Annotated in this window: 48 protein-coding genes and 6 pseudogenes (1 of these 54 cut by a window edge); 27 read left to right on the top strand and 27 right to left on the bottom strand. The window is 68.6% G+C overall.

Going from position 1 to position 57,671, the window contains the following annotated elements:
- Positions 1-545: 545 nt before the first annotated feature.
- Entirely contained in the window at positions 546-743 is a 198-nt protein-coding gene (locus tag RFN52_RS39910; protein ID WP_184853750.1) for a hypothetical protein, read from the bottom strand.
- Positions 744-788: 45 nt separating this feature from the next.
- On the opposite strand from RFN52_RS39910, the gene fxsT reads away from it, so the two are divergent.
- The 3 genes from fxsT (at position 789) to RFN52_RS39895 (ending at position 5,471) form a co-directional block, all read left to right on the top strand.
- Entirely contained in the window at positions 789-3,932 is a 3,144-nt protein-coding gene (gene fxsT / locus RFN52_RS39905) for an FxSxx-COOH system tetratricopeptide repeat protein (RefSeq protein WP_184853749.1), read from the top strand.
- A 389-nt stretch (positions 3,933-4,321) separates the two neighbouring features.
- On the top strand, positions 4,322-4,633 hold the full coding sequence (locus RFN52_RS39900; protein ID WP_184853748.1) for a trypco2 family protein: 312 nt from the start codon (positions 4,322-4,324) through the stop codon (positions 4,631-4,633).
- 40 nt (positions 4,634-4,673) lie between these two features.
- A complete protein-coding gene (locus RFN52_RS39895) occupies positions 4,674-5,471 on the top strand; it encodes a trypsin-like serine protease (RefSeq protein ID WP_184853747.1) in 798 nt (265 codons plus the stop codon).
- Here RFN52_RS39895 and RFN52_RS39890 read toward each other — a convergent pair.
- The 7 genes and pseudogenes from RFN52_RS39890 to RFN52_RS39860 all read right to left on the bottom strand — a co-directional run bounded on the left by RFN52_RS39890 (position 5,460) and on the right by RFN52_RS39860 (position 13,517).
- Positions 5,460-6,551, bottom strand: a pseudogene (locus tag RFN52_RS39890) (IS630 family transposase). The gene RFN52_RS39895 and the pseudogene RFN52_RS39890 sit on opposite strands and share 12 nt — an antisense overlap.
- A gap of 48 nt (positions 6,552-6,599) precedes the next feature.
- Positions 6,600-7,316, bottom strand: a complete 717-nt coding sequence (locus RFN52_RS39885) for a hypothetical protein (protein WP_184853746.1) — start codon at positions 7,314-7,316, stop codon at positions 6,600-6,602.
- A gap of 50 nt (positions 7,317-7,366) precedes the next feature.
- On the bottom strand, positions 7,367-9,241 hold the full coding sequence (locus RFN52_RS39880; protein ID WP_184853745.1) for a serine/threonine-protein kinase: 1,875 nt from the start codon (positions 9,239-9,241) through the stop codon (positions 7,367-7,369).
- A gap of 479 nt (positions 9,242-9,720) precedes the next feature.
- Positions 9,721-10,189, bottom strand: a pseudogene (locus RFN52_RS39875) (IS5 family transposase); the annotation flags it as partial.
- A 1,239-nt stretch (positions 10,190-11,428) separates the two neighbouring features.
- The gene (locus RFN52_RS39870; protein WP_184853744.1) at positions 11,429-11,788 is read right to left on the bottom strand and encodes a hypothetical protein; all 360 of its coding nucleotides are present in this window, start codon (positions 11,786-11,788) and stop codon (positions 11,429-11,431) included.
- 36 nt (positions 11,789-11,824) lie between these two features.
- Positions 11,825-13,192 (bottom strand): caspase, EACC1-associated type, encoded by a 1,368-nt coding sequence (locus tag RFN52_RS39865; RefSeq protein ID WP_184853743.1) that lies wholly within the window; start codon positions 13,190-13,192, stop codon positions 11,825-11,827.
- Positions 13,185-13,517: an effector-associated constant component EACC1 gene (locus RFN52_RS39860; protein ID WP_184853742.1), complete on the bottom strand. Its 333-nt coding sequence runs from the start codon at positions 13,515-13,517 to the stop codon at positions 13,185-13,187. The genes RFN52_RS39865 and RFN52_RS39860 overlap by 8 nt, the downstream gene beginning before the upstream one ends.
- 552 nt (positions 13,518-14,069) lie before the next feature.
- Here RFN52_RS39860 and RFN52_RS39855 point away from each other — a divergent pair.
- Both RFN52_RS39855 and RFN52_RS39850 read left to right on the top strand, forming a co-directional pair.
- Complete coding sequence (locus tag RFN52_RS39855; RefSeq protein ID WP_184853741.1) at positions 14,070-14,939, top strand: SDR family NAD(P)-dependent oxidoreductase; 870 nt, start codon at positions 14,070-14,072, stop codon at positions 14,937-14,939.
- Entirely contained in the window at positions 14,929-15,531 is a 603-nt protein-coding gene (locus tag RFN52_RS39850; RefSeq protein ID WP_184853740.1) for a TetR/AcrR family transcriptional regulator, read from the top strand. The genes RFN52_RS39855 and RFN52_RS39850 overlap by 11 nt, the downstream gene beginning before the upstream one ends.
- A gap of 521 nt (positions 15,532-16,052) precedes the next feature.
- Here RFN52_RS39850 and RFN52_RS39845 read toward each other — a convergent pair.
- The 3 genes and pseudogenes from RFN52_RS39845 to RFN52_RS40285 form a co-directional block, all read right to left on the bottom strand.
- Positions 16,053-16,415, bottom strand: coding sequence for a DUF742 domain-containing protein (locus RFN52_RS39845; RefSeq protein ID WP_184853739.1), 363 nt, complete (start codon positions 16,413-16,415; stop codon positions 16,053-16,055).
- Positions 16,412-18,232: a sensor histidine kinase gene (locus RFN52_RS39840; protein WP_184853738.1), complete on the bottom strand. Its 1,821-nt coding sequence runs from the start codon at positions 18,230-18,232 to the stop codon at positions 16,412-16,414. Before RFN52_RS39840 ends, RFN52_RS39845 begins: the two co-directional genes overlap by 4 nt.
- A 647-nt stretch (positions 18,233-18,879) precedes the next feature.
- A pseudogene (locus RFN52_RS40285) lies at positions 18,880-19,145 on the bottom strand (helix-turn-helix domain-containing protein); the annotation flags it as partial.
- 427 nt (positions 19,146-19,572) lie between these two features.
- Here RFN52_RS40285 and RFN52_RS39830 point away from each other — a divergent pair.
- The 3 genes and pseudogenes from RFN52_RS39830 to RFN52_RS39825 all read left to right on the top strand — a co-directional run bounded on the left by RFN52_RS39830 (position 19,573) and on the right by RFN52_RS39825 (position 21,725).
- Complete coding sequence (locus RFN52_RS39830) at positions 19,573-20,772, top strand: S8 family peptidase (RefSeq protein ID WP_184853736.1); 1,200 nt, start codon at positions 19,573-19,575, stop codon at positions 20,770-20,772.
- Positions 20,773-20,908: 136 nt separating this feature from the next.
- Positions 20,909-21,007, top strand: a pseudogene (locus tag RFN52_RS40280) (helix-turn-helix domain-containing protein); the annotation flags it as partial.
- A gap of 190 nt (positions 21,008-21,197) precedes the next feature.
- Positions 21,198-21,725, top strand: a complete 528-nt coding sequence (locus RFN52_RS39825) for a hypothetical protein (RefSeq protein WP_311241197.1) — start codon at positions 21,198-21,200, stop codon at positions 21,723-21,725.
- Here the strand turns inward: RFN52_RS39825 and RFN52_RS39820 are convergent.
- On the bottom strand, positions 21,673-22,521 hold the full coding sequence (locus tag RFN52_RS39820) for an IS5 family transposase (protein ID WP_425579479.1): 849 nt from the start codon (positions 22,519-22,521) through the stop codon (positions 21,673-21,675). The genes RFN52_RS39825 and RFN52_RS39820 overlap by 53 nt on opposite strands.
- Positions 22,522-23,099: 578 nt before the next feature.
- A complete protein-coding gene (locus RFN52_RS39815; RefSeq protein WP_311241196.1) occupies positions 23,100-24,008 on the bottom strand; it encodes a LysR family transcriptional regulator in 909 nt (302 codons plus the stop codon).
- Between the two features lie 197 nt (positions 24,009-24,205).
- Here RFN52_RS39815 and RFN52_RS39810 point away from each other — a divergent pair, with 197 nt between their 5' ends.
- From RFN52_RS39810 to RFN52_RS39800, 3 genes are all read left to right on the top strand, one after another.
- Positions 24,206-24,901 carry a type 1 glutamine amidotransferase domain-containing protein gene (locus RFN52_RS39810; RefSeq protein WP_184853734.1) on the top strand — a complete coding sequence of 232 codons (696 nt, stop codon included), beginning with the start codon at positions 24,206-24,208 and terminating at the stop codon, positions 24,899-24,901.
- Between the two features lie 229 nt (positions 24,902-25,130).
- Positions 25,131-25,814, top strand: coding sequence for a type 1 glutamine amidotransferase domain-containing protein (locus RFN52_RS39805; protein WP_093868131.1), 684 nt, complete (start codon positions 25,131-25,133; stop codon positions 25,812-25,814).
- Positions 25,815-26,103: 289 nt separating this feature from the next.
- A complete protein-coding gene (locus tag RFN52_RS39800; protein ID WP_184854223.1) occupies positions 26,104-27,069 on the top strand; it encodes an NAD(P)H-quinone oxidoreductase in 966 nt (321 codons plus the stop codon).
- Positions 27,070-27,323: 254 nt separating this feature from the next.
- Here RFN52_RS39800 and RFN52_RS39795 read toward each other — a convergent pair whose 3' ends face one another.
- Positions 27,324-27,668 (bottom strand): ANTAR domain-containing protein, encoded by a 345-nt coding sequence (locus tag RFN52_RS39795; protein ID WP_184853733.1) that lies wholly within the window; start codon positions 27,666-27,668, stop codon positions 27,324-27,326.
- Between the two features lie 145 nt (positions 27,669-27,813).
- Positions 27,814-27,975 (bottom strand): annotated as a pseudogene (locus RFN52_RS39790) (ATP-binding protein); the annotation flags it as partial.
- 361 nt (positions 27,976-28,336) lie between these two features.
- Between RFN52_RS39790 and RFN52_RS39785 the strand changes: the two are divergent.
- Positions 28,337-29,029: a response regulator transcription factor gene (locus RFN52_RS39785; protein ID WP_055713893.1), complete on the top strand. Its 693-nt coding sequence runs from the start codon at positions 28,337-28,339 to the stop codon at positions 29,027-29,029.
- Positions 29,026-30,477, top strand: coding sequence for a HAMP domain-containing sensor histidine kinase (locus tag RFN52_RS39780; protein WP_184853732.1), 1,452 nt, complete (start codon positions 29,026-29,028; stop codon positions 30,475-30,477). The genes RFN52_RS39785 and RFN52_RS39780 overlap by 4 nt, the downstream gene beginning before the upstream one ends.
- Positions 30,478-30,682: 205 nt before the next feature.
- Here RFN52_RS39780 and RFN52_RS39775 read toward each other — a convergent pair whose 3' ends face one another.
- The 3 genes from RFN52_RS39775 to RFN52_RS39765 form a co-directional block, all read right to left on the bottom strand.
- Positions 30,683-32,833, bottom strand: coding sequence for an MMPL family transporter (locus RFN52_RS39775; protein ID WP_184853731.1), 2,151 nt, complete (start codon positions 32,831-32,833; stop codon positions 30,683-30,685).
- Between the two features lie 86 nt (positions 32,834-32,919).
- Positions 32,920-33,345: an aromatic-ring hydroxylase C-terminal domain-containing protein gene (locus RFN52_RS39770; protein ID WP_184853730.1), complete on the bottom strand. Its 426-nt coding sequence runs from the start codon at positions 33,343-33,345 to the stop codon at positions 32,920-32,922.
- Positions 33,346-33,800: 455 nt separating this feature from the next.
- A complete protein-coding gene (locus RFN52_RS39765; RefSeq protein ID WP_311241195.1) occupies positions 33,801-34,364 on the bottom strand; it encodes a hypothetical protein in 564 nt (187 codons plus the stop codon).
- 338 nt (positions 34,365-34,702) lie between these two features.
- Between RFN52_RS39765 and RFN52_RS39760 the strand changes: the two genes are divergently transcribed.
- The 9 genes and pseudogenes from RFN52_RS39760 (at position 34,703) to RFN52_RS39720 (ending at position 42,547) form a co-directional block, all read left to right on the top strand.
- On the top strand, positions 34,703-34,870 hold the full coding sequence (locus RFN52_RS39760) for a hypothetical protein (protein WP_184853728.1): 168 nt from the start codon (positions 34,703-34,705) through the stop codon (positions 34,868-34,870).
- Between the two features lie 106 nt (positions 34,871-34,976).
- A complete protein-coding gene (locus tag RFN52_RS39755) occupies positions 34,977-35,297 on the top strand; it encodes a hypothetical protein (RefSeq protein WP_184853727.1) in 321 nt (106 codons plus the stop codon).
- Between the two features lie 45 nt (positions 35,298-35,342).
- A pseudogene (locus tag RFN52_RS39750) lies at positions 35,343-36,409 on the top strand (IS5 family transposase).
- Entirely contained in the window at positions 36,388-36,561 is a 174-nt protein-coding gene (locus RFN52_RS39745) for an ATP-dependent DNA ligase (protein WP_311241194.1), read from the top strand. The pseudogene RFN52_RS39750 and the gene RFN52_RS39745 overlap by 22 nt, the downstream one beginning before the upstream one ends.
- Before the next feature lie 682 nt (positions 36,562-37,243).
- Positions 37,244-39,586: a collagenase gene (locus RFN52_RS39740; protein WP_184853726.1), complete on the top strand. Its 2,343-nt coding sequence runs from the start codon at positions 37,244-37,246 to the stop codon at positions 39,584-39,586.
- A gap of 24 nt (positions 39,587-39,610) precedes the next feature.
- Entirely contained in the window at positions 39,611-39,748 is a 138-nt protein-coding gene (locus RFN52_RS39735; protein WP_184853725.1) for a hypothetical protein, read from the top strand.
- A 111-nt stretch (positions 39,749-39,859) separates the two neighbouring features.
- A complete protein-coding gene (locus RFN52_RS39730) occupies positions 39,860-40,570 on the top strand; it encodes a GntR family transcriptional regulator (protein WP_184853724.1) in 711 nt (236 codons plus the stop codon).
- A gap of 1,021 nt (positions 40,571-41,591) precedes the next feature.
- Positions 41,592-41,813, top strand: coding sequence for a hypothetical protein (locus tag RFN52_RS39725; protein WP_184853723.1), 222 nt, complete (start codon positions 41,592-41,594; stop codon positions 41,811-41,813).
- A gap of 380 nt (positions 41,814-42,193) precedes the next feature.
- The gene (locus RFN52_RS39720; RefSeq protein WP_311241193.1) at positions 42,194-42,547 is read left to right on the top strand and encodes a zinc-binding dehydrogenase; all 354 of its coding nucleotides are present in this window, start codon (positions 42,194-42,196) and stop codon (positions 42,545-42,547) included.
- Here RFN52_RS39720 and RFN52_RS39715 read toward each other — a convergent pair.
- Positions 42,522-43,565, bottom strand: a complete 1,044-nt coding sequence (locus tag RFN52_RS39715) for a catalase family protein (RefSeq protein WP_229856925.1) — start codon at positions 43,563-43,565, stop codon at positions 42,522-42,524. The two genes, RFN52_RS39720 and RFN52_RS39715, sit on opposite strands and share 26 nt — an antisense overlap.
- A 547-nt stretch (positions 43,566-44,112) precedes the next feature.
- Here RFN52_RS39715 and RFN52_RS39710 point away from each other — a divergent pair.
- Both RFN52_RS39710 and RFN52_RS39705 read left to right on the top strand, forming a co-directional pair.
- Positions 44,113-44,502, top strand: a complete 390-nt coding sequence (locus RFN52_RS39710) for a DUF485 domain-containing protein (RefSeq protein ID WP_311241192.1) — start codon at positions 44,113-44,115, stop codon at positions 44,500-44,502.
- Complete coding sequence (locus RFN52_RS39705) at positions 44,499-46,115, top strand: sodium/solute symporter (protein WP_184853720.1); 1,617 nt, start codon at positions 44,499-44,501, stop codon at positions 46,113-46,115. The genes RFN52_RS39710 and RFN52_RS39705 overlap by 4 nt, the downstream gene beginning before the upstream one ends.
- 55 nt (positions 46,116-46,170) lie before the next feature.
- Here RFN52_RS39705 and RFN52_RS39700 read toward each other — a convergent pair whose 3' ends face one another.
- On the bottom strand, positions 46,171-48,591 hold the full coding sequence (locus RFN52_RS39700; protein ID WP_184853719.1) for a SpoIIE family protein phosphatase: 2,421 nt from the start codon (positions 48,589-48,591) through the stop codon (positions 46,171-46,173).
- Positions 48,592-48,605: 14 nt separating this feature from the next.
- Between RFN52_RS39700 and RFN52_RS39695 the strand changes: the two genes are divergently transcribed.
- On the top strand, positions 48,606-48,743 hold the full coding sequence (locus RFN52_RS39695; RefSeq protein WP_184853718.1) for a hypothetical protein: 138 nt from the start codon (positions 48,606-48,608) through the stop codon (positions 48,741-48,743).
- Between the two features lie 306 nt (positions 48,744-49,049).
- Here RFN52_RS39695 and RFN52_RS39690 read toward each other — a convergent pair whose 3' ends face one another.
- Genes RFN52_RS39690 through RFN52_RS39670 form a run of 5 tightly spaced genes read right to left on the bottom strand, consistent with a single transcriptional unit; the run spans position 49,050 to position 53,911 of the window.
- Positions 49,050-50,327, bottom strand: a complete 1,278-nt coding sequence (locus tag RFN52_RS39690; RefSeq protein ID WP_184853717.1) for an ABC transporter substrate-binding protein — start codon at positions 50,325-50,327, stop codon at positions 49,050-49,052.
- Between the two features lie 5 nt (positions 50,328-50,332).
- Positions 50,333-51,460, bottom strand: a complete 1,128-nt coding sequence (locus RFN52_RS39685) for a branched-chain amino acid ABC transporter permease (protein WP_184853716.1) — start codon at positions 51,458-51,460, stop codon at positions 50,333-50,335.
- A complete protein-coding gene (locus tag RFN52_RS39680; protein ID WP_229856927.1) occupies positions 51,457-52,347 on the bottom strand; it encodes a branched-chain amino acid ABC transporter permease in 891 nt (296 codons plus the stop codon). Before RFN52_RS39680 ends, RFN52_RS39685 begins: the two co-directional genes overlap by 4 nt.
- Positions 52,344-53,156, bottom strand: a complete 813-nt coding sequence (locus tag RFN52_RS39675) for an ABC transporter ATP-binding protein (protein ID WP_184853715.1) — start codon at positions 53,154-53,156, stop codon at positions 52,344-52,346. Before RFN52_RS39675 ends, RFN52_RS39680 begins: the two co-directional genes overlap by 4 nt.
- Complete coding sequence (locus RFN52_RS39670; RefSeq protein WP_184853714.1) at positions 53,153-53,911, bottom strand: ABC transporter ATP-binding protein; 759 nt, start codon at positions 53,909-53,911, stop codon at positions 53,153-53,155. Before RFN52_RS39670 ends, RFN52_RS39675 begins: the two co-directional genes overlap by 4 nt.
- Positions 53,912-54,099: 188 nt before the next feature.
- Between RFN52_RS39670 and RFN52_RS39665 the strand changes: the two genes are divergently transcribed.
- Complete coding sequence (locus RFN52_RS39665; protein WP_184853713.1) at positions 54,100-55,395, top strand: PucR family transcriptional regulator; 1,296 nt, start codon at positions 54,100-54,102, stop codon at positions 55,393-55,395.
- Positions 55,392-56,057: a TetR/AcrR family transcriptional regulator gene (locus RFN52_RS39660; protein WP_311241191.1), complete on the top strand. Its 666-nt coding sequence runs from the start codon at positions 55,392-55,394 to the stop codon at positions 56,055-56,057. The genes RFN52_RS39665 and RFN52_RS39660 overlap by 4 nt, the downstream gene beginning before the upstream one ends.
- A gap of 128 nt (positions 56,058-56,185) precedes the next feature.
- Here RFN52_RS39660 and RFN52_RS39655 read toward each other — a convergent pair whose 3' ends face one another.
- Positions 56,186-57,220, bottom strand: coding sequence for a phosphotransferase family protein (locus RFN52_RS39655; RefSeq protein ID WP_184853712.1), 1,035 nt, complete (start codon positions 57,218-57,220; stop codon positions 56,186-56,188).
- Positions 57,213-57,671: the 3' portion of an SDR family oxidoreductase gene (locus tag RFN52_RS39650; RefSeq protein ID WP_184853711.1), read on the bottom strand. Its footprint extends 324 nt past the window's final position; only the last 459 of its 783 coding nucleotides appear in the window; its start codon lies beyond the right edge, outside the window; it ends in the stop codon at positions 57,213-57,215. The genes RFN52_RS39655 and RFN52_RS39650 overlap by 8 nt, the downstream gene beginning before the upstream one ends.

Here is a 57,671-nt window from a genome sequence, read left to right as displayed (position 1 = left end):
CCTCTGATGTATCGGTCACCCCCCTGACACGTACGCTCCAAGCACTGGTGCCCAAGCAAGGAAACCGGCCAGCCCGTCGTCTCGAATTGCTCCAGCGCCTCCGCCGAGACCGGATCATGGGACTCTCCAAGCCTCTCCACTTCACTCTGCCCGATGACCAGTCGGACACGGTGAAAACGCTTCAAAGATCCTGAAATTACGCCAGTCGACGGCAAAGCACCTCAACGAGGAAGAACGCCCAGGCCAGCAGGCCAGCCGCTCAACAAGGCTCGGGAGAACTCACGGGATGTCGCACAACCCACGCAACGCTGGCCGAGCGCGGTTCCAAGGGGTTCGTGCCGTTCGCCGACCTCCCGCACAACACCGTCCCCGCCAGGGAGGGCATCTACGTCGTGCTCGCCCCGCCACCTCACCCCCGGTCTTCCTCGCACACAGCCCCGACGATTCTCTAGTGTTCCTGCGCCCCCAGCGCAGGTCAGCGTATGTCTGCGGCATTCAGGCACGTGTGGCAAGTAGTCGAGCGCGGTCGGGTGGGTGGCCAGTGGTTAGATCAGGAAGACGGCGATGACGCTGGCTACGGTGGCGGTGAGGGTGATGACTGCGGCGAAGGTGGTGGCGGCGAGGATGAGGGCTGCGGAGTAGGTGGCGCCGTCTATGCGGGCGAGTTTGCCCGCGCCGGCGGCGGCCAGTAGCGCGATGACGATCACGAGTGCGGTGGCGAGGAGGACGACGGCGACGGTCACGACAGACTCCCGTCTCACTAGGGGGTATTGACGTGGACGAATGTCGTGGAAGTGGAGTTCGCAGGGGTTCGCCTGGACGAAGATGAACACCGGCGAACACATCACGGCCCCGGAGGCGAGCAGGTGCGCGACGAGCAAAACGGCCACGATCCGGCACTCACCGAGCTGCGCAGAAAGCTGAGTGACGGGCTGGCCAAGCTCGGGCTGAACCAGACGCAACTGGCCCGCCGGGCGGAGCTGGGGCGCACGACCGTGTCGCAGGCCTTCCAGAACGGCGGGCCGATGCCGTCGGAACGAACAGTGGCGGCGCTGGCCCGAGCGCTGAAGCTGCCAGTCGAAGAGTTATTGGCGCTCCGGCGGGACGCGTCCGGGAAAGACGCCACGGCCGGCAGGCGCATGCCCCTGCCGTCCGTGGGGCGGATTCCTCGCAAGGTGGACGGTTTTCAGCAACGTGTGATCACCGAGGAGCTGACCGCGGCGATGGCCGCCGAGCGGCTCGTCGTGATCATCGGGCTGGGTGGGGTGGGCAAGACCCAGCTGGCGGCAGACTGGGCGCAGCGCCGGATCGACGCCAACGACATCGACTTGGTGGTGTGGGTTGACGCCTCCTCGCGAGACGCGATCGTCTCGCGGTACGCCGAAGCCGGTGCGAGGTTCGCCGAAGCCGACCCGTCCGATCCCGGACAGGCCGCAGAACGATTCCTCGCCTGGCTGGAGAGCACGCCGCAGCGGTGGCTGGTCGTCCTCGACAGCGTGAACCAGTCCAGCGACCTCAGCGAGCTGTGGCCGTCCACGCGGAACCCTGCTGGACGCACCATCATCACTGCGCGTCCACGCCATTCCGGGATCGTCGGGCGAGGCCACCGGGCGGTCGATGTGGACGTTTTCACCGAGGCCGAGGCGGTGGCTTATCTGCGCTACGGGCTCCCGGAGCGGTTGGCCGACGATGTCGCAGGGGTCGTCGCCGATCTGGGGCGGCTGCCGCTGGCCCTTGGGCAGGCCGCCGCGTACCTCCTCAATCAGGATGTAACGTGCAGCGAGTATCGGCGCCGCTTCGCCGACTACCTCGGGCAGCGCCTCGCCGACCTGGTGCCGGAGTGGGACGAGTTGCCCGACGGGTACCCCACTTCCGTTGCGGTCACCTGGCTGCTGTCGATCAAGGCCGCAGATGCCGGCCGCTCCGCCGGTCTGGTCCGGCCCGTCCTGGAGCTGGCGAGCGTGCTCGACCCCGGCGGGATCCCGACCTCGGTGTTGACTACCAGCCTCGCCCGTGCCTGGCTGAGCCGCGCCCGTAGCATCGACACCGGCGCCCCACCCCAAGAACTCGACGCAGGCGCCGTCTACGCCGCACTACGCCGCCTCCACCAGTACAGCCTGGCCAGCGTCGACCCCGACGAGGTACGAGTGCACACGCTCGTCCAGCGTGTGGTCAGCGATGGGTTACCGCCCGGGCGGCTGCGCTACCTGGCCTCGACCGCTGCGAACTCTCTCATCATGGTCTGGCCCGGGCACGGCCGCGACCCGGACTTCAACCAGCGGTTGCGGGCCAACACGGAGGCACTCGACCGATACGCCGGCCAGCATCTGTGGAGCGCTGACGCCTACCACCCCCTCCTGGCCAAGGCCGGCCGCAGCCTCGGCCAGGTCGGCCAGGCCGACGCCGCGGCCGCGTACTTCAACAAACTGCACGCCACCGCCGCGAAGCGGCTCGGGCCCGATCACCCAGCCACCCTGGCAGCCCGCCACCACCAGGTCATCTGGCAGGTCGAGGCGTACGACAGGTCGGGCCTCGACAATGCCAGGCAGTTGGTGAGCGATCGCAGTCGGGTGCTCGGACCGAGCCATCACGAAACCTACAGCGCCCGACACACGCTGGGCCTCGCACTGGGTCGTTTCGGCAATTGGGAAGCCGCCGTGGCTGAACTCGAATCGCTGCTCGCCGACTGGACGGCAATCCTGAAACCCCAGCATCCCGTCATACTCAAACTGCGCCACAATCTCGCCATGAGCCGGGGCGAGGCCGGTGACTCGGCGGGTGCGGTCGCCGAGTTCGAGGCGGTCCTCGCCGACACCGAACGTGAGCTCGGCCCCAATGATCCCGAGACCCTCTCCACCCGCCATGAGCTGGCCCGCTGGCAGAGCCTGGGCGGGGATCCGGCCCGCGCCGCTGCCGAGTTCGCGCAGCTCCTGGCAGCCCGTGAACGCGAGCTTGGCCCCAACCACCCTCACACCCTCCTCACCCGAAGCGAACTGCTCGTCACCACCAACCTCTCCGGCGGCGACCCGGCCGCGGCGGTAACCGAGTTCGAGTCACTGCTGGCCGACCGGGAACGCCAGCTCGGCTCCAACCACCCCGACACACTCGAAACCCGCCTCGTCCTCATCACCTGGCGTCTAGGCGCCGGACCGGCTCCCAAGCTAATCCCGGAGCTGCAAGCGTTGCTTGACGACATTCTGCGGGTCCTCGGCCCACGGCACCCCAACGCGCATACGGCCTGCGACCTGCTGGCCCACCTGCGCGGCAATCCGCCATGGACCAGCCCGGACGAGCTACTTGCCGCCTGTCTGCGCGTTTTTGGCCCGGACCATTCTGATATCTGGCAGGTCCGTGCGGAATGTGTCATAGCTCGCAAGGAGGCTGGCGATGCCGCCGGCCTCGTGACCGCGCTGGAGGGACTGGTCAACGACCTCACCCACATTCACGGTCCGGACCACCCCGACTGCCTCCCAATCCGAGCGAAGCTAGCCCGGTCACGTGCGGACGCCGGAGATCTTGTCGGTGCCCTCGCCGACTACGAGACACTGCTGACCGACTGCCTTCGCGTGCATGGCCGCGACCACGCAGAGGTCCTCGCCGCCCACACTGACATCGCCGCAATCCGTGGCGCGGCCGGTGACCATGCCGGTGCCGCTGCGGCGTACGAGGAGTTGCTCGCCGCCTGCCTAAGGATTCTCAGCCCCGACCATCCCCACACGCTGGCCACCCGCAACAACCTCGCCAGGATGCAGGGTGATGCTGGCGACGCCACAGGCGCCGCCGCCTCATTCGAGGAGCTGCTCGCCGACAGCCTGCGGGTTCTCGACCCCGACCATCCGCTCCTGACCGTAATTCGGCAAAATTTCGTGTGCTTCCGCAACCTGGCCGACGAACTCGGCAGGTTTACACCTAGCAGCGAAGTTCCCGACTGATAGACGGTGCGGCTGGCGCGGACTGAAGGACTGAACCGGCTGTGCGATTGCGGGGTCGAGGGGAAGAGTCAGCGACTGCTCCCGCACCCACGACCTGCACTCGCTCCGAACGTTGTCCAGGCTCACCCTTCAATCGAGACCATTCAATGGAAAGCCGCTCAACCTTCGAGGCGACTGTTCAATCTTCGCCGCGACGGAACATCTCCGCGGTGCCACCCTCATCGATCAACAGCGCAGCGAGGCCGCAGTTCAACACGCACAACTTGCCAGATCCACTGCCGAGGTCGTGCAGCAGATTGAGGTTGTGGGCGGCGAATTAGATATTCCGCCCCCGCAGCTGGGACGGTAGCGGAACACTGCCTGCCAAAGTGGAACAAAGGGGAGGCTTCGTGCCTGAGCAGCCATGGGCAGGCTTAGCCGAGTCAATCCGTGCCATCCGAGCAGAACTTCAGCAAGCCATGGAGGATGGGGCGGGTGAGGATATCCAGTTCATCGCCGAGCCGGTGGAGTTGGAGTTTTCGGTCGATGTTCGCAAGGATGCCGAGGCCCGCACTAAGGTGATGGTGCTGCCGTGGAACGCGGAGGCTAAGGCGAGCTATGCGACCGGGACGGTGAACCGGCTTAAGATCACCCTCCAGCCGGTGGATAAGCAGGGAAAAGACGCCCATATTGTGGCTCAGTCCTCCCAGCGCCCGCGGTAGCCCGCTAGCGATCTCGATTCTTGGTATGAGGCGGGGGACGATGGACCAGCAGCGGATCATGGAGATCTGGTGCTCGATGGCCGGGAGCGGCACCGGCTATCTCATTGGCGATCGGTTCGTTCTGACGGTATATCACGTCGTGCGACATGCGGTTCACGCCCACGGCGAGCGTTTGGAAGTGCGGCAGCTAGACCGGCATGGGCGTAGTGCATGGCTATCGGCCAAGCAGATCTGGCCTGAGCATGAACCCGATCTGGAGGCCGATCCAGGCGCGGATGCCGCCCTTTTGATGATTACTGATCCAGCATGGCAGCCCTTCACGGGGGAACCGGTACGGTGGGGACGCCTCAGTATCGACAACCGCCAGCGTGTGCCGTGTCTGGCTGTAGGTTTTCCCGAGTCCGAGCATCAAGCCGGGATCCGTGACACCAAGGAGATGCGCGGTCATATCGAGCCGCTCACCGCGGTCAAATCTGGCCTGATCACTGTGCATGTGGACCACAGCGCCGCTCCCAGTCAGCCAAGCGTGACTTCTCGGTGGGCTGGTGGCTCCGGTGCCGCGCTGTTCTGCGGTCCGCTGCTGGTTGGCGTGGTGACTATCGATCGCACCGAGAGCTACCAGGCTAATCAACTCACCGCCGTTGCGGTCGCCTCGCTCATGGAGCGTCCCGGTTTCCGCCGGATTCTTAACAGCCGTGCATCTCTGGCACTGGAAGAAATCGCAGAATCAGAGACGGGAGAGAGGAACCTCACTGCAGTTATCTCCTCTGCCTTCCGGTCGGCGTTCAGGCACGCTCAAGTGCGCATTGCTTTACTCTTGGCCCTGCTAGTTTTCTGAGTCATGAATTCTGTTCAGATAGCTGGCGAGGCGCTGGAGGATCTCTTCGGCGGTCTTGGTCCAGATGTAGGGCTTGGGTTCGGTGTTCCATGCGGCGATCCAGGCGCGGATGTCCTTCTCCAGAGCCTGGACGGTTTTGTGGACGCCTCGTCGTATCTGCTTGTTGGTCAGCTCGGCGAACCACCGTTCCACCAGGTTGAGCCAGGACGACCCGGTGGGTGTGAAGTGCAGGTGGAAGCGGGGGTGGCCCAGCAGCCAGGTCTTGATAGCCGGGGTTTTGTGGGTGGCGTAGTTGTCCAGCATCAGATGCACGTCCAGGCCCTGCGGAACCTCCTGGTCGAGCTTGATCAGGAACTTCTTGAACTCCTCGGCCCGGTGTCGGCGGTGGAGGGAACCGATCACCTTGCCGGTGGCCACCTCCAGTGCGGCGAACAGTGTTGTGGTGCCCGCGCGCACGTAGTCGTGGGTGACACGCTGCGGGACGCCCGGCATCATCGGCAGTACCGGCTGGGAGCGGTCCAGCGCCTGGATCTGTGACTTCTCGTCGACGCAGAACACCAAAGCGCGCTCGGGTGGGTCCAGATACAGGCCGACGACGTCGTGGACCCTGTCGACGAAGTGCGGGTCCGTCGACAGCTTGAAGGTTTCCGTGCGGTGCGGCTGCAGGCCGAATGCCCGCCAGATCCGCGACACGGTGGACTGCGACAGGCCCATCTCCTTGGCCATCGCCCGCGTCGACCAGTGCGTGGCGCTCTTCGGTGTGCTCTCCAGCGTCTTGGGCACCACGGCGGCGACCTGCTCGTCGGTGACCGTCCTGGGCCCGCCGGACCGCGGCATGTCACCCAGGCCGGCGGTCCGATGCTCGACAAACCGAGCCCGCCACCGGCCCACCGCATGCGGTGTCGAACCGAGCTGAGCGGCCACGTCCTTGTTCGACGCCCCGCTCGCGCAGGCCAGGATGATCCGGCACCGCAGAGCTCACGCCTGCGGGGTGGAGCGGCGCCGCACCCAGCCCTCCAGCGCAGCCCGTTCCTCATCCGACAGGATCAACTCGGCCTTCGGCCGCCCAGTACGCGCCACCCCGCAACCCTACACATCTGAACAGAATTCCTGACTCAGGAGACTAGTTCAGCGGCAGCTGTAGGAGAAGGACGCTGACGCCGTGTGCCGGCCGGGGGACTCGATGACCAGCCGCGCCGTCGCCTTGCTGGTGCCCTTGCCGTGGAAGGTCCACAGCAGGCGCAGGCGCGCCTCGGCCTGCCCTCTGTCCAGCCGCTCTTCGCGCGAGCCCGAGGACGTGCCATCGCTGCGCTTCCACTCGTAGGTGAACGCCCCGGCCGCCCCGTTGGTGTTCACCACCGCTACCACCTCGGCCGTCCCGTCGCATCCGAGGACGCTGCTCGTCCGCATCGTCACCTGGGTGATCCGCAGGTCCGTCGTCTGCCGTTGCCAGACCAACCAGGCCAGCACGATGGCCAGGACGGCCGCAGCCAGACGGTATCGGCGCAGCCAGTGCAGTCGGCCGCGGTGCTCCTTCCGGCCCTTGCGTGTCTCCGCGCCGCGCCAGACGTCGAGGGCGGTGTTCGTCAGCCCCAGGGGCGGGACGCCCGGGCCGAAGTGCAGGACCTCGGGCGCGGGCGCGGACTCGGGCTCGGGCTCGGGCTCGGGCTCGGGCTCGGGCTCGGGCTCGAAGCTGGTCCATTGGGAGTCGAGGACCGTCGGAACATAGGTGGCGTCGTCGACGTCCCTGATGGTCGGTTGCACATCCGGATCCTGCAGGGTCGCCTCCAGGCCCGGATCCGGTAACGCCCACGGCACCACCGGGCGCTCGCCGCGCTCCGTCATCCTCGCCCCTCCGTTCGACTCGCTCGTCACAGACCCCTGATGGACCTACGTCAGCCGGGCTCGCCCTCCACGGTCGCCGGCGGAACGCCCTGCCGCGGGGTCACAGCTGACGTCGAACCCTGGCTGGTGCCGGTGCCGGTGCCGCCAGCGGAGTTGCCGGTTGTGGTGCTGAAAGACTGCGAGCTGGTGATCGGGCCTGAGCTCCCCTGCGAACCGGCACCGGCACCGCCACCGGCGCTGGTGTCACCGCTCGGGCCCACGCCCTCGGCGGGCCCGGTGCGTCCCGCTGATCCGTGGCCGTGCCTCGGCCCCCCATCCGTATTCCCTTCGGTGCCCGTGCCGCCGTTCTCCCCGCCGCCGTTGCCGCCCGTCTGGCCGGTGTCGTCCCGGGGGCCGGTGTCCTCATTGCGAGGGGGCTCGGTGTCACGAGGGGGCTCGGTGTCACGAGGAGGCTCCGTGTCACGAGGAGGCTCTGTGTCACGAGGAGGCTCTGTGTCACGAGGAGGCTCTGTGTCACGAGGAGGCTCCGCGTCACGAGGAGGCTCCTCGTCGTCAGTGCCGGTGCCCCCGCCGGTGTTCGTGCCGCTGTCCCCAGCCCCACCGCCGGAGCCTGAGCCGGACCGGGTGCCACCATCGGCGGGCGCGCCACCGACGTGTCCGTCTCCGGCTCCGTTTTCATCTCCGCGACCACCGCCACCCTGGGCGCCACCTGTGCCGCCCTTGTCGGAGTCCGGGACCGACGCGCCCGTGTCGCCACGCTCGGCGCCCCGCGTCTCCTTCTCCGAACCGGTGCCCTTCAGCGCGTCGATCCTGGTGACGGCCTGGGTGTGAGCACCGGCGTGCGCTTCGGACCCGCCCGCCCAGCCGCCGGGCATCAGAGTGAGCAGCCCGGCCACCCCCACGGCGGCCGCGCCGGTGAGCACATCGCCCCGCCTGCGCAGCCGACTGCGGCGTCGTTCGGTCAGCACGGTGTGGGCCAGTTCGGCGGAGGAGCCCACGAGACGCGCGTCCAGGCGTGAGATCGCCGCCGGCATCAGGGCAGCTGCGACCGCGGCCAGCCGACTCTGACCGCGTTCCTCCCAGTCGGGTCCGTAAGCATTCTCGGCCACCCACTCGAGTTCCCGCAGGAAGTCGAGGGCGCTCGGGGGCCGGAGCGCCGGGTTCTTCGCCATGCCGTGCCGAACCAGCCCGCGTACCTCTTTCGGCACCCGGTCCACCGGTATGGGCTCGTTCACGTGCTGGTACTGGAAGTCGAACAACTCCGGCCCCTTGAACGGGCGCTCTCCGGTCAGGCACTCGTAGAGGGTGACGGTCGCCGCGTACACATCACCGGCGGGGGTGACGGCCTCCGTCATCCACTGCTCCGGGGGCATGTAGGCGCAGGTGCCGAGCCGGGTGTGACGGTCGCCGGTACGCGCGAAGATCCCGAAGTCCACCAGCTTGGTCCGGCCGTCCCAGTTGACGAGCACGTTGTCGGGCTTGTAATCGCGGTGCACCACACCGACGCCGTGCGCGGCGGCCAGCCCGAGCAGGGACCCCTTCAGCACGACGAGGGCGGCCTCGGTGTGCGTGGGCCCTTTCTTCTTCAGCAACGCACTGAGCGGGGCGCCGTAAACCAGTTCCATGACGATGGCCGCGCCCTGCTCCGCCTCGACGTACTCGTAGAGTCGCGTCACATGAGGCGACGTCAGACCACTGAGAAGCCGGGCCTCGGTTCGCAAGGCAGTGCGAAATTCCGTACTCGAACACAGTTCCTCATTGAGGTACTTGATCGCGACGTTCCGGCTGGTCGCCGCATGGCGAGCGATCACCACGCGCCCGCAACCACCTTTACCGAGTTTCTTCAAGTCAATATAGCCGGGGACCGTCCATGAATCGCAATCCCGTTCGACTTTCCATCCGCCGCGACCGGCCGTTCCTGCCACACTTTCCCCCTGGTGTTCAGCCGTACCGAGGCTCCCCGAATGAGGCACCCCACGGGAATTCTTGCAGCGGGAAAAGATCCAATACACCGAGAAATTTCACAGTTCTGCAACCATCACCACTGACGGTAATTCAATCAGCAGCGAAAAAAGTCATCTTGAGTTGCGCGTTCGCGCACAACGGGACTGTGTGGGCGATCGTTTCTTGATCCTTCGGGCGAGCCGCCAGAGCCTCAGAACGTCAAACGAGCGCTCCGCGCGGCGAGGGGCGGACGCCGGGCGGGTGGCCACGCACCGGGACGAGGGCAGAGGAGGAGGTGCTTGTCGCTGGTGTGCTCCATCGTCAGAACGCGTCCGTGGCTGTCGGCAAGCGGCCACAATGTGGTCGGCGGCATGGCCCACCGTGTCGCGTAGACCCGTTGCAACGCGGTCATCCGCTGCGTGGCCCCGACGATCTGCCCGTAGGCGGCGACATGTGAATCATCGTTGCGGTTGCCGCCGGTCAGGGTGGCGGCGAGCGGGATGCCGGTGGCGTCGGTGATCAGGTGGTGTTTGCTGCCCGTCCTGCCCCGGTCGACGGGGCTTCGTCCGGTCTTGGCTCCCCTTTTAACGCCCGGATGTGGGAACCGTCGACGGCCGCCCGGGAGAAGTCCAAGGCGTTCGCGCCGCGCAGCTTGGCGAGGAGGACCTCGTGCAGGCGGGGCCACACCCCGGCTTCGGTCCATCGGCCAGGCGGCGCCAGCAGGTCATGCCCGAGCCGAAGCCGAGTTCCTGCGGTAGGTGTTCCCAGGCGATCCCGGTGTGCAGCACGAAGAGGATGCCCTGGAACACCAGCCGGTCAGGATGCCGCTTGCGTCCCGGATGCCGGGTCCGACGCTCGACCTTGGGCAGCAGCGGCTCGATCACTGCCCACAGCTCGTCGTCGACTTCCCATGGCCTCGGCCGCGCCATCCCGCACCCCCGGATCATCAGTCCCGGAGTGATCCAATCACCTTGAAGATCATTTCGTTAGGAGTTCTTATACGAGTACGTCGCCAAGTTCTCCATGGCCTGACGCCCCCCTTCCCAGTCGCGTCCAGTGGATCACTGCCCGGGCTCACCTGCCGCGGGCAATGATCCACCAGACACTGGCCAGGGGGTCGGGGTGGTTGGGCCCCAAGACGCGTTTGTGTCCTCAACAAGGTCCGCGAATGCCGTTGCTGCGGCGGCCACTTCCCAAGCGTGGCCGTCGAGGGTCATGGCGTCGATCAGCGCCACGGCTTCGCGGATTTTGTCTTCGGAGCTGGACAGGGGGCCACGGCGGCGGGTCCCGGATTTCGTCGGGCCACAGAAGGCCGTGAAGAGCGATCATGTCTCCCCGGGCCGGCAGCAGACCGAGCCGTTCGCGGCCGTGCCACGCCTACCGTGCGACAGCGACCGGTGAAGCCCGCTCCAGTGCACGGCGAAGTACCAGGTACGGCTTCGCATAGATGTCTCCTGTGGCTGGAGGTAGTACCCGGCGCCGATGCACAGCGGGTCGACGGCGGAGGCGGGATGAACGCGATCAGTTCGATGGCGCGGGCTGTGGGCAGCGGCAGGGCCCACAGCTCTTCGTCCGTGACCGGGGGGTGAACCGGCAGTCCGGCAGTTGGTGGCCGCGCCCTATTTCTCCGAAGGTGACTTCACGTTCCTCCTGCTCGCACCACATGGGGCACACCTTCAGGGCCCCGAGCACTACAAGCCTAGGAGCCCCGTTACGGCCTGGCACGATCACGGCCAGGCGCTGGCGAGTTCGGCGTGCGGCTGGGTCTGGTGGTGCTCGCAGGCCTCCTGCCCCTATCCGTCACCTGCGGCCGCACCGCCCCATGCTCCTGTTGCGCTGGATGTTGCGCGAGCCTCCACAGCGCCCCGGAGTTCGCCCAGGTCACCTCGCACATACGGCGTGGTCGGGCCGCTGACATCCCCGTTGCGACCCGCTTCGCCCATGCCCTGCTGGAGTTGAGGGTGGGGGAGGGCGGGATGGGCGGCGCGGACGCTGCCGGGGATCGGGGCGGGCTCACCGGTGTTGCGCGTTGGCTCCGCCGCCGCGCTTGGCCGCTGACGATCTGATGCGCGGCGGCGCTCGACCGATCTACCCGCCAGGAAAGCCAAACGGCCGGGAAATTCTTGCGACCGCATTAATATCACTTCCCCTTCGACATATCGAAGAATTCACATGATTTTCTGGGCGTAATGTCGCAGTTTCATTCCGCTATTGCGGACCACGTCCCGGAGGCTGCGGGCATCGTCGTCGCGGCTAGACCGGGTAGGGAGGTAGGCAAGCATAAAGAATTGGAGGAGGGCGGTGCCTTCCTCTGTCGTCAGAGTTCCCCATTCACCGCGGCCGCCACCGAACGCCGTTGACAGCGCCTCGACGCTGAAGGCGGCTGCGCGGTCCTGGCTCCCTTCCCACTCCTGCCGCACCCACTGCTTCCAATTAGCCCCGACGCGCGCCGCCTCGTCCTGCGTCGCCTTACCGGCCATCAACTTGACGACGAGTTCGCCGTGCTCATGTGCTTGTTCGTTGGCCATGCCGACCTTTCTGTCGTTCGGTCTTGATCGAGCTGTCTAGCGGTCTCCGCCCTCGAATTCATGTGCGTGGGCCAGTGGACCGAGCCCGAGGGCCAGTCTTTGTTGCAGCCCGTTCAGCGCTGCCTGTGCACCCTGGTGGCCACCGCTGGCGGCGGTTTCGTACCACTTCAGCGCATCGAACCAGTTTCCCAGCCGGTCCTCGTAAAGCTGTCCAAGCCAAAACGCTCCGAAGATATTGCCGCGCCGTGCTGCCTCTTTGTACCAATACATCGCCGCATCAATATCTCCATCAAGAGCCTCGCCGGGGCAACTCTGTTCGAGCTTGGGGCGTATCCGGCCCTCCAGGAGAAGCCCTAAGCGGCTCATTGCGTCAGTGTGCCCTGACTCGGCGGCTGTGCGGTATAAAGATTCCATCTTGGCGACATTTTTCGGGTAGTTATTCCAGTCGGATTCCAGCCTGTAAGCGGCCGAGTACATTCCATCGGCGTCTACATCGGTGGACGACAGTTTTATCGCGTCGCCAGCCGTCGCCGGATTTACTTCGCATGACTTGCTATCAGGCAGCGTGTGTGCCTGCGGGTGCGGTGGCGTCGGGGCTGAGTTGAAAACGGCGTGAGCGAGATACGGCGGTGCTGCCTTGAGCGCTGCTGGATTTGCGCGGTTCCGGGCGAAAACGAAGTCAGCTGCATGATCGCTGACACGGCAACCGGGTGCTGGTTTACCGTCGCGCACCAATGCGTCGGCAACCTTGTCGAAGATCGGGCCGAGGCTGAGCCCGGCTGGTTGGTCTGGGATGCCGCTTTCGGTGAGGTCGATCAGATACTTCGTGAAGTAGGTCTGTGGTCGTGAGCTCTCCGCAGTGGTCTCGAACCAGGCGGCGTTGAACTCGCCGCTAGCCATCATCAGATAGAAGCCCGGTGAACGCGGCATGTCTGGTGCTCCGGCTAACTTGCTGTCCTGGCCGGCGGCCAGACCGGCGAAGCAGCAGTCCAGGATCGCGATCTTTGTAGCCGCCTTACTGGCCCGGAAAGCGAGACGAACTGCGTCAAAGGTGAGGCTGGTGGTGGTACGCAGGACTGGGTCGCTGCTGGAGTCGCCCAGCGCGAGACAGAGTCTGTCGTCATTGTCGTACTGGCCGTGACCAACGTAGTAGAACAGCGCGACATCCACTGCATCGCACAACCACAACACCAGCTCGTGCGGCAGCTCGCCGAGTCTGGCCCGATTGTCGACGACCGACACTCGGTCCTCGGGCCAGTTACCGCACAGCGGGCTGGTCAGTAAGGACCGCATCCGGTGAGAGCTGTGCTCGGCCGCCGGCACCGCACGCAGGTGGCGGTAGTCCCAGGTGCCAATCAGCACAGCCCGAGACCGCGAGAAGTCACCATCCAGGGCGTCAGGCATCCAAAGCCTTTTCCACGATGGGCATCGCGTCATCGACGTTGTCGACGGTGATGGTCACCGTCCTGTTCGTGGCTTTTACGGTGACCGATACGTTGGAACGGCGGGACCGGATGAATGCTGGAAGCGTTCGGGCTGCCACCGCGAGCGCCCCGCTGCCAGTGGCTACCACCTGGAGCACATCCCAGACCCCCAGTTCCCCGTCCGCGGGCGTACCCGGAATCTGAGTGATCTCCACCCCGGGGACGCGGCGCAGATGCTCGCGAAGCGACCGCAGCTCGCCCGGGTCCGACACCGAAACCTCAACAAGGTGGAACGCTGCCCCCACCAACCTTGCCCCTCTCGCTATGTCCGCAGTGCGACCGAGTGAGCTTCACACCATTGCAGGAAACAGTCCCCTCTGCGAAGGCAATCGGCCAGCCACAACCTCCTCTCGACGGAGTGAGCTCACACACGCCCGACTGACTGCCGGTCGTCGACATCCGCTGGTGCCCGGGGGCCCGGCAAGGCGGCCGCCGCGAGGTCTTGCGCCCGTCCATCGCGTAGACGACCTGGTTGGATCCCGTCGTTTTGGCGACGTGGCCCACCCTGGTGAAGCCGCTCTCGGGTCCGGGGCAGTGCACACGAAGACGAAGTGAGTAACCTGCATGTCGGGCTCCGGGTCAGGCGAGACGAGGAACAGACCCCTCCGGTCCGCCTCGCCCCGCACACGGCGATCAATCTTCGACACATCCACTGTCGCCATCGCAGGCACCGCCGTGCTCGCTGGGGCCACCCTGTTGGTGGCCGATCACAGTCGGCGCTGCAGGTGGGCGGGACGCAAGGCCTTTACCAGAACCTTTCTCTAGAAACTCTTTCTAGTCAGGTCTATGGTGGAGTCATGAGCTCGACACCGACAGCCGTTGTCACAGGCGGCAACCGCGGGATTGGGTACGCCGTCGCACAGGAACTGGTGCTCAAGGGTTACCAGGTCGTCCTCCTGGCGCGCGACCGGCAGCGGGGTGAGACGGCCCGCTCGGCTCTCGGGGCCCTGGGCGGTTCGGAGGTCGCCCTCGCCGTGGGCGATCTCTCCGAGCTCTCGGGTGTCCGCTCCGCAGCGCAAGCGCTGCTCGCCTCCTGCCCTCGCATCGATGTGCTCGTCCACAATGCCGGCATCTGGCCCAGCCGCTTGGTCCGCGGCGAGCATGGTCTCGAGCAGGCCTTCGTCACCAACCACCTTGCTCCATTCGCCCTCAACCACCTCCTGGAGCCTCGACTGGTGTCCTCCCGGGCACGTGTCGTGCAGGTCAGCGCCCGTCTCTACGTCAACGGACGCGTGGACTTGGAGCGCACACCAACGGGTGCCGATTTCCACCCGCTGCGCACCTACGCGGACACCAAGCTCTGCAACCTGCTCCTGGTTCCCCTGTTCGCGCAACGCTGGAGTGCGGCCGAGGTGCGGATCAACGCTGTGCATCCCCCCGTGGTGCGTACGGGGCTGGGCGACCGTGCCGGGGTGCCCGGGTACCTGCTCAAGGCGATGAAAATGCTGTGGAAGCCGCCGCGAGCCGGAGCGGCTCCCGTCGTCCGGCTGGCTCTGGGCGAAGCCGCCTCGGACGTCACCGGACGGTACTTCCACATCGACAAGGAGACATCCCTGGCGCCCGTGGCCCGGGACGTCGCGCTGGCGCAGCAGGTCTGGGCGCAGGCGCTGGAGCTGAGCAGCCTGCCACGGACCGCCTCGTCGTCCGGAGCGCCCAATGTCGCCTAAGCAGCAGCGCGGCGAGGAGACCGCCCGGCGCCTGCTGGCCGCCGCACTGGAAGTCCACGAACGCAAAGGACCCGAAAGCTTCACGGTGCAAGCCGTGACCGCCAGCAGCGGAATCAGCCTCGGCAGCCTCTACCACCACTTCGGCAGTTTCGACGGACTCGCCGCCGCGCTCTACGCCCGTTGCATGGCCGACTTGCTCGACACGTTGATCGCCTCGCTCGAGCGGACGAGGACCGCCCGCACCGGGGTGCGTGCGGTGGTCGCCGCCTATCTGCGGTTCGCCGAGGAAGAACCAGCCAAGGCGCGATTCATCCACGCCTCAGCTTACGCAGGTTTCCTGCCCGCCCACACGGCAGCCATCGCCGCGGCCAAGACGCCCCGTATAGAGCGCCTCCAGTCCTGGGCACGGCCGCATGCCGAAGCCGGACGCATCGTCGACCTTCCGGACCCGCTCATGGAGATGCTCCTCATCGGCCCCGTGGCAGAAACCGCCCGACGCTGGCTGGCAGGCGACCCCACCATCGACCTTAAGCAGGCTTCCCGCGCCCTGCCCGAACGTATCTGGCAGTCCCTCCGCGGTCCGCAAGAATGACCACCCAATCGAAGGTGGCTCCGCATGGACGACCCCGGGCGAGCCATCGCTACTCTCGTGCCGCTGCCCCCGGAACAGCAGCACGAGGAGATAATCCCCGCCACTGAGCTAATGACGTTGTCGGCTATTGAGTTGAGGCGTTATGACCTGAGAGTTCGGCTGCAGGTCATCGGGCTGACGGGCACGAGTTCGGTGCTCGGTTTGCGGCGGGTGGGCCGCTGGGCGGCTCGGTCGGTGACCAGGCCGGCGACGGCCCGGTGCGTGGCCGGGTAGTGCTCGCGGCGGCCGATCTAGGCGCGTGCAACTGAACTGGTCAACGCCGAGGCCCCTCAGAGACAACGAGCAGAACGGCGCCGTTCTGGAGTGGACGGGACGCAGGCCCAAACTCCACGGCGCCGGTAGACGCCTCCAGGCTCCGCCCCATGACGTGCTCCCCACCGGCCGGGTATCACGCCAACGTCTGCGACGGCACGAGGGGCCCACAGTTCTGGATTCGCACCACCCCGAGAACCCACCTGATGTCACAACCGCAGCAGGCCTTCCCTGATCCGTTCCAGCAGGGCGACGGAGGGCCTGTCGTCGTGCCCGTACAGGTGACTGTGCACGCAGACGTGGGAATCCATCGACAGATCGGCGACGAGTACCCGGGCCACCCCGAGCGGCACCGCAAGCATGGCGGCGATCTCGGCTACTGAACGCGGGTACTGGCACAGCTCCACGATCGCTCGCCGCTCGAAGTCCAGCGGCGCGGTCAACGCCGCAGGCAACGCCGACACGAGTGTTTCCAGCCGCAGTTCATTGCTCACCGGTCTAGTCCGGCCGCGCGTCACGATGAACGGCCGGACCACTTGCCCGGTTTCGAATGCATCTTCGGCCGGGTTCATCGCACCGCGGCCAGATCGGCCTGCCCGGACAACAGCCGTCCGGGCAGGAGGACGGAGGCGGTCACCCCGGCCATCGGCGAGGGCGCCAGCCACACTCGGGCGCCGAGCCCGACGGCCAGCCGGCCGGCAACATAGTGGCCGAGCAGTTGGGTTCGCCCCACCAGGAAGCTCTCCTGTCCGGACAAGCGCCGGTTCGCCGTGGCGAGCTCCGCTTCGGAAAGTCCGCCGCCATGGTCCACGACGGCGATCATGTAGTCCGCCCCGTGCTCTTGGGCGTAGATCTCCACATCGGTCTCGGGGGACGAGGCGGCGAGGGCGTTCTCTATCAACTCTGCGAGGAGGTGCGCCACTTCGGATACGGCTCCGCCGTCGAGCAGCGCAGGGGTGGTGTGGCGCAACAGCACCCGCCGGTAGTCGTCCACCTCGCCGAGGGCGGACCGCAGTACATCGCCCATCGGCACCGGATCCGCCCAGCGGCGCGGGCTGCGCTCCCCGGCCAGAACCAGCAGGCTCTCGGCGTTGCGCCGCATTCGGGTGGCAAGGTGGTCCAGTTCGAAGAGGTTGGCCAGGGTCCCCGGGTCGTCCTCAGTGCGTTCCAGTGCACTGAGGAAGCCGAGTTGACGGCTCACTAGCTCCTGATTACGGCGTCCGAGGTTGGCGAGGGACTCGGTACTGGTGCGCTGCAGCACAGCCTGATCGACGGCGAGTCGCAGCGCGGTGTCCGCGACCCGATCCAGCGCGCCTGCCACGTTGGCGATCTCGTCGCCGCGCGCGGCCAGGGCGGAGCCAGTGAAGCCTTCGGCCAGCTCGGCCGGGTCGGCTTGGCGCTGTGCCTCCCGCACCCGCGCCACGGCCTGGGGCAGGGCCAGGTCGGCGATCCGGTGCGCCTCCTCGGTGAGGGCGTGCAGTGGCCGCAGGATGGAACGGGTCGCCGCCAAGGCCAGAACCGCTGCCCCGGCGATCGCCAGGAGGGCCAGTATCGCCTCCATCAGGAGCTGCCGCAGTGCGTCCGAGCGCAGCTGGTCGGCGCGAGCGCTGGTGTCGTCGGCGACACGGATCTGCACCTGGTGCAGTCCGTCCACCAACGCGGTGGCGGGCTGCCACCAGTCGGCCGGAGCGACCGGCAGCTTTTTGGCATCGTGCGCGGTCAGCACCTGCTGTTCCATGCGAGCGACCGCGACTGCGGACTGGTTGCGCAGCACAGCGTCCAGCGCGTGACTCTGGGCCGCTGTCGCGGTACGTGGCACCTCGGCAAGGGCATCGCCCTTGGTCCCCAACAGCGTGATGAAGGTCCGGTAGTCGCGGTCGCTGAAGGATCCGGTGGCGAGGATCCCGTTGAGCGTACCGCGTTCCAACGCGGCCGCTTCAGCCCCGTCGCCAAGCTTGCGCAAGGTGGCCAGGCCGTCCGTGAGTTGACGGTCCTCGAGCTCCGTACCGCCGTGAAAGGCCGCGTCGGTGAGCGCGGTGATGGCGCGGGTGTAGAAGGCGAGTGCCTCGGCACGACCGACGCTCCCGCTGTCGGCCTCGCCACGTACGGTGGCCAGGCTGCCCAGCTGGGCCAGAGCCTCGCGCACAGCGCCGACGCCGGGCGAGTTCCCGGCGAGCTGCCGGTCGAGCGCGGCACGCGCTTGGTCGGAGGCCTTGCGCTGGGAATCCACCCGGCTGCGGAAGCTTTGGTCACCGCCGAGCAGCCCTGCGGTGAGCCCGCGCTCCCGCTGCAACTGGTGGACCAACTCTTGGGCCTCGAGGACGAGGACGACCTCGTCGCGGGTGCGGCCCGCTGCCCCGTAGTGGGAGGACTGCGTGATGGCTCCCACGGTGGCGACCACCACAAGGGCGCACGTAGGCAGCGCCAACAGCAATGGCAGCCGACCACGGATGGTGCTTGGTAACGCCCGAGCCATGAGGGCGGACAGGCGTGTTGGCTTACTGGGCACGGTTTCGGATGTCCCCCTTGGCACATGGCCGGACACGGGTGGCCGCGGGGAATCGACGCGCTACGCGGCCTCGTCAAGCCTAGAGAGCCCGGATTGCCCCGGAGTTCCGGCCTGCTCATTCGGTCCGCAACTCCACGGGGAAATATGGGAAACTGGCCAGTCAACGTCTGGTAGCGCACCCGTAACCATCGGTGGGCGGGCCAGTTCTCCCGGCCCGCCCCCACACCACTGGGTTGCGAGGCGGTTGCTGCACCGCCGACCGTGCGGACGGCGAGCTCGTCGTCGATGCAGCCCCACCTGATCATCGCGGCGACGAGCTCCAGGCGCGCGGCTCGCACGATCCCCAGCTCGCCCTGCACGGATCGTGTCGCTCTACGTATTGGTTGTCCCATCAACCAGGGAGGGACAGGCCAGTGCACACCCGCTGACGACTGAACACCTGGTCAGCTACAAGGTAGGCCGGAGCGATCACGAACTGGCCGGGCAGCTCGCTGTCGCATGACGGCCAGGGCAGCCGTGCGCGGCCGGCCTTTCGCCAGCTCCGCCTCCAACTGGGCGAACTGCTTCTCGCTCAGCCTCGGCAGTGACGCCGGCCCCTGTGACCGCAGAGCCTGCGGACCGCCCTCGTCCCACATCTGCCGCCACCGCTGCACCGAGCGGACGCTGACCCGCAAGTCCCTGGCGATCACCGAGCTCGCCTCACCCTCAGCGAACCTCTCAGCCGCCTTGAGCCGTACTCTTCGCGGAACTGCTGCCGTTCGGCGGTCAACCCGCCACCTTGTGGATACCGCATGCCCCTGGTGATACCGCACAGGCGACGAGCCGTCAGCCCCTACGACTCCACGAGTTCAACCTCAGTAATCGGTCTGGTTCATGCCGCGAGGCACTGTCCGCAGCAATTTTCGGATTCTACGAGATGCCCGTCCGAAACCGCTTGCTGCGGAACTGGCGCTGTCTACCCAGATTGTTCGAAGTCACCGCCCCTGCGGGCGCATGGTCACACATTCTCGACACAACGTCCGTAAGAGCGTCAGGCGTGTGATGACTGAACGCGCCGCGGAAGGTGGCCGATTCGTGCGCTGCTGACCTGCTGAGACGGCGCGGGTTGGCGTGAAGCTCTTGATCTGCGCACATCAATGAGTCAGGTTCTAGGCGGGCCGAACGCAGTTCCGGTCCGAACCCCCCACACCCCCCACGAAAGTGACGAGGAGAACCCTCAGATGTCAGCTCGCGCATTCACACGCAGAATGCAGGTCCTCACCGCCACGGCTGTCGTCGCGACCCTGACGACCTTCGGGACGGCGCACGCACAGATCGCTCCCGAACCCGCCCCCGCGGAAGGCACCGTGTACGGTCTCGGCGCCAAGGGCGCCGTACCGGGCACCTTCATCGTCACGCTGGACGACAAGGTGAACAAGAGCGCGCTCGCCAAGGAGTACGGCGGCAAGCTCCAGCGCACGTACAGCGCCACCCTCGACGGCTTCTCCGCCGGCGGCCTCTCGTCCGCCGAGGCCAAGCGCCTCGCCGCCGACCCGTCGGTCGCCAAGGTGGTGCAGGTCAAGAAGTTCAGCATCAACGCCACGCAGGACAATCCGCCCTCCTGGGGCCTCGACCGCCTGGACCAGGCCGACACCGCCGGTGACAGCAAGTACACCTACCCGGACGGCGCGGGCGAGGGCGTGACCGCGTACGTCATCGACACCGGCGTACGGACTACGCACAAGGACTTCGGTGGACGGGCCGCCTCCGGCTTCGACGCCGTCGACAACGACAACGACGCCACGGACGGCAACGGCCACGGCACCCACGTCGCCGGCACCATCGCGGGCACGTCCCACGGTGTCGCCAAGAAGGCGAAGATCGTCGCCGTCCGCGTGCTCGACGACAACGGCTCCGGAACCACCGAGCAGGTCGTCGCCGGCATCGACTGGGTCACCAAGAACCATAAGGGCCCGTCCGTCGCGAACATGAGCCTGGGAGGCGGCGCCGACGAGGCCCTCGACGAAGCCGTGCGCAAGGCCGTCGCGTCCGGCGTCACCTTCGCCGTGGCCGCCGGCAACGAATCGGCGGACGCCGGCCAGGGCTCCCCGGCCCGCGTGAAGGAAGCGATCACCGTCGCCTCCTCGACCAAGGACGACAAGCAGTCGGACTTCTCCAACTTCGGCGCGGTCGTGGACGTGTACGCCCCCGGCTCGGACATCAACTCGGCGTGGAACGACAGCGACGAGGGCACCAAGACCATCTCGGGCACGTCCATGGCCACGCCGCACGTCGTCGGCGCCGCGGCCGTCTACCTGGCGGGCCACAAGGACGCCACGCCGGACCAGGTCGCCAAGGCTCTCACCGACGGCGCCACAGCCGACAAGATCTCCAACCCCTCGCAGGGCACAGCGAACAAGCTGCTGAAGATCGTCGAGTAGGGGTCCTCGACCGGCGCTCGCTGTGCTGTCCTACGAGGCACGGCGAGCGCCGACGCCGTTACTGACTTCGGCTCGTCAGGGTGAATCTTGACGAAGTCCTTGAAGGGCATGGAGCGTTGGCTGTATCCCGTGGTGTGTGAGGTATGCGGATGGGGGCGGGCTGACTGCTGCGGGGCGTCGGCGCCGGGAATCGGTGCGGATGGACGCGGCCGAGCTGTTCGAGCAGAAGGTCAAGCGCCGGGTCCTCCTATGTGGGGAAAGGATCCCTCTCACCTCACAAATACGACAGACGCATCTTTGTAGTTTTAAGAAGCCGTATCTCAACCGAACGTGATCGCTTGATTTCTGCTGGTCAGGCATGGTGCAGCTCCGAATGAGGGAGGGATCCGGCGTCTTGTTTCCCCTCTATGCTCAAGGGGTGCGCGATGGCGTCGGTGCTGGGAATGCTGGAGGAGCGGGAGACAGCGGCCCGTGTGCGGGTGGAAGGGCTTCGGGAGGAAGTCGCGCGGCTGTCCGGGGTACTGGAGGCTGCGGAGATCGAGCTGGACCGGCGGGTGATCGCGCGGGAGGAACTGGTCGAGGCCCTGGCGGCCACGGCTGCCGAGACCACCGCTGTGACCAAGGCGGAGACGGAAGCCGTGTCCTCACCTGCGCCGGTGCCGGGCTCGATCGTGCCGCCTTGGCGCGAAGGACTGCCGGTGACGGTGCTGGCGCCGGACTATCAGCGGATCCTGGGTGTGCTCGAGGAGCGGCAGTCGGCGGGCCAAGGACCGGTGAAGGCCAAGGAGATCGCGGTGGTGCTGGGCCTTCAGCCGACGTCGGCGAAGGTCGAGGGGGTGCGCTCGAAGGCCAGGCGCCTGGCGGAGCGCGGGTGGCTCGTGCTGGAGACGTCGGGGATGTTCAGCGCGGGCCGGCGGCCCGCGGCCGTGCCAGGCGCCGTCCCATCCGCGTGACCATCGACCATCGGATCATCGCCTCGCTGCTGGCCGGCAACGTCTCGTAGTCGCGGGCCAGCCGGCGTGAATGCATCAGCCATGCGAACGTGCGCTCTACTGCCCAGCGCCTCGGCAGCACCACGAACCCCTCCATGTCGTCGGTTCGCTTGACGACCTGAAGGGTCAGCGCGAGTTTCTCCCGTGCCCAGTCGACGATGCCGCCGGTGTAACCGCCGTCGGCCCAGACCAGGCAGATGTCACGGTGCAGGCGCCGCAGCCGCATCAGCAGGCCCATCGCGGCATCCCGGTCCCCGACGTTCGCGGCGGTCACCGCGACGACCAACAGCAGACCGAGACAGTCCGTCACGATGTGCCGCTTGCGGCCACCCACCTTCTTCCCGCCGTCCCAGCCGCGCGAGACGGACGGCACAGAGGCCGCGGCCTTCACCGACTGCGCATCGATGATCCCCGCCGTCGGCTCCACCTCACGGCCCTCCCGCTCACGCACCCGTCCGCGCAGCCGGTCGTGGAACTCCGTGAGCAGCCCGTGCTCGCGCCAGCGGCGGAAGAAGGCGTAGACCCGGCCCCAGTGGGGGAAGTCCGCGGGCATCGCCCGCCAGGAGATCCCGCCCGCGACCAGGTAGCGGATCGCGTCCAGCAGCTGGCGGTGGCAGTAGCCCTCGGGCTGCCCGCCCCGGCCCTTCAGCCAGGCCGGCACCGGCAGCAAAGGCCGGACGGCCGCCCATTCCGCGTCCGTCATGTCGGAGGGATACCGGCGTTCCCGGTCCGGATGGTCGGCCGCGTTGCCGTACACGTGCGCGAGGCAATCACACGATGGAGCAGCCGAGTTGAACTGAACGGGTTCGGACGCGTACAACAACGACACCAGGGCCTCCCGGCGCTGCTCGGTCAGATTCGCATCCCCGAGCTACCGAGAGGCCCTGTCTTCATGCGCGCACAACGGGAAGATCACCCCGGCGGGAAACCTGTTCGACCCGCACGTTCCATGATCGGTTGAGATGCGGCATCTAGCGGCAGCGCAAGCCGTTGACCTGCGGCAATGTTGTCGCTGACGGGCTTTGGAAGGCCGCAAAGTCACCGGGAACGCCATGCGGGAGTTGGACGAGACGGGGACCGTGACGCGAGACTGGAACAACAGGACCTCCTGGCACTCGAGTGGTCGCAAACCCGAGTTAGGGGCCCCGTACTCACCACCCGGCCGAGATCGCCCGGCCAAGGACCGTGTTCGATCAGAACCAGCTCACGATCGGCAGAGGGTTATTACTCTGCGTTACGAATGGCGCTGTGTTGGCTCGTCCCCCCAGCTGATCGGGAGTGCCGGCGACGCAACCCGATGCCAGCCCGACATGACCTCGGGATACCGGCTTGGACTCACCAGGTCTTCGCAGCGGCGAGCAGATGCTCACGGACGAGCGTGACGTGAGGATTGATGGAACTGCCTGGGCGTTGGACGAGGTAGGCAGTGTTGATCGGGGGGTCCTCCGGCTGGTGCAGTAGCCGGAGGGCGCCGGAGGCGAGTTCGGTCCGGCAGAGGTAGCTGGGCACGACGCTCCAGCCGGCGCCTGCCGTGAGGGCGGTGAGGACGCTGCGCAGGTCGGGGATGGTGATCGCGGCCTGGACGTGCAGGCGGCGGTCGAAGGCGTGGCGCCAGTAGCGGCGGGCGATGGGCAGGTCCTCGGCGTAGGCGATCATGGGCAGGCTTTCCAGGGCAGTAGGCAGTTCCTGTCCCATGAGCTGTTCGGCCCAGACGGGGGCAGCAACCAGGACGAACTCCTCGTCGGCGAGGAGTTCGGCCTGCAGCGTCCGGCCCCGGGGCCGGCGGGTGGCGACGACGAGGTCGTGGCGTCCGGCCCGCATTTCCTCGAGCAGCGGTTCGGTCAGTCCGATGGCCACCCGCAGCCGGACGCCCTGCGCGACCAGCGGAGCCAGCGTCTGAAGGCCGAGGGTACTCATGAACTCTGCGGGCCCGGCCAGGTGCACCGGTCCCGCGGTGCTGCTCGGCTCCTCGCCGGTGATGTCGGCCAACTGATCCAGGGGGCCTGACAGTCGCGTGGCAAGTTCGTCCGCGTGGGGCAGCGAGGTGACACCGTGCGCCCGGCGTTCGAACAGTTCACGGCCCAGACGGTTCTCCAGCGCCCGGATCTGCGTGGTCACGGTGGACTGCGACAGCCCCAGCCGACGTGCAGCGGCGGTGAAGGACCCCAGGCGGTGCACGGCAAGGAAGGTGCGCAACAGGTTCAGGTCCAGCGGACCGAACCCATGAGTGTCCTGATCGCTCACGGCGTCGAGCCTACGAGGTACGCACGGCAGCCACCTGCCATTCGTCCCCGTGCAGGGCATCGGTTCGTCGATACCTGGTATCGATGCCTTCATTGGCGCGATTTCTTCGGCGGCTTTAGTTTCGAAGGTAGGAGCGCTGACGTTCTGAAGTCGAAACGTCAAAGCGTGAACCCCCAGCTCTCGGAGACCACCACACCATGTCGAAGATCCTTTTTGTGATGACCGGCGCCGACCACTGGACGCTGGCGGACGGCACCAAGCGCCCGACCGGCTTCTGGGCCGAGGAGGTCGTGGCCCCGTACCAGGCGTTCACGGCCGCCGGCCACGAGATCGTCGTCGCCACACCCGGCGGCGTCGTACCGCCTCTGGACCAGGGCAGCCTGGCGCCGCAGTTCAACGGCGGAGAGGTGGGGGCGAAGAAGGTGGCGGACGCCCTCGCCGCGATCGACGAGATTCAGCACCCCATCAGGCTGGAGGACGTCGACCTCGCCGACTACGCCGTCGTCTTCTACCCCGGTGGCCACGGCCCGATGGAGGACCTGGCCGTCGACGCCACCTCCGGCAGGCTCCTCATCCATGCCCTCGCCTCGGGCAAGCCGCTCGGCGTGGTCTGCCACGCACCGGCCGCCCTGCTCGCCGCCACCACGGCCGACGGCGGCAACGCCTTCGCCGGCTATCGGCTCACCGGTTTCAGCAACGCCGAGGAGACCCAGACGGGCCTTGCGGCCAATGCCAAGTGGCTGCTCCAGGACCGTCTGGTCGAGATCGGCGCGGACTACCAGGAGGGCGAGCCATGGGCCCCGAACGTGGTCGTCGACCGCAACCTGATCACCGGCCAGAACCCCGCCTCCGCCGGACCCGCCGCAGCCGAAATCCTCAAGAAGCTGGCCTGAACCTCGCATATCCGCTTGCGCCTGGGAGGGGCACCAGACGCTGCTTTCGCCAGCCGGCCCGTACGGGCGCAGTGAGGCACGGGGACGACATCGGCACCTATGACAACGGCGACTGAGGCGGCCGACTCCTCACAAGCCGTCTCACTCTTCTTTCGCAGGTCGTGGCCATGAAAAAAGCTCGTGATCCGGGCAGCCGCCACAGCCCTGCCTCACCGCCGGAGGCACACAGATGAGCAAGATCCTCGCCGTGGTCACCAACCAGTCGACCTACGGAACGAACCCCCACCGGACCGGGCTGTGGATCGCAGAGCTGGTTCACTTCTACGACCGAGTCCGCCAGGCTGGATTCGAGGTCGACATCGTCAGTCCGGAAGGGGGGCAGGTACCGCTGGATCCGCGAAGCGTCAGATTGGCCGACAAAGAGGTTCGCAAGTACATGAACGATCGCGCGTTCATGTCGAGCCTGGACCACACCAGGAAGGCGGCCGACGTCGACCCGGCCGAGTATGCAGCGATCTTCTACACGGGCGGGCATGGCGTCATGTGGGACTTCCCCGGCAGTGCCGCGCTTCAGCAGGTCGCGCGGGATATCTATGAGAACGGCGGCGTGGTCTCCTCGGTCTGCCATGGTGCCTGCGGACTGCTGAACATCACGCTCTCCGACGGCTCCCTGCTCGTCGAGGGCCGCACGGTCACCGGGTTCTCCACCGCGGAGGAGCGAGTCGCCATGGTGAAGAGCCGGGTGCCGTTCCTGGTGGAGGACGAATTCCGCAAGCGGGGCGCGAACTATGTCAAGGCCACCATCCCGATGACCCCCTTCGCCACCGCTGACGGCAGGCTCGTGACGGGACAGAACCCCGTTTCCACCAAGGTCGTCACGGCAAAGATCATCGAGACGCTGCGCCAACTTTGACCTTGATCCGCATCGGCCGGACCGGTCCTGCTCGGGAAGTGTCTCTGGGCGTTTGACGGTTCTGCTCGCGTCTTGTCGGTGACAGGTGGCTTGTTCTTCGAGCTCAGGGCTGTCCGGGTCCTGGGCTCGTCAGTTTCCAGTGCGCGGGCTGGACAGGCAGGCTCGGGCGGAGTTTCTGCGGCGGCCCCGGACCAGCGTGAGCCTGCCGGGCGTGCCCTCTCACTCGCATTTTCACAACGTCGGACCGGCGTATGTGCCGTTCGTCAGGCGGCGCGCTCGGAGGAATGTCTTGAAAGCAGTTTCGATCAAGGAACCTGGTGGGCCGGAAGTCCTGCAGTGGATCGATGTGGAGGACCCCGTCCCCGCGAGGGGTGAAGTGGTCATCGACGTCGTTGCCAGCGCCGTCAATCGGGCCGATGTGGCACAGCGGCTGGGGCTGTACCCGGTTCCGGAGGGAGCGTCACCTTACCCGGGCCTGGGGGTCTCCGGACGGATCAGCGCTCTCGGCGAGGGTGTGACGCGTTGGCAGCCCGACGACGAGGTGTGCGCACTGCTGACCGGAGGCGGATACGCGCAGAAGGTCGCTGTCCCTGAAGGGCAGCTGCTCACGGTGCCCAAGGGCGTCAGCCTGGTCCAGGCGGCAGCGTTGCCGGAAGCCACCGCAACGGTGTGGTCCAACGTCTTCATGACCGGTGGGCTGAAGCCAGGCGAGACCTTCCTCATGCACGGCGGAGCCGGCGGCATCGGCACGACAGCCATTCAGATCGCCAAGGCCCACGGTGCCCGCGTCGTCACCACCGTCGGCGGCCCCGAGCAGGCTGCCAGGGTCCGAGAACTCGGCGCCGACCTCGCGATCAACTACCGCACCGAGGACTTCGCCGAGCACGGCCCCTACGACGTGATCCTCGACGTCATCGGCGGCGACTACCTTCCGCGCAACATCCACTCCCTGGCCCTCGACGGGCGCTTGGTCGTCATCGGGCTGCAGAACGGCCTGACGGCCGAACTCAACCTCGTCGAACTCCTCGCCAGGCGTGCATCCGTGCACGGCACCACCCTGCGCTCCCGCCAAGCTGGACAGAAGGCAGCCATCGTGGCCGAAGTCCAGGAACATGTATGGCCATTGATCGAGAACGGAACGGTGCAGGTCGTCATCGACCGGACCCTGCCCATGGACCAAACCGCAGAAGCCCATCGCATCCTGGACGCCCACCACATCGGCAAAATCGTCCTACTCAACCCCGACGCGGCATGACTCCAAGAGTCGGCCGACCGACCCCGAACCGGTGCGCGAGGCGATCGCACCGCGCCAAGCGGGAGCTTTGGACGGAGCGGGGACCGGCACACGGGACTGGAACAACAGGGACTCCTGACACTCGAGTGGCGGCGCGACCCCGAGCTTCCCAGGGGCTCTGTTCTCGTGCCAGCCACCCGGCCGAGATCACCCGACCTGGGCCGTTGTTCGATCCCAATTGTCCTGATGACCGATAGAGATACGGCTTCTGAGCGCTATCCGGCCTGGCCTGAGTCGTGGCCTCGGCGCGAGCGCCGCTGCACGGCCGCATCCAGCTCCTTGCCCACAAGGCGCGGCAGTGGGTCCCCCAACGCCCAGCCGATCACCGACTGTGCGACGGAATGCAGCTTATGGTTGGTCTGCTGGGAAACCTCGCGCAGCACCTCGAACCCGGCCGCCGGCGCAATCCGGTGGACCGCGATGAGGACGCCGATGGCCTGGTCGACCGTCGCATGAGAGGCGACCGCGCGGCGTAGCTGGTCGTTCTCCTGCTCCAGCTGAGTGGGCGAGGCCTCGCCCCTTCCCTCGGGCAGGGGCTGCTGCGTGCGGGAGGTCGTCATCACCAACTCCGTCGGGGACAGGATCTCCCTAAACGCCTGCCCGCGACCGCGGGGTCAAGACGTGTGATCTTCACCAGCCGACAACATCAGCACGGGCACACCGTCAGCCCGGCCTCACGCCGGCCGGCCTGGCGTGGCTGCCTTCTCACAGCAGGCGGCCTGCCGGATCGCCGCCGGGATCATCAGCCAGCACGATCGCAGCCCTGATCCGCTTGCCGACCGGCTCGCGGCGGATCTCGATGCTGCGGCACACCGCCATTACGATCTCCAGCCCGTGCTGGCCCACCCGGCCCGCGTCCGCGGCCTGGGGATAGCACCGCGCCCGCCGTCCCGGAGCGATCGAACCGAACCGGTGCACGTAGCAGTCACACCCAGGAGTGACCGCAGTGGACGCGGGCACGGCAGAGATGGTCAACTCGTCAGACAACGGGTCTCCTTGCTCGTGACTGGCCTCAACAACCACGTCATTACCAAGGGGCCCGTTTCTTCATGCCTACGAGCACACCGGCATCTCTGTCCGAATGATCACCCGCACCGCAGGCTTCGAACGAGATCCGCTTTGCCACTACGCACTGAGAGCGCGGTCCCCAGCGACGCTCTAATCCTGGCCTCAGGTTGATCGGGGACAATGAGCGGCAAAAACATCGACTGGAAGGGGGCGAGCCGGCGTGCGGATCATGATCGCGGATGATGAAGCGGCCATCCGTGAGTCGCTGGAGCGGGTGCTCCAGGTCGAGGGTTACGACACCAGCACCGTCGCCAACGGTTTCGCCGTGCTCGACGGGGTCGTTGGGGCCGACGGCGACACGCTGGATCTGCTGATCCTCGACGTGATGATGCCTCGCCTCGGCGGGTTGGAGACCTGCCGGCGGTTGCGGGCCGCGGGTCGGGATCTGCCGGTGCTGATGCTGACCGCCCGTGACCAGGTCTCCGACCGGGTCACGGGGCTGGACGCGGGCGCCGACGACTACCTGCCCAAGCCGTTCGCCACCGAGGAGTTGCTGGCCCGGGTGCGGGCCCTGCTGCGCCGGCGCACGCCGACCGACGGGGAGTCGCAGATCCTGTCGTTCGCCGACGTCCGGCTCGATCCCGACAGGTTCGAGGCGTGGCGGGGCGGGCGGCCGCTGCGCCTGACCCGGACCGAGTTCTCCCTCCTAAAGGTCCTCATGAGCAACGCGACCCGGGTCTTGACCCGCGACGCGCTGTTCGAGGCGATCTGGGGCTTCGACATGAGCGCCACCGCCAACAACCTCCAGGTATACGTGAGCTACCTGCGCCGCAAGATGGAGGCCGAGGGCGAGCCGCGATTGATCTACACGCTGCGCGGCCTGGGATACACGTTGCGGGAGACTCCTCCGTGAGCAGGCCCGCCAGCCGGGAACCGCGCCGGCTGACCCGATGGTGGCGCCGGCGGTCCCTGCGGAGCAGGCTGACGGTGATCGCGGCGACGGCCATCGCGGTCAGCGTGTTTGTGGCCTTCCAGGTGGCCAGCCAACTACTGGGCTGGGAGCTGCAAGACAGCGCCAAGAATCAGCTGCGCGCCGACTCCCGCGTCCTGGCGACGAACGCGCAGCGCGCCGGTCTGGCGCAGGTCCAGCTACCGCCGTATCCCGGATCCGGTCGGCTGGTGCGGGTCATCCTGCCCGACGGCTCGACCCGGACGCCGGCCGGCCAACCCGCGCTGCCCCCCGTCAGCGAGCACGCCGGGCGCGTGGCGCAGGGCGCGTCGGCCAACCTGATGGAGTCGGACGACAGCGACGAGGACGGCTACCTCATCTACACGCTGCGGGCGGGCGACGGCGCGGTCCAGGTGGCCCAGGTCGCCGACGACAGCCCGATCAACCAGTTCGGGTTCGGCATGCTGCTGATCGGGCTGTTCTGCGTGGTGGGCGGCGTCCTTGTCGGGCGGACCGTGGCGCGGACCGGGCTGGCACCGATCGACCGGCTGACCGCCGCCGCGGTACATGTCGCGCACACCCGGGATCTCGACGCCGGCATCCCGGATGAGGGCGGTGGGGAGATCCGGCGGCTGATCCAGTCGATCAACGACATGCTCGCCGCGCTCCGGGACTCCCGGCGGGCCCAGCGGCTGCTCGCCGAGGACGCCGCCCACGAGCTCAAGACCCCGCTCACCAGCCTGCGCCTCAACGTCGAGCTGCTGATCCGGCTCGATCGGCGCGGCACCCTGGACAGCGCACTGCCGGCGGAGAGCCGGACCCGGCTGCTGACCGATCTCGGCGCCCAGGTGGCCGAGTTGAGCACCCTTGTCGCCGAGCTGACCGACCTGGCGCGCGGTGACGTCAGCGACGAGAACACCGAGCTGCTCGACCTCGCCGACGTGGCGGCGGCCGCCGCGACCCGGGCACGTTCCCGCACGCCCGACGTCGAGGTCGCGCTCGACGTGACCTCCGTGTGGGTGAGCGGGCGTCCCGCTGCGCTCGAGCGGGCGGTGCTCAACCTCATCGACAACGCCGGCAAGTGGTCCCCCGCGGACCAGCCGGTCCAGGTCCGGCTCCGTGCCGAGGACGCGTGGGTGGTGCTCGAGGTCGACGACGCCGGGCCGGGCATCGACGCCGCCGACGTACCGCGGGTGTTCGACCGGTTCTACCGTGCCGACAGCGCCCGGGCGTTGCCGGGATCCGGTCTGGGGCTGTCGATCGTGCAGCGGGTCGTCGACGCCCACGGCGGCCGGGCCAGCGTCGCCCGCTCCGCACGCGGTGGTGCGCTGCTTCGCATCGACCTTCCGGCCGCGGCCCCGCCCGCCCCGCCCGCGCGGCTCACCACCGGGGAGGACATCGCGGCGTGTTGACCCGCCCCGGCAGCGCGGCGCGGGACAAGGGACGGCGGCCCTCGGGCATGGCCCCGCGCGGCTCACCGTCAAGGCAGGACACCGCGGTGCGCGACCCCAGCCCCGGCCGCACGGCGTAGGACCAAAGGGCGGCGGCCGTCGAGCCCCATCAAAGATCCGGGACGGGCCTGGGTCCCCGTCCCGGATCTCGTCCGTGCCGCCGCGCTCACCGCTGCAGCGCGGGCTCCTCCTCGTCGGCGAGCGGCTGTTGACCGTCCGGCAGCTTTGCCCCTGGACGGGACAGCCGGCTCGGCCACCACATCCGGCGGCCGATCAGCAAGGTGAGGGCGGGCACCAGGACCGACCGCACCAGCAGGGCGTCGAGCAGCACGCCGAAGGCCACCAGGAACCCGACCTCGACCAGCATCACCAGCGGAAGTGTGACGAGGACCCCGAACGTGGCCGCCAGGACCAGGCCTGCCGAGGTGATGACGCCACCGGTGGCCGAGAGGGCTTTGAGCATGCCCTCTCTGGTGCCGAAACGCACGGTCTCCTCCCGGGCCCGGCTGGTCAGGAAGATGTTGTAGTCGACGCCGAGCGCCACCAGGAACAGGAATGCCAGCAGCGGCACCGAATAGTCGATGCCCTTGAACCCGAGGATCGTGTCGAAGACGAACACGCTGCCGCCGAAGGCTGCGGCGAATGAGACGATGACGGTGGACATCAGGACCAGCGGGGCCAGGATCGCGCGCAGCAGCAGTCCGAGGACGATCAGGACGACGGCGAGCACCAGCGGGATCACCAGCTTCTCGTCGCGCTTGGTGGTCACCTCGGTGTCGAGGTTCTCCGCACTCGGCCCGCCGACGATCGCCTCCGCCCCGCTCACCGCGTGCACGGCGGTGCGCACCCGCTTGATCGTGTCGTACTCCGCGGCGGTGTCCGGCGCGTCCTTCGGGAACACGGAGATGTTGGCCCAGCCACCGCTGGTCTGCTCCGGGATGGCCAGGGCCACACCGCGAGTGTCCTTGACGACGTCGAGCACCCGCTCCTGGTGCGCCGGCCGCGTGAATATCTCCATCGGCTGGCCGCCGAGCTCCGGGAAGTGCTGGCGGAGAACGGTGAAGCCGGTGACCGACTCCGGCGCGGACAGGAACTGGTCCTGCTCCCGCAGGGCGCCGGTGTTGCCCGCCAGCCCGAGGGCGAGCACGCCGAGGACTCCGAGCGAGCCGAGCGTCGCCAACCACCGGCGGCGGCTGATTGCGGTGCCGAGCCGTCCCCACAGCCCCGGCTTCTCCACCCCGGCCGTGCTGAACCGCGGGATGGCCGGCCAGAAGATCCGCCTGCCGAGCACCACGAGCACCGCCGGGAACAGCGTCAGCATGGCCACCAGCGCGCACAGGATGCCGGCCGCACCGATCGGACCCAACCCGCTGGTGCTGTTCAGGTCCGCGACGAGCAGGCAGAGCAGGCCGGCGACCACGGTGGCCGCGGACGCGACGATGGCCGGCGCCGCGCCGCGTAGCGCTTGAACCATCGCGACCCGGACGTTCTCATGGTGGTGCAGTGCCTCCCGGTATCGAGCGATGAGCAACAGCGCGTAGTCCGTGCCGACGCCGAACACCAGGATCGTCAGCAGCGCCGAGTTCTGGTCGTTGACCACGATGCCGAAGCCCTTGACGAGCAGGTAGACGGTCCCCATCGAGGTCAGTGCGGCCGCGCCGACGGCCACCAGCGGGATGATCCACAACACCGGGCTGCGGTAGGTGAGGATCAGCAGGAGCGTAACGACGACGATGGTGGTGAGGAGGACCTGCACGTCGATGCCGTCGAAGACGGCATCCATGTCGCCGTCGATCGCGCCCGGGCCGGTCACGTCCAGTTCCAGACCGGAGGGGCGGTCCTTCGCGGCGTCACGCAACGGGCCGACGATCTCCTCCGGTGGGCCGTAGGCCGTGCTCACCTCGAGGGTGAACGTCATTGCTTTGCGGTCGGTGGAGAGGCTCGTCGGTGAGCCCTCGTCGTCCTCGTCGGCCGCAGCCGTCGCCTTCGGCGGGTACCGCTTGGCAAGGGTGTCGTAGTGGCGCTCGACCGTCGCGCGGTCGGCGTCGGTCATGCCGCCGGCCCGGTGGTACACGAAGACGAACGTGCTGTCCTCACCGCCGGGGAGACGGTCGTCCAGCGCTGCCACCTTGGTGGACTCGGCACCGGCCGGCAGGGTGTCCACGGCGCTGTCGGTGGTGACCGAACTCAACTTTCCGCTCAGCGGCACCATGAACGCCGCCAGCACCAACCACAAACCAATCACCAACCACGGCACCCACCGGCCCGCCAACCGGCCCCCCGGCGCTCCCCCGGACGGCGCTGCGTCGACTGCCATCACTAGCCTCCTACATACGGGTTGCATCGCTTATCTGGATGCCGACTTCCTACGGAGCGAACCTGAGACGACTGTTAATGCGGTGCTCAGACCGGTCGGCCGAACCATGTGCCCAGCGCACGCACCAGCGTGGTGGCGTCGAGGTCCTGCCCGGTGGGCAAGGCCCGGGCGACGAGGCCGTCGGGCCGGATGAGCAACGCATCGACGTCCACCCGGCCCGTGCGGGCGGTGCCGGTGTTGACCCGTCCGCTCCACGCGGCCGCGGCGTCGCGGGCCTCCACGCGGTCGACGAGGTCGAGCAGGGGCCCACACCCCTCACGCAGCAGGTCCGCCGACCGGTTCACCGTGGTGACGACGTCCGGGTCGGGCCGCTCTAGCGTCAACTTCATGTCCGGGCACAGGGTGGCGACGAACCGGTGGTCGTCGCCCAGGTCGTACCAGGCGTCCATGCCGGCGAGCGGGTCGGCGACGTACCGGTGGGCGTCGTCGAGGTCCATCAGGTCGGAGAACATCTCCCACAGCGCCCTCCTGCGGGCCGGGTCGCATCAGGGCTCCTGTCGGGCTGGTGGGGCGGATCCGCAGCGACCGGGTGATGCGGCTGCCGAAGCCCTCGATCAAGGAGTACGCCCTGGCCTGTCCCCAGGGCGGGCGACCGCCGAAGCACGGCAAGGAGTTCCGCTTCGCCAACCCCGCACCGTGGGCTCATGAGGGTCTGGAGGCCGCTGTGGCCGGGTGCGGCGGGTCGGCGGGTGATCATCTGGCGCTGGAGGAACGGCGAGTGGAACCTGCTCGCTCCGCTGTCGCGGGTCTGGGCCGACGGCGGCTACACCGGCCGCCTCACTGGCTGGACCACCCAGCACCTCGGAGTCGTCCTCGACATCGTCCGCCGCAGCGATGATACGACCTGTCTCGGCGCGTCGGCCCCGCCCGGCGCTTGCCGACGGAAGGACCTGCTCGGAGGCGTCCCTCAGGGGAGCAGGCCCGTGTGTGCGAGGGCGGCCGCGCTGAGGATGGCGATGACCTCCTGGTCACCCCGGCGCCAGGCGTCGGCGAAACCGCCGGGCGGGGTCGGCAACTTGACGAGATCGGCCGGCGGACCGGCGAGAGTACGCAGGGCGAGCAGGTCGGCCCCGCCCGGCGCGTCGGCGAGGCGACGGACGATCAAGCTGCGACGAATCCAGAGCAGACGCGGGGGCAGCCACAGCACCAGGATCAGGAGCACCAAGACGACAATAAGAGCCGTGGTGGTCACATTGGCGACTTGAGTGACGGTCTCCTGAAACGATGCGCCGGCATCCGCGAAACCGGCGCTGGCGTCGGCCGCGGATTGGAGCGGCTTCTTCAGGACATCGCCGACGAACGGTACGTTCGACGCCGCGTCCCCAGCGTTACCGAGGTCCTCGGCGAGGCCGTGTCCGGAGCTCTCAACCTTTTGCCCCGGCTCGGCCAACAGCATGATCGTGTCCCGGACGAAGAAGGCCACCCACACCGTGGTAGCGATCAGGGCCACGGCGGTCAGGTCCACGAGCATCTGGCGGTTCCGGCGTGCGGGAGTCTGGGCGTAGAGGCGCAACGGCGAGGTCCTGTCCGGTTCAAAGAGTCGAGGAGAATCGGCCGCCCCGCCGGCTACTCGGCTGGCCGGTCGTCGGAACCCAGTCTTCCATCGCGCTCACCGGGCAGAGGTGCAAGACGCGCGCCACGGGCGGTCCGGCGCCGCGTTACCGAGACTGAACTCGCGGTGTCGTCTCGTTACTCAGGTGGGTCTGATGGCCAGGCCGGTCTCGGCGAAAAGCTGTCCACGAGGGTGCTGGCGTTCCGTGCCCGGCCGGTACCACGTCGCGGCCAAGACTGGCCGATAGCCTGACCGCCATGAGTGACGGCATTGCGTGGATAGGCGCACACCACCACACCCCTTCATCGGTCCTGCCCGGCATGCTTGGCGGTATCTCGCTGACCTTGGCCCGAGGCGTGGAGACGGACGAGTTCCTCATCAATCTGGGCGCCGACCTCGATGAGTTAGCCGCGCACTCCGGGTAGGGAGCTGCGTACGCCGGCCGGGCAGCCGGGCCAGCCCTCCCCTCATCTCAACCGCGCCATGTACGGCACGTGCGGTGAGTGGACGTACGTGCTGAAGGACTGGGGCATGTCGACCTGGGCGACTGGCTACCAGGGCAAGGTCGAGCCGATGCTGCCCTGCGAGGGCCAGGAGGTCCTCTGTCTGACGGCCAACCGTTTCAGTCCTCCGGCCGTGATCATCCATGCACCCGATGCCTGGGCCTACCGGGCTGACTTCGGCTCCGGCACCGGGCAGAACTCGGCCCTCGATGCGGCCCTTACCGCCGCGGGCGCAGTGTTCCCGTCGATGCCTGAGTCCAGTGAGGCCGAAGTTGTCGCATACTTCCAGGAGTACGGCGAGCGCCTGCCCGAGCTGGTGTTCGCCGCCGTGGGCGCTTACTGGCTCTAACAAAAGCTGTTGATCATGTGACTGCCGGCCCGCTGGATCGTTGATGTGGACGTGGGGAAGAGACAGTCGCGACCGTGGATCGTCTCGGATGAACTGTGGTCGCTGATCGAGCCGTTGCTGCCCGAGTCAGGGCCGAAGAAGGCCGAAGGCCGGCCGAGGGTGCCGGACCGGCAGGCGTTGTGCGGCATCCTGTTCGTGCTGCATACCGGCATCCAATGGGAGTACCTGCCCCAAGAGCTGGGCTTCGGCTCCGGCATGACCTGCTGGCGGCGTCTGGCGGCCTGGAACGAGGCCGGCGTCTGGGACCAGCTGCACGCGCTCCTGCTGAAGAAACTGCGCTCGAAGAACCAGCTGGACTGGTCGAGGGCGGTGATCGACTCGCCCCACGTCCGGGCCGCACGCCGGGGCCCAAAAGCGGGCCCAGCCCAGTCGACCGCGCACGGCCGGGCAGTAAGCACCACGTCATCACCGACGGCCAGGGCATCCCGCTCGCGGTCTCGCTGACTGGCGGAAACCGCAACGACGCCACTCAACTTCTGCCCTTGGTCGACAAGATCCCAGCCGTGGCCGGCACCGTCGGACGACCCCGTCGACGGCCCGACACGCTCTTCGCGGATCGCGGCTACGACCACGACAACTACCGCCGTCTCCTGCGCGAACGAGGCATCCGCCCGGCGATCGCCGAACGCGGCCAGCCACACGGCACCGGCCTGGGCACCTTCCGCTGGGTCGTCGAACGCACCATCTCCTGGCTCCACGGCTTCCGCCGCCTGCGCATCCGCCGGGAACGACGCGACGACATCCACGAAGCCTTCCTCGGCCTCGCCGTCTGCCTGATCACCCAACGCCACGTTCAACGCCTTTGTCAGGACCTCCAAGTGCGAGAGACCACCGAGGCGATCGTCGGCGCGGTCACCGGCCCTCTGTCCGCTCCCAGCGGTCTGCTGCTCGGCAGATACGACGACCACGGCCGCCTGCAGTACACCGGCCGCACCACGACCCTCGCCCGGGCGGCGAGCGCCACGGTCGCCGGGCTACTCGCCCCGGCCCGGCGCGGTCATCCGTGGACGAACTGGTCGTTCTCCGCCGGGTGGGGCAGCCGGACACGCTGAACGTCACGCTGGTGGAACCCGAGCTGGTCGTGGAAGTCGGCGTCGACGTCGCCCGAGATGCCTCCGTCCGGTGGCGCCCCCCACGCCTGCACCGTGCCCGCCCCGACCGCTCCCCCGCCGACGCCCCCCGCTGGACGGTGCCGCCGCGCTGACGCCCGGTCTCGGCCAGCTGGGTGCGTCAGCGATCGACGCGGCAGTCGTAGACCGCGAGCGTCAGCGCCTTGACCGCTGCCCGGGCACGTTCGGCGTCCTGACCCTCATCGATGGCCTCCAGCGCCGCGGCAGCCGACACCCGAACCGTACGGGGCAGGCCGTCGTAGGCGACGAGGCGTCAAGGCCTGTTGTTCTTCTTCCTTCACTCCGTCAGGGATGAGCGGGAAGACTGCGGCCTCGTACAGCGCGATGCCGTGCCCTCCGGGGCCTGGCCGGCACCGGCGGGCGCGAGGAGCCGCTCGCCGGGGAAGAGAGCGGAGAGCCGGGCCCGGCGGCCGGGCGTGACGGCGTGGGCGGCGATCGGGACATCGTCGGGCGTCGGCGCCCAACCTGCCCGCATCGATGCCGTCAACTCGACGGGACCGGCACGGTCGTGACTTCCGGTGGTGAGGGGTGCGCGAGAGGAGGGCATCGCTGCTCCTGGAATCGGGGGGGCAGCCGCGGGACGGTGACGCGCACTCACATGTGCACGGGGCTTGTCAGTGCAATATCACATTACTATGGTACCGGCACATCGCGGGCCGCACGCACAGCTCAACAGGCCCGCTGCGCACCGCCGTTCGCCGTGCATCGGCCACCGCCGAGCCAGCCCTCCATTCACCCCCACCTCGGGAGTCCCTGGTGTTCCAGCACAGATCTGTGCGTGCTTCTCTCCTCGCCACCGCAGTGTCGGCGGCCGTTCTCGCCACGGCGGCGCCGGCCGCCCCGGCCGCGCACGACGGGCCTGCCATCCCGCCCACCTTCCGTGCCGCGCCGTCGGCCGCGGCCCCCGCGAATCCCCACGACGAGGTCGAGCGGCTGGCCCGCGCGCCCCGCCGGGCCGTACAGCCCGCCCCCGCCCCCGGCGAGCGGGCCGCGGGCCGGATACCTGGCCGGCAGCAGGCCGCCGCCGGGACGGCGGCCGCGCAAACGACCACGCCCTACACCTCCGCGGGCGTGCCGTGTACGCTCGACGGCATCAGCGGCCTCGGGCCGGAGCGGTTCGCCGACTTCCTCGCCGACCCGGCCGTCACTGCCGACGGCTGTCTGTCCGGCCTGATCTGGACATGGGACGCCCGCCTCGCTCGGGTCATGACGGACGCACACGTCCAGGCGGTCAGTCACCGCGCCGTCAGGCTGGCGGCCACCCACGACGGGCGCAACGGCACGCACCTGCTGGAGATGTTCACCTATCTCCACGCCGTGGCTTACCACGACTTCAGCCGCGACGAGATCGACATCACCGACCCCCCCACCACCGAGGCCGTCCGCCGGGCCATCTACTACTTCGGCACCGCCGCCCGCACCTTCGACGCCACGCGCACCAACGCGGAGACACTGCGTGAGGCGCTGTACGCCGGCAGCGCCCCCGGACTGCGGCACAGCCAGCTCGGCCTCATCAAGAAGGTACTGGCCACCATGGACCGGTACCACACCACGACCTACGCGGACCCGGCCTGGGGCGGTGCAACCCTCGCCGCGCTGTCCGTCAACTACCTCGGCATCTACCCGGGCAACCGCGACACCGCCTTCCACACCCTGGCGACCCGGGACAATGCGTACCGCGCCGCCTTCAAGGCCTTCGCCGGCCACACCCACCTCAAGGGCACGCCCAACGAGTGGGTCGTCCGCGACGCCCTCGGCGAGTACGGACGCTTCGGCCAGATCGCCCCCCTGCGCGCTGCGCTCGTGCGCGACCTCGGGAGCAGCGTGCTCCCCGCCACGCAGACCAACTGGAGCCGGGGCAGCGCACCGTGGGCGAAGGTCGTCTCCTGGTTGAACTTCTACGAGGCGTGCAAGCAGTACGCCGTGTGCAAGGAGGACATCGAGCGGATCATCTTCCCCCACACGTACACCTACGACAAGGGAGCGATCCGCGTCCGCACCGGACTGGACCGCGCCACCGTCGACCAGCTCTATTACGCGAGCAAGCAGGTCAAGGCGCAGTTCCACCGGGTGCTCGGCTCCGAACAGCCGCTCACCGGCGACACCAATGGCGTCCTCAGCGTCGTGCTGTACGCCTCACGCGCCGACTACGAGAACTACCACCCCGTCCTCACCGGCATGGGCACCGACAACGGCGGCATCTACATCGAGCGCGGCGCCACCTTCTACACCTACCAGCGCCGTGTGCCGCAGGACTCCTCGCTCACGCTGGAGGAGCTGTTCCGCCACGAGTACGTGCACTACCTCAACGGCCGCTTCGCCGTGCCCGGCTACTTCGGTGAGGGCCCGTGGTACCAGGGCGACCGCACCACCGCGATGGACGAGGGGAGCGCCGAGTTCTTCGACGGGGCGACGCGCGACGACGGTGTCGCCGTGCGCAAGTCCCTGGTCCGGTCGGTCATCAACGACACGGCCGACAGCAGCCCCCGCATGACCGTGGACCAGCTGCTGCACGCCACGTACGACGGCGACGGCTTCCGCTTCTACAGCTACGCGGGCACCTTCTTCGAGTACCTGTGGACCGAGCGGCCCGCGCTGCTCCGGGAGATGTACCGGCACCTGCGGGCCAATGACCCGGCCGCGTTCGACGCCTGGCGCACCCGGCTGGGCGGGGACGCGGCGCTCCAGCGGGGGTACGACGCCTTCCTGGACGCGCAGATCGCCAAGGTGGACGACCTCTTCGTGCCGAACACCACCTACACGCCCAACGACCAGCTGCGGGACGCGTCCCTGGACGCCGTGCGGGCCTCGTTCGCCTCGGCGACGTACCTGGACCCGTCGTGCGCCGAGAACGGCGACCCCGGCAAGCGGCGCTTCGTGTGCGCCGGTCGCATCACGGCGCGACTCACCGACGCGGCCAGCCCCGACCTGGTCTTCAAGGACATGTCCGAGACGGTGGACGGCTTCATCCTCGACCGTGCCGGCGCGGCCTCCACCAACCTCGCCGACATGAACTGCTCCTTCGGCGAGGTGGCGATCTGGAGCGACGGGCGGAGCGGGACCGCCCCGTACACCTGCGAAGGCCCGCTGCGGAGTTGAGGCCACCTGGGAAGTCCCCGCCCCTTGGCAGGGCAGTCCGGCACCGTCCACGGCGAGCCCGAGCCCGGCCGGGGCGGGAGAGAGGAGCGCGTACCGGACGGGGGGGAGCACCGCTTCGTCCTCGATCCGGACGACGAGCTGGCGCACGGCTTCCTGCCGTGACCGGCCCCGGCCGTCGGCCGGGCTCACCCGCCCGGCCCATCGCCGGACCGGGGGAAGTTGCGCAACGTGACATTGTACGCTTGACCTCCGCGGATTCTCGGAGGCACGGCCATGGGCGCCCTGAAGCGCAATCTGATCACGGCGCAGGAGCGGCTGCGCGACCAGGTCGCCCACGCGTTGCGTGCGGCCCTGATCGCAGGTGAACTGCGCTCCGGTCAGGTCTACTCGGCGCCCGGCCTCGCGGCGGATTTCGGCATCTCCGCCACACCGGTGCGCGAGGCGATGCTGGACCTCGCCCGCGAGGGGCTGGTCGAACCGGTCCGCAACAAGGGCTTCCGGATCACCGAGGTGAGCGAACGGGACCTGGACCAGTACACCGAACTGCGCGCCCTGATCGAGGTGCCGACCATCGGCCGGGTGACCCGTACCGCCCCGAGCGAGGCGCTGGAGCGACTGCGCCCCGTCGCAGAGGAGATCGTGACCCGGGCGCGCGAACACGACCTGATCGGGTACCTGGAGGCCGACCGGCGCTTCCACCTCTCCCTGCTCGGCCTCGCCGGGAACGACCGGCTGGTCGAGACCGTCGGCGACCTGCGCAAGCGCTCCCGCCTGTACGGGCTAACCGGCCTGGACGAGCGCGGCATGCTGGTGGCCTCCGCCGAGGAGCACCTGGAGCTGCTCGACCTGATGGTGGCGGGCGATGCGGCGTCGGCGGAGGCGTGCATGAGCCGTCACCTCGGCCATGTGCGTTCGCTGTGGGCCCAGGCGCGGGACGAACCCGTCGAGCCGCGCCCGAAGCGCACCTTGGGTGTCCGCCGCTGAACCTGAACAGTTGTTGAGGCCCGGCCCCTTGGCCGGGCCTCGGTTCGTCCCCGGGAAGCGGACTTGGGCCCAGCTGGATAACGGTGCCGCCGCCCGATCATGCCCGCAAGGGTGCCCCGAACATCAAGGACCTCGGCAAAGCTCCGCTAGTGGTCGAGCAGACTTTTTCTCTCCTGCATCCCTTTAGACGTCATCTCGTTTGGCGCGTAAACGTAGGACTCAGGATTGCTGTGGCACGTATCTGACGTGCAGGTTGCGCCATACTCCACGAGTGACTACACCGATAGGCCCCGTGATCCTCTTCGATCACGACTGCTACATGTACGACCTCCAGGGAGATGCCCGACGAGTACGCCTGCGGGTTCGACGCCCTCGCCAGACTGTTGCGCATGACGGGTGAGCCGCATCAGGTCACCCTTGAGCTCAGTGGTGATGAACCGAGGCAGACCTGCGTCGTCTCGTCGCCAGCCACGACCAGCGGTTTAGCGGTTCCTGCAAGGGGAGACGCCGCCCCGAGGATCCGCTCTTTCAGACTTCATTGCAGGGCTGCCTGTCGGGTGGTGGGCTATGTGCTCAGTCCGCTGCGCGGGCAGTACCTGGCGATCATGGAGGTGCTCGAGCAGTCGGTCGACCATCTGCCCCCGGCGGAGGCTTGTGCGGCGCTCCCGCAGAAGGGACGGAACTGCCTCTTGCTACGGTGACCGCGCGGCTGCATGTGCTCAGCGACACCTTCCTCGCCGTCTCAGGCCGGCCGGACTCGGCAGTCGAGCGGTGGCACGAGCTGAACGGGGCCCGCTGGCGTTACAGCGCGACGCCGCGGGGGCGGCAGATGCAGCGCCTGTGGACACAGCCGGCCAGCGATGGTCTCGTGCCGCGGGAGATCCCCATGGACGGGCTGTCCAGGCCAGCAGGCGCTGGCCGCCATGCACGGCGATCAGTCGTACGAGGCTGCTCTGTCGGAGCTGGCGGGGCAGGTGTTCGTCGAGCACGACTATCTCGACGGGGCATAGGCCGGGCGGACATGCTGGCTCAGCCGGCCGATCGGTTCAATTTGGGTCTGAGGGCGACGGGTGAGCTGAAGCAGCTGATCCTGGAGTACGCCACGCATGTGGTGGTCCATCTGGATGCGGCCGTGGTCCGCATCCATGCGGAGCTTGTCCGGCTGCGGCCGCAGTCCGCCGAGCTGGCGGCAGCGCGGCGCGGCAGACTCCGGCCGGGGCGCTGGTGGCACGCGGGGTGCTGACGCCGGCGCGGGGCTGCGGGCGGCGGATTGAGAGCAGTTGCTGTGGTGGTTCTCGCCTGGGAGCCGCAAGGCAGCTCGATTCGGGCTGCAGTTGGTGCGGGCCATTCCGATGCTGCATGCCAATCTGCTGCGGCATCAGGGCGTGGGAAGGCCGGCGACGCTGCGGACGCTGTCGTTGGCGGTTGCCTGCCAGGATCCGCACCACGGGCGGGCGGTACTGCGCCAGGCGCTGGCGGATAGGCCCTGGACGAAGCTGCATACGGTCGCGGAGGCCGACACGAGTGAGGTGGTGTCGTGGCACGAGGGTCCTGCGTACTACCGGGCCTGCTCGAAGCCTCGCCTCGTGGTGACAGTTGCCCGCCCTTCTACGGTGAGATGTCATGACCCGGGTAGCCCCGGTGAGACCGTCCTGGTCATCGGGCCTCGGGCCGGCCGGCGCCATGGCCGCCCGGCCCGCCTGCGCGAGGGGCGCCGTGCGGGTGCTGGGCACGGGCCTGGTCGCGGAGCGCCCCGCCCTCGCCGCCACCCTGGGTGTCGAGTCGGTCGAGGGCGACGGCGCACGCTCCGCCATACGGGAAATGACCGGCGGACGCGGACCGGAGGCCGTGGTGGAGGCCGTGGGCTCGGACGCCACCATCGAACTCGTCAACCACTGCCCCTCGCCGCCCGCAACCGACGGCGAGGATTCCGCAGTCCGGGGGACGCGGCTCAGCCGAGCAGTTGTGCGCTGCTGACCGGTTCGCTCCGCTGCTGTCCATTGATGCGGTGCCGCTCGATGGACGAGCGCCGGTACACCTCCTGCCGCACCCGCTGGATCTCGCCGATGGGCCGGTGCTCCTCTCGTGAGCGCCACGGTGTGATCGACGTGGCGTCGGCGGCCGCCAGGTTGTCGTCCCCGCCGATGTCCTGACGCGGGAGGTCCACACGGGCGACGGTCACCCAAGGGGACAACTCTTCGGGCCACTTCACGGAGGTGTTGTCCACCGGCATGCGAGCCAGATCGGTGTTGAGCTGCACCTGGAGTTCGAACGAGTGGTCGCGCTCAGCGGCCTCGGCAACCAGGGTGCGGCGGAACGCCTCGTTGTCCGCGTGCACGTCCACGATCTGGTGCGTCAGCGCAGCCAGGGACTCTGCCGTCGGCACGGTGCGGATCTTGGCGATGTGATCGCCGTACCGGAAGGCACCCATGCTGTTGTAGGTGTACGACAAGAGGTTCCTGCGCGGGACGGTCGTGAACGAGAGCATGGCGAACAGCTCGTCCCACAGCCAGCCGTCGGGATCGGTGAGCGCACCCCGGCGGGTCAGGAACTCCGCCATCCAGGTCTTGCGGCGGGAGGGGTTGGCCAGGCCCTCGGGCAGTTCCGCGAACAACTCCTCGATGACCATGTAGTCGTAGGCGGTGTTCGCGAAGAAGACCTCATTGTTGATCAGGTTGAGGTCGAAGGTACCGGTGTCCGGTTCGTCTGCCAGCAGTGTGGGGCCGGGGACACCGAACATCTTGACGCCCATCCCACATGCCGCGCCCAGCTGGTGGTCGGGACGCTGGTGGCCCAGGCCGTTGGAGTAGCGGACGACGGCGTCGTACTCGGCGGGCCGGGCGAAGATGCCCTGTCCGTGGAAGCCCGGGTTGTCACCGACGGTAACCGTTGCCCTGAGAAGGCCGTACGTCTTCCCGTGGGCGGTGCGGACGGCGCGACCGACGGCCTCGCGCTCGACCGAGGCGCCGGTGCGCTGCGCCACCTGTGCGACCACTGCGTCCAACTCCTGCTGATAGGTCGGTCGTTCAGCGGGACGGTAATCCTCATAGTGGACAGGATCCATGGTGCTGCCTCCCGTGATGAGTCGTTGACCTCAGAAGCTAGCCAGCAATTAAATTGTGCACAACATAACTAGCTGTGATGAATCACACGCCGACGAGCGAAGCATGCGAGAGGAGCCACACTCGCAGGGCCGACGCACGCGAGGCCTGCGGTTCGAGGGCACGCCCCCTGGTGGCGCCCGCGGCGGGTAGGCCCGGGCCTGGCCCGTCGGCCGATCTCCGTCCAGAAACCACATCAATCCCGAAACGTGACCCACGGCAGACTTACGGACATCCCAACCAGTCGGTATGGTGCGCCGCCTGAAGCACTCTCCTCTGTTCACCGCACGGATCCGAACCGTAGTGGAAGGCCAGGCGATGACGTACGCCGACGAGAACCGGTACCCACCATCAGCACCTGCGGGATGGCCGCCGCCGCAGCCCGAACCCCCTGGGATCCCCTCCGGACACGAGACGTACGGGGGGCAAGGTTCGTGGCCGGTGTCGTACGGCCACGACTCCCCGCTGTACGACTCGTACGGGTGGCACGCCCCCTGGGACGCCGCCCACGCGCACGAGACTCATCGGCACGACGACGGCCTCAGCGCCCTCCGCTCGGCCTACCGCCTGCTCCGGCGGATCTCCACGCTCACCGCGCTCGGCTCCTTCGTGGTGTACGTCGTGCTGTCCTGCTACGCGCCCGACCTGATGGGTTCCAAGATCACCGGAGAACTGAGTCTGGGCATGGCCTTGGGAGTCCTCCAACTCGTCGTCACCTTCGCGGCCGTCTCCTGGTACGGACGCAGCGCACAACGTTCGGTGGATCCGCTGGCCCGCGCCGTCAGGGAGCGGGCGGTCCCCGTCGGCCGGAACACGGGGGCGGCGAGATGACCACCTCCGGTTCCGGGACGCAGGCCATCGTCCTGGTTCTGTTCACAACGCTGGTCACCGTCACGCTGTTGATGTGTGTGATGGCAGGACCGGACCGCGACGACCTGGCGAACTTCTACACCGGCTACCTGTCGCTCACCCCGCTCAAGAACGGCCTGGCGATCGCGGGCGACTACATCTCCGCGGCCACGGTGCTGAGCACGACCGGCATCATTGCGCTCACCGGGTACGACGGCTATGTCCTCGCGGTCAGTACCGCCCTGTCCCTGGTGCTGCTGATGTTCCTGCTGGCGGAACCCCTGCGCAACGCCGGCAGGTTCACCATGGGCGACGTCCTGGCCCGCAACATGCCCGGGCGGGCCGTGCGTATCGCGGCCTGCCTGGTGACGCTCTCGGCGACCCTGCCCTTCCTGGTCGTCCAGCTCTCGGGAGCCGGATCGCTGCTCACCTTCATCCTGAACATCCCGCACGCTGCGGGCGCCAGGACGGCATCCATCGTCATCGTCGGCACTCTGATGATCATTTATGCGGCGATCGGCGGCATGAGGGGCACCGCGCTCATCCAGATGATCAAGATCGTGCTCCTCCTCGGCACCAGCATCGTCGTCGCCGCTCTCGTATTGAACCGCTTCGACTGGAGCCCCGGCGCCATCCTCAGAGCCGCCCAACACGGCAGCGGCGCGGGGCCCGCCTACCTCCACCAGGGCCTGCAGCTAGGCACTTCGGCCGGTGGCCGGCTGGACTTCCTCAGTTTCCAGATCACCATCATCCTCGGGGTGGCCTGCCTGCCCCACATCACGATGCGCCTGTACTCCGCTCAGGGCGTACCGGCCGTGCGTCGCTCCATGTCATGGGCGGTGGGCACGGTCACCACGTTCTGCCTGCTCGTGATCATCATGGGTACGGGCGCGGCGGCCCTGCTGGGATCGCAGCACATCACCGCGGCCGATCCTCACGGCAGAACGTCGCTGCTCATGCTGTCCCAGGTGCTCGGCGGGGCCCCCGGCTCCGCAGGCGCGACGATGCTCTACTCGGCCGTGGCGGGCATGGTGTTCATCACCCTGCTGTCGTCGGTCGCGGGGATGACCCTGGCAGCGGCCTCGTCACTCGCCCACGACCTGTTCGCCCATGCGGTGCGGCGAGGGCGGGCCGAGCCGCGTACCGAGATGACGGTGGCGGCGTGGACGAGCGTGGTCGTGGGGATCGTCGCCATCGGGCTCGCCACCACGGTGCAGAACTGGGACGTCGGCGTGCTGACCACTCTGGCCGTCTGCATAGGAGCGTCGGCGGTGGCGCCCGCGCTCACCTACTCCCTGTTCTGGCGAGGGTTCACGCGCACCGGCCTGCTCGCCACCCTCTACGGCGGCGTGGCCAGCGCCCTGCTGCTCATGGTCTTCTCAAAGGCCGTCTCGGGCACGCCGTCCGCCGTCTTCCCGCATGCCGACTTCGACCTGTTCCCCATGCAGACCACCGGACTGGTCTCCATTCCGTTCGGCTACCTCGCGGGCTGGCTGGGCAGCCGCCTCGACCACCGGCGTCGCGCCGCCGACAGCCGTGAGCACCGGCGCCTGTACGAGGAGGGCGAGGCACGGCTGCTCGCGGCAGCCGAGTAACCACGACGCGGGGGGGGCCGACCCCAGGGGGCCTCCCACGCCGGCCGCGAAGACGTCAGACGGGCGTGCCGGACAGCGGTTGTTCGGTCCACACGGTCTTGCCCTCCCTGGTGTAGCGGGTACCCCAGCGTTCGGTCAGCTGGGCCACGATGAACAGGCCCCGCCCACCCTCGTCGGTCGTACGGGCGTGCCGCAGGTGCGGTGAGGTATGGCTGGTGTCGCTGACCTCGCACACCAGGCACCGCTCGCGGATCAACCGCAGGGTCGCAGGACCGCCGGCGTAGCGGTGGACGTTGGTGACCAGTTCACTGGCGATCAATTCGGTGGTGAACGCCAGGTGCTCCAGACCCCACTCGGCCAGCTTGGCCGTGGTCAACGCCCTGGCCCGGGCTGCGCCGGCAGGCCCCGGCGGCAGATGCCAGGAGGCGAAGCTGTCCGACGGCAGCATGCGCGTGCGGGCGATCAGCAGTACGACGTCGTCGCTGGGGCGCGAGGGCACAAGGGCGTCGACCACCGCCTGGCATGTGCGTTCCAGAGCGCCTGCGGGGCGGGCGAGCGCTGCGCACAGCCTCGTCAGGCCGACGTCGGCATCCATGTGGCGTTCGCCGATGATTCCGTTGGTGTAGAGGCACAGCAGACTTCCCTCGGCCAGTTCGATGTCCCGGGCCTCGAACGGCAGGCCGCCCAGACCGAGGGGTGGGCATGCGGGCAGGTCGAGCAGGGCCACCTGACCATCCGGTGCGGTCACCACCGGCGGTGGATGGCCCGCGCGGGCCACGGAGCAGCGTCCGGAGACCGGGTCGTACACGGCGTACAGGCAGGTGGCGCCGACGACCTGCTCCCCCACGGGCTGTTCGCCGACTGCTTCCTGTTCGGCCGCCAGCAGGTTGACCAGGTCGTCGAGGCGGGAGAGGACCTCGTCCGGTTCCAGGTCGAGGCTGGCGAGCGTGTGGACGGCGGTGCGCAGCCGGCCCATGGTCGCGGCAGCATGGATGCCGCGACCCACCACGTCGCCGACGACGAGCGCGACCCGGGCCCCGGACAGGGGAATGACGTCGAACCAGTCGCCGCCCAGACCAGGGCCGGCGCTGGCCGGCAGGTACCGCAGGGCCACCGCGACGGCCGACTGGTCCGGAACCGCCCGGGGCAGAAGGCTGCTCTGCAAGGCGAAGGCGGTCTGCTGCTGCTGGGTGAAGCGACGGGCGTTGTCGATGGCGACGGCGGCGCGCGCGGCGAGTTCCTGAGCGAGGGTGAGATCGTCCGCCTCGAAGGCATCGGGGCGGCGCGAGCGCCACAGGGTCATCACACCGAGCACCAGGCCACGCGCGGCAAGAGGTACGACGATCAGGGAGTGAGCGCCCGGATCCGGAGCGTGAGCCCCCTGGCGGTCTTCCGCCCAGAACCAGTCGGGCGGGACAGCCGGCTCCAGGACGGGCCGTCCCTCGGCCAGGCAACCGGCCTGCGGCGTATCGGGCCCGAACGCCACGGGCTCGCCGTGAGGGTAAGGCGGGCCGGGTTGCTGTGCACCGACGCTGCAGTTCCCCAGTCGCACCACGGGCCCCGAAAGGGCGCGCGTCGGTTCCTCACCGCGCGTCACCGGCTGAAGCAGGTCCACGGACGCATGGTCGGCGAGGTGAGGCACCATCACCTCGGCGAGTTCCCGGGCGGTCTCGGCCACGTCGAGAGTGGTTCCGATACGGCTGCCGACCTGGTCGAGAAGTGCGAGCCGACGCTGGGCCCGATGGCGTTCGGTGATGTCCTCGATCATCTCGGCCACACCCAGGACGCGGCCCGAGGGGTCGTCCATCCGGAAGGCCGACACCAACGCGACCCGCTCGCGTGCCGGATCCTGCTCCAGGCGAGCGAACTGCTCGGAGTAGACCAGGGGTCTTCCGGTTTCCATCACCTCGCGCACCCGGTCCACGGCCTTGCGCGCGTCGTCGGGGAGGAGCATCCGCCCGGTGGGGAGCCCCCGAAAGTCCGCTGCGGGGACGCCGCTGAACCGTTCGATGGCGCGGTTGACCCGGAGAATCCGCAGGTCGGGACCGTGGAGGACCAAGCCTATCGGGCACTGTCGGTACAGCCCGTCGAGAACCGCGTGGTCCCTTTGCCATTCGAGGACGTCACCCGCGAGTGCCCCCGCAAGGAACCACTCGCGGACCCGGCCATCGCGGGGCAGCTCGTGAGCCCTGACCCCCAGCTCCACGAGCCGCCCGTCACGGTGGCGCAATCCGAGCACGCCGACCCAGCCGCCGGTACTGCGGCACCTCGCCACGGCCTCAGTGACAGCCTGCCGATCACGAGGAGCGACAAGGACCTCGAACGCCGGACGACCGATCACGGCGGTGTCCGGGTGGCCGAGCAGTTCCTGAGCCCGCTGGTTCCATGCGACCACTACTCCCCGGTCGTCGAGCACCGCCGATGCAGCCAGGTGCGGGGCGAACGGATCGTCTTGGCCTGCGCTGAGCTCCATCATCCGCGTCTCCACCGATGGACACCACCGCGTACTCGGTGGCCGAGCGCCTGCCGCGGGTCCTGACCGTGGCCGGTGACCGGCCTGACGGCGTTCGTGGCGGTGGCTCGGCGTTTCCGCATGCACGCGCCCTGCTGACCATGCCAGCCTATTGAAAACCCGCGGAGGCCGCGGCTTCACCCGCCGCATGGCGCGGCGGCATGGAGGATGAGGTCAGGCACGGCGGCCCCTCAGGACGAGCCGCTAGGGGACTGCGCCCTGCGCAGCCCTGCCGGGCCCGGTGCAGGTGTCTCCGCCCCGCGTGCCGCCAGGGCCCGACTGAGCTCCCCGGCGGTGTCCCGTGCCTTGATGCTGGCGCCGGTCGGCTCCCCGAAGTCGATGGGCCGTCCCGCGGGCACTCCAGTGACGAGCTGGGGCGGTCCCGAGAGGTCAGGGCATCGACCGGGACCGCCCTCGCCGGCTCAATTCTCCAGCGGCCCGAACTCCTTGCGGGTGTCCACCGGCTTGCCGAACAGCTGCCACCGCTCGCCCTTGAACCGCATCAGCTGCATCGTCTCGATCGGGAAGGCGTCATCGGGCCCGGTGGAGAGGGTGACGCCGGGCAGCAGCATGTCCACCTCGACGTCCTCGAGGTTGCGCACCGCGTCCCGCAGCCCCTCCCTGGTCGGGCACTTCATCGCGTCCAGGGCCTTGTGCAGGCTGGAGGCGGCGGCCCAGCCGTAGGCGTTGAACTGGTTGGCCGGGTCGGAGTCGGGCGCGTACTTGCGCAGCGCGTCCTTGTACGTCTTCATCTCCGCGTCGTCGGCCCACTGCGGATCGGCGGGGTCCTTGAAGTAGGTCGCCGAAACCACGCCCTGCACGTTCTTGAACCCGACGGGCTTGAGCACGGTGGCGGACGAGGACACGTTGTTCACGATGTGCAGCGGGTCCCACTTGGTGTTCTTGGCATCGGCGGCGAGCGCCTGGCTGCCGAACTTCGGCGTGGTGATGTTGAGCAGCACATCCGCCTTGGACCGGGCGAGGCTCGTCATCTGTGCCGAGATGGACGGGTCGGTGACCTCGTAGCTCTCCTCGGCGACCACCTTGACGCCGCCGTCGGCGACGGCCGCCTTGAACCCGCCGAGCAGGTCTTTGCCGAAGTCGTCGTTCTGGTAGAGGACGGCGACCTTGGCCTTGGGCTTCTCCTCCTTGAGGTACTTGGCGTACACCCGTGCCTCGGCGACGTAGTTGGGCTGCCAGCCGGAGGTCCACGGGTGGTCGCCGTCCGTACCCCAGAGGGAGGCGCCGGTGGCGACGAAAGGCTGCGGCACCTTGCGCTTGTCGAGGTAGTCCCACACGGCGGCCGTGGACGGGGTGCCCAGGGTCTGGAAGACGGCGAAGACCTTCTCCTGCTCGACGAGTCTGCGGGCCTCCTCGACCGCCTTCGGCGGCTGGTAGCCGTCGTCGCGGACGACGAACTCCACCTTACGGCCGGCTATGCCGCCCTTGTCGTTGACGTGCTTGAAATAGGCGCTCACGCCTTTGCTGATCGTGCCGTACGCGGAGGCCGGTCCCGACAGCGGGTAGATGCCGCCCAGCTTGATGGACTTGTCGGTGATACCGGTGGTCTGCTGGCCCTGGCACGCTCCGTCGGCGGCGGCGTCCTTGTCGTCCTGCCCGCGTTGGCTGTTGCAGGCGGTGGCGAGGAGCAGGGCGGCGGACGCGGCCGCGGCCGCCCGCAGAGTGGTGGTCCTGCGCATGTGGTTCATTCCTCTTCCTTGCGGGGCTGTGCGCCCACGGGTTCGGCATCGACGGGTTCGGCATCGACGGGTGCGGGATCCGCCGGGGCGGGGGACGCGGAGGCTTCGGGGTCGGGCGGCGGGTCGTCGGCGGCGGGGGCGGTGGTGCGGGTGAGACGACCGGCGGCAACACCCCGGAGACGGCCCGCCAGCCCGGCCAGTCCCGTCGGTGCCACGAACATCACCGCGATGATCAGCAGGCCGAACACCACACCGGGCGCCGCGTCGCTGATGTCCTGGGCCACGCTCGGCACGTACATCACGAAGGCCGCTCCCAGCAGTGGTCCGTACAGCGAGGCGAGCCCTCCGACCACCAGGCCGGCCAGCAGCGTGATGGACAGGACGAAGCTGAACGAATCGGGTGAGACGAAGCCGATCACCCAGGTGTAGACGCACCCGGAGACACCCGCGAACAGCGCGCTCCACGCGAAGGCGAGGGTCTTGTGCAGGGAAAGCCGTACTCCCATGACCTCCGCGGCGCTCTCGTTGTCCCGCACGGCGAGCAGTGCCCGGCCGACCCGGGACCGCAGCAGGTTGCGGGCGAGCAGCAGGGCCACCGCGGTGACGGCGAGGACGACGAAGTACGTCCACTGGTCCTCCGCCAGCCCGCTCCATGCGGGCACCTGCAGCTTGTCCACGGTCAGGCCCATGGAGCCGCCCGTCACCGGTTCGAGCCGCTTGAGCAGCGGTGGCAGAAACACCGCGAACGCGAGCGTGACCAGGGCCAGGTACAGCCCGCGCAGACGCAGGGCGGGCACACCGAAACCGAGGCCCAGCAGGAAGCATCCGACGGCCGCGACCGGCAGCGTGGCCAGGTGGCCGGTCTCGTAGCGGTCGAGCATGACCGCCGCCGTGTAGGCCCCTGCCGCGAAGAACGCGCCGTGCCCGAGGGAGATCTGCCCGCCGAATCCGACCAGCAGGTTCAGTCCCGCCAGCGCCACGGCGTACAGCAGCACCATGGTCAGCTGGAAGACCTGGAAGGGGGCGAAGTAGAACGGTGCGCCGAGGGCGACGCCCGCTGCGAGCAGCGTGGTGAGCGTGGCCCGCAGGCGGCGGGCGCGGTCGGTGCCCAGGGTTGCGGTGAACGTGCTCATGCGCGCTCCACCGCCGCCCGTCCGAACAGGCCCTGGGGCCTCACCAGCAGCACCGCCAGGATGATCACCAGGGGTACGCCCACCTTCAGATCGGCGCCGACGACGTCGACGTACGCCCCGGCCAGCGTCTCGGCGACGCCCACGAACAGGCCGCCGACGACCGCGCCGACCGGGCTGTCGAAGCCGCCGAGGGTGGCCGCGGCGAAGGCGTAGATCAGCACCCCGCCCATCATGTTGGGCTCCAGGAACAGCACCGGGGCGACGAGCACGCCCGACACCGCGCCGACCGTCGCGGCGAGCCCCCAGCCGAGCATCAGCACGCGGCCGACCCTGATGCCCGACAGCCGGGCGGAGGCGGGGTTGCCGGCGACCGCCCGCATGACCAGGCCGACGGAGGTGTGCTGGAACAGCACGTACAGCAGGCCCATCACGACGGCCACCACCGCGATGATCCCGAGGCTCGACCAGTCCACGCGCACCCCGCCCAGGTCGATCCCGCCGCCGGGGAACGGCTGCGGAAAGTCCTTCACGGTGAACGACCAGATCAGACCGGCGATCGCGTTGACGAAGATGAACAGGCCCACCGTGACGATGACCATCGTGAGTTCGGGGGCGTTCCGCACCGGGCGGATGACGATCCGTTCGACCAGCATGCCGCCGGCGAAGGACACCGCCAGGGTCACCGGCAGTGCCAGCCAGAAGGGCATCCCGGACGCCACGAGTTGCCACGCCACGTATGTGGAGATCATGGCGAGCTCACCCTGCGCGAAGTTGACGATCCCGGTGAAACGGTGGATCAGAACCAGGGCCAGCGCCAGGCTGGCATAGACCGCGCCGGAGCCGACGCCTTCCACCACTTGCTGGAGCAGTTCGGTCACGGCGCTCATCCGCCCTTGCCGGAGCGGACGGAGACACCGAGGTACACCTCGGCGACCTGTCCGTCCTCGCGGATCTCCTGGGACGGCCCGGACAGCACCAGGCGGCCGGCCTCCAGTACGTGGGCCCGGTGCGCGACATCCAGCGCGAGTCGGGCGTTCTGCTCGACGACGATCACGGTGGTGCGTTCCTCCTCGTTGACGGCACGGACGATCTCGAACAGCTCGCGCGTGACCAGCGGCGCGAGGCCCAGCGACGGCTCGTCCAGGAGCAGCAGCGAGGGCCGCAGCATCAGCGCCCTGCCGATGGCGAGCATCTGCTGTTCGCCGCCGCTGAGGCTGCCGGCGGCCTGGCGGGACCGCTGGCGGAGCTTGGGGAAGTAGCCGTAGATGCGCTCCAGGTCGGCAGCGACGGCCGCGCGCTCGGCGCGGCCGTCGCGCCACCACCGGCCGGTGCGCAGGTGGGCGCCGATGCGCAGGTTCTCCTCGACGGTCAGGTCGTTGAAGGTGCCCCGGCCCTCGGGTACGTGTGCGACGCCGAGACGGGCGGTCTGCTCGGGCGAGCGGCCCAGCAGCTCCGTACCGTTCAAGGTCACCGAGCCGCGTCCGCGGACCATGCCGCACAGGGCTCGCAGCGTTGTCGTCTTGCCCGCGCCGTTGGGGCCGAGGATCGCGCACACCTCGCCGCGGGCGACGGAGAAGTCGAGCCCCTGGAGCACGCGGGCCTGGCCGTATCCGGCGTGCAGGCCGGCGACCTGCAGGAAGTCCGGCTCCGCGGTCGCCTGCGCGGCCTCGGTGCTGGCGGTTGCGGGTTGCGTCATGCCGTCGCCCCCAGGTACGCCTCGATGACCGCCGGGTCGCGCTGGATCTCCTCCGGCGGGCCTTCGGCGATCTTGCGTCCGAAGTCGAGGCAGACGACCTTGTCGCACAGACCCATCACGAACCCCATGTGGTGTTCGACCACCACGAGCGTGAGGTCGAACTCCTGGCGCACCGACCGGACCAGATCCGCGAACTGGTCGACCTCGCCGTGGCTGAGTCCGTTGACGGGTTCGTCGAGCAACAGCAGCCGGGGCCGCACTGCGAGGGCCCGGGCGAGTTCGACCCGTTTGAGGGTTCCGAACGGCAACCCGGAGGCGGGGTGGTCGGCGACATCGGCCAGGCCGAGACGCCGGAGCAGGTCGTCCGCCTGGTCACGTAGTTCCCTCTCCTCCCGCCGGACGCGGGGCAGCCGGAGCGCCGCGGTGAGGTGTCGCGTGCGCCCCCGGCTGTGGGCGCCGACCATGACGTTCTCCCGAACCGTGAGCCGTGGGAACAGGCCGAGGTTCTGGAAGGTGCGGGCGATGCCGCGCCCGGCCACGGAGTGCGGCGGGAGGGCGAGCAGGTCCTCGTCCTCGAACCGCACCGTCCCCGCATCAGGGGTGCAGCGCCTGGTGAGGCAGTTGAACAAAGTGGTCTTGCCGGCTCCGTTCGGTCCGATGAGCCCCACGGCGGTGTCCGGCTCGACGGTGAACGCGACACCGTCCAGTGCCGTGATCCCGCCGAAGCGCACGCTGATACCGTCGACCGCGAGCATGAGTGACGCCCCTTCCGAGGTACTGGGGGGTAGGCGAGCGTCACAGTAGGTGGGGGCCTTGCGAGCGCACATTGGGTGTGAGCACCCAACTTCGCGGCCGCCGACTTGTGCGCCGCGCCCAGCTCCCCCGACCTGTCGCCCGCCGAGCCTGTTGACGGGACACGAGGAGTGCGGCGACGATCGGCGCCATGGCTCGCGGACCCGCCCCCGGCGCCCCCGCCCTGACCGAACCCCTCAGCCGGGAGCGGCGCCGGATCCTGCACGCGGTCCAGGACCGGCTCGAGGACGTGGCGAAGTCCGCCGTCGCGGTCATGCGCACGGAGATCCCGTCCTACGCGCTGCAGGACGAGCGGTTCTTCGACGACGTGCGGGACCAGGTCCTCGCGCACTACCGGATGCAGCTGGCCGCGCTGGCCGGCGACCGGGACATCGCCCCCGAAGACCTGGTCTTCAGCCGCGCGGCCGCCATGCGCAGAGCACGCGCGGGGTTCGCCCTCGAGGACTGGATCAGTGCCTTCCGGGTCGGCAGGCAGGTGCTGTGGGACGCGCTGCTGGACTGCGCGGGCACGTCCGCCGAGGCACAGCAGGCCGCGCTGTCCCTCGTCACACCGCTGATGCGGTACGTCGACTACGCCAGCACCCATGCCGCGCAGGCCTATGTCGAGTACGAACAGCACGTGGTAGCCGACGCGGACCGGGAGCGCCGGGATCTCCTGGACCAGCTCCTGGCCGGCACGGCTCCGGCACGCGGTCCGCTGCTCGCGGCGGCGCAGGCGTACGGCATCGGACCGCACTCATCGATGATGGCGGTCGTGGCGGTGTGCGTGGGCGACACCCGCACCGGCGACCTCACCTCGGCCGAGCACGGCTACGCGACCAGCGCGTCCATCGGCATCGCCGGGCCCTGGGCCGGCCGAACCCTGGTCGTCGTACGCCACGGCGAGGTGGTGGCCGTGCCCGTGGTCCGCACCGGCATGGACGCGGAGGACATCTGTACCCACTTCGAGGCGGTGCAGCGGCGGCTCGCACGCGAGGGAACCATGCTCGCCATGGGCATCAGCACAGTCGCCAGAGGCGCCGGCGAACTGCCGCGCGCCTACGAGGAGGCACGGGCCGCCCTCGACCTCGTGCCTAGCGGTGGCGGGGTGGCGGCACTGCCGCGCCTGTCCCCCTTCGACTACCTGGCGCTGCGCGCGGACGACCTCGCCCGCCAGCTGGTCGATCCCCGCGTGCGTGCGCTGCTGGAGGACGACCGCAGACGCGGCGACACGCTGGCGGCGACCATACGGGTCTTCGCGGAGGCCGATCTCAACCTGCGGCTGGCCGCCGACCGGCTGCGGGTGCACCACAACACGGCCCACTACAGGTTGCGCCGGATCGAGGAACGCACCGGGCGCAATCCGCGCCGGATCGCCGACCTCCTGGAACTGCTGGTCGCCCTCGCCATCCGCGACGGCGCCGGGGAAGGTGAGGATCACCAGTGAGCGGCATCGTGGAGCCTACGGGGACCGAGACGGCGCATCGGCTGCCGGACCCGCAGGACGGCACCGGTCTGCCGGAGGCACCCACCGGACAGAACCGAACCATCCGGAACGCGCTTCTCGACGCCGCGCTGGAGGTGTTCACCGAGCGCGGTTACGCCGAGGCCGGTCTCGCCGAGATCGCGACGCGCTCCGGCATCCCGCTGGGCAGCCTCTTCCAGCACTACGGCGGAAAACGAGGGCTTTACCTCGCTCTCTGGGAGGAGTTCCGGGAGGAACAGGAGCGCCGGACCGCGGCCACGTTGTCCGCCGAGCGTGACCGCGGCGTGGACGACCCCATCACCCTTTTCGTGGCGGGAGCCAGGGCCTACCTGGAGGGCGCCTGGGACAACCGGCGGTTCGGCAGACTCCTCGTGGAGGATGACGGCCCCACAGGCTTCGACGCCCTGCGACGCCAGTGGGACCGCGCCTGGGTGCGGCGCAACGCACGGCTCCTCGAAGTCGACGAGAAGCGCCGCGCCGGCCGGGTCCGGGTGCGGGTGCTGACCACCGTCATCGGAGGGGCGGCACGCGAACTGGGCGACTGCACGGACGAGGGAGAGGCTCGCGAGATCGTCGACGAGGTGTGCGGCATTCTCACGCACCTTTCGGCTGCGCCCGGCTGAGGCACCCGGCGCACGACTCGGTGGGGGCCTCACGAGAAAGCCCCCCGCCGGGACCTCGTCCACCGCCTGCGCCGGTGACCGCACCGCACCGGCGGGTCGCCCGCATGGGCCGGGAGCGGGTGATCGGTTCAGACATCCGCCGTGTCCGCGACTTCGTGGGCCTTCGCCACCAGCGCTTCGATGCGCTCTGCGGTCGGCGTCCCGGACATGGCCTTGTTCCGCGGTTCGTCCATCGCGCGGCGCATGACACCCTCCGCGATGATCGCGATCTTCCACAGTCCCATCGCGTGCCAGTAGCCCAGCGCCGTCAGGTCTCGTCCCGACGCCGCCGCGTACGCCGCCACGAGTTCCTCGCGGGGCGGGAAGCCGTCGAGAGTCGTCGAGACGAAGTCGCCCAAGGTGTTCTCACCCTTGGCCGGCCAGTAGGCCAGCAGGCTGCCCATGTCCGCCAACGGATCCCCCAGCGTCGACAGCTCCCAGTCGAGCACCGCGGTCACCTCCCCGCTGTCGAGGGAGGAGATGACATTGCTCAGATGGAAGTCGCCGTGCACGAGCGTCAGTTCGCGCTGCTCCGGCACAGCCGCGACGAGTCGCCGGGTGAGGTCCTCCAGAGCGGGCAGCTCGCGGGTCCTGGATCTCTCCCACTGGGCCGACCACCGCTTGAGCTGACGCCGCGCGTACGGCTTGTGGCTGGCCAGACCGGTCAGCCCGGACGCCTCGAGATCGACCGAGTGAATCTTCGCCAGTGTCCGCGGCAACGACATCCCGATCGCCCGGCGGCGCTCGGGCGGCAACGACCGCGCGATCGACGCCCTGTCCACCACCTGGCCGTCCACGAACTCCATGAGCAGCAGCGGGACATCGGTCACGGCGGGATCGTCGGTCAACCCGAGCACCCGCGGGGTCGGGACGGCGGTGCTCTCGAGGGCGGTCAGGATCCGCGCCTCGCGGGCCACGTCGTGCGCCGACGCCAGCAGGTGACCCAGCGGTGGGCGCCGCAGCACCCATCTGCGGCCGTCCCGATCCTGTACGAGATATGTCAGATTCGACTGGCCCAGCCCGATCCGCTCGAAGGCCAAAGGCCCGGCGAAGTCGACGCCGAGGGTCGTGAACCAGAGGCTCACCGCCCCGGCGTCGATTCCGACGATGTCCACGCTAGACACCGGTGCCGACTCCTTGCCTGAACTGGGGCGCGTCACCGAGCAGTTGCCCCCCGTCGATCACCATGGTCTCGCCGGTGATCCAGCTCGCGGCGTCCGAGACGAGAAAGGCGACCGCGGAGCCGATGTCGGCAGGCTCCCCTATGCGGCCAAGCGCCACCGAGGCGGACGCCGCCTGCTCGTGCTCCTTCCACAGAGCCTCGGCCAGCTTCGTGCGCACCACACCCGGTGCCACCGCGTTGACGCGGACCTTCGGCGAGAGCTCCAGGGCCAGTTGCCTGGTGAGATGGATCAGTGCGGCCTTCGAGGCGTTGTACAACCCGATGTTCGCCTCGGAGGCCATGCCGCCTACCGACGCCGTGTTGACGACCGCCCCGCCGTGCTCGCCCATCCAGGCCCGGGTGGCCAGCCCCGTCCACAGGACGGGCGCCCACAGGTTCACGTCGAAGGTCTT

The organism is Streptomyces collinus, assembly GCF_031348265.1.
Taxonomy (GTDB): domain Bacteria; phylum Actinomycetota; class Actinomycetes; order Streptomycetales; family Streptomycetaceae; genus Streptomyces; species Streptomyces collinus.
The sequence above is the reverse complement of the archived record's forward strand: the minus strand, read 5'-3'. Positions and strand labels throughout refer to the sequence as shown.

Excerpts from the sequence above, each read along its gene's own strand:
- RFN52_RS39810 (WP_184853734.1), top strand. The coding sequence starts at position 24,206 with ATGTCGAAGATCCTTTTTGTGATGACCGGCGCCGACCACTGGACGCTG.
- RFN52_RS39705 (WP_184853720.1), top strand. The coding sequence starts at position 44,499 with ATGACCACCTCCGGTTCCGGGACGCAGGCCATCGTCCTGGTTCTGTTC.
- RFN52_RS39675 (WP_184853715.1), bottom strand. The coding sequence starts at position 53,156 with ATGACGCAACCCGCAACCGCCAGCACCGAGGCCGCGCAGGCGACCGCG.
- RFN52_RS39685 (WP_184853716.1), bottom strand. The coding sequence starts at position 51,460 with ATGAGCACGTTCACCGCAACCCTGGGCACCGACCGCGCCCGCCGCCTG.
- RFN52_RS39830 (WP_184853736.1), top strand. The coding sequence starts at position 19,573 with ATGTCAGCTCGCGCATTCACACGCAGAATGCAGGTCCTCACCGCCACG.
- RFN52_RS39825 (WP_311241197.1), top strand. The coding sequence starts at position 21,198 with ATGGCGTCGGTGCTGGGAATGCTGGAGGAGCGGGAGACAGCGGCCCGT.
- RFN52_RS39670 (WP_184853714.1), bottom strand. The coding sequence starts at position 53,911 with ATGCTCGCGGTCGACGGTATCAGCGTGCGCTTCGGCGGGATCACGGCA.
- RFN52_RS39765 (WP_311241195.1), bottom strand. The coding sequence starts at position 34,364 with ATGCTCGTGGACCTGACCGCCGTGGCCCTGATCGCTACCACGGTGTGG.
- RFN52_RS39865 (WP_184853743.1), bottom strand. The coding sequence starts at position 13,192 with ATGCCTGACGCCCTGGATGGTGACTTCTCGCGGTCTCGGGCTGTGCTG.
- RFN52_RS39775 (WP_184853731.1), bottom strand. The coding sequence starts at position 32,833 with ATGGCAGTCGACGCAGCGCCGTCCGGGGGAGCGCCGGGGGGCCGGTTG.
- RFN52_RS39680 (WP_229856927.1), bottom strand. The coding sequence starts at position 52,347 with ATGAGCGCCGTGACCGAACTGCTCCAGCAAGTGGTGGAAGGCGTCGGC.
- RFN52_RS39665 (WP_184853713.1), top strand. The coding sequence starts at position 54,100 with ATGGCTCGCGGACCCGCCCCCGGCGCCCCCGCCCTGACCGAACCCCTC.
- RFN52_RS39700 (WP_184853719.1), bottom strand. The coding sequence starts at position 48,591 with ATGATGGAGCTCAGCGCAGGCCAAGACGATCCGTTCGCCCCGCACCTG.
- RFN52_RS39850 (WP_184853740.1), top strand. The coding sequence starts at position 14,929 with ATGTCGCCTAAGCAGCAGCGCGGCGAGGAGACCGCCCGGCGCCTGCTG.
- RFN52_RS39760 (WP_184853728.1), top strand. The coding sequence starts at position 34,703 with ATGAGTGACGGCATTGCGTGGATAGGCGCACACCACCACACCCCTTCA.
- RFN52_RS39885 (WP_184853746.1), bottom strand. The coding sequence starts at position 7,316 with ATGACGGAGCGCGGCGAGCGCCCGGTGGTGCCGTGGGCGTTACCGGAT.
- RFN52_RS39855 (WP_184853741.1), top strand. The coding sequence starts at position 14,070 with ATGAGCTCGACACCGACAGCCGTTGTCACAGGCGGCAACCGCGGGATT.
- RFN52_RS39895 (WP_184853747.1), top strand. The coding sequence starts at position 4,674 with ATGGACCAGCAGCGGATCATGGAGATCTGGTGCTCGATGGCCGGGAGC.
- RFN52_RS39695 (WP_184853718.1), top strand. The coding sequence starts at position 48,606 with ATGGACACCACCGCGTACTCGGTGGCCGAGCGCCTGCCGCGGGTCCTG.
- RFN52_RS39795 (WP_184853733.1), bottom strand. The coding sequence starts at position 27,668 with ATGACGACCTCCCGCACGCAGCAGCCCCTGCCCGAGGGAAGGGGCGAG.
- RFN52_RS39870 (WP_184853744.1), bottom strand. The coding sequence starts at position 11,788 with ATGGCCAACGAACAAGCACATGAGCACGGCGAACTCGTCGTCAAGTTG.
- RFN52_RS39845 (WP_184853739.1), bottom strand. The coding sequence starts at position 16,415 with ATGAACCCGGCCGAAGATGCATTCGAAACCGGGCAAGTGGTCCGGCCG.
- RFN52_RS39805 (WP_093868131.1), top strand. The coding sequence starts at position 25,131 with ATGAGCAAGATCCTCGCCGTGGTCACCAACCAGTCGACCTACGGAACG.
- RFN52_RS39755 (WP_184853727.1), top strand. The coding sequence starts at position 34,977 with ATGTCGACCTGGGCGACTGGCTACCAGGGCAAGGTCGAGCCGATGCTG.
- RFN52_RS39690 (WP_184853717.1), bottom strand. The coding sequence starts at position 50,327 with ATGCGCAGGACCACCACTCTGCGGGCGGCCGCGGCCGCGTCCGCCGCC.
- RFN52_RS39725 (WP_184853723.1), top strand. The coding sequence starts at position 41,592 with ATGCTGGCTCAGCCGGCCGATCGGTTCAATTTGGGTCTGAGGGCGACG.
- RFN52_RS39720 (WP_311241193.1), top strand. The coding sequence starts at position 42,194 with ATGACCCGGGTAGCCCCGGTGAGACCGTCCTGGTCATCGGGCCTCGGG.
- RFN52_RS39730 (WP_184853724.1), top strand. The coding sequence starts at position 39,860 with ATGGGCGCCCTGAAGCGCAATCTGATCACGGCGCAGGAGCGGCTGCGC.
- RFN52_RS39770 (WP_184853730.1), bottom strand. The coding sequence starts at position 33,345 with ATGTTCTCCGACCTGATGGACCTCGACGACGCCCACCGGTACGTCGCC.